Origin of the sequence: Streptomyces sp. NPDC056600, assembly GCF_042792855.1 — a bacterium.
Classification (GTDB): domain Bacteria; phylum Actinomycetota; class Actinomycetes; order Streptomycetales; family Streptomycetaceae; genus Streptomyces.
Genome location: NZ_JBHTVQ010000030.1, coordinates 1 through 46,802, shown reverse-complemented (window position 1 = coordinate 46,802; position 46,802 = coordinate 1). Strand labels below are relative to the sequence as shown.

46 protein-coding genes, 1 tRNA gene, 1 other RNA gene, 1 pseudogene and 1 riboswitch are annotated in these 46,802 nt (G+C 74.6%); of the genes and pseudogenes, 21 read left to right on the top strand and 28 right to left on the bottom strand.

Going from position 1 to position 46,802, the window contains the following annotated elements:
• Nucleotides 1-152: 152 nt before the first annotated feature.
• The 3 genes from ACFRAV_RS16925 to ACFRAV_RS16915 form a co-directional block, all read right to left on the bottom strand.
• Nucleotides 153-1,151, bottom strand: a complete 999-nt coding sequence (locus ACFRAV_RS16925) for a DMT family transporter (RefSeq protein ID WP_382556154.1) — start codon at nucleotides 1,149-1,151, stop codon at nucleotides 153-155.
• A gap of 120 nt (nucleotides 1,152-1,271) precedes the next feature.
• Nucleotides 1,272-1,680, bottom strand: an RNA gene (rnpB, locus tag ACFRAV_RS16920) — RNase P RNA component class A.
• Nucleotides 1,681-1,744: 64 nt separating this feature from the next.
• Nucleotides 1,745-2,314 (bottom strand): Uma2 family endonuclease, encoded by a 570-nt coding sequence (locus ACFRAV_RS16915; RefSeq protein WP_382556229.1) that lies wholly within the window; start codon nucleotides 2,312-2,314, stop codon nucleotides 1,745-1,747.
• Nucleotides 2,315-2,497: 183 nt separating this feature from the next.
• Here ACFRAV_RS16915 and yaaA point away from each other — a divergent pair, with 183 nt between their 5' ends.
• A complete protein-coding gene (gene yaaA / locus ACFRAV_RS16910) occupies nucleotides 2,498-3,298 on the top strand; it encodes a peroxide stress protein YaaA (RefSeq protein WP_382556152.1) in 801 nt (266 codons plus the stop codon).
• A gap of 30 nt (nucleotides 3,299-3,328) precedes the next feature.
• Here the strand turns inward: yaaA and ACFRAV_RS16905 are convergent, their stop codons facing one another.
• From ACFRAV_RS16905 to ACFRAV_RS16895, 3 genes are read right to left on the bottom strand one after another with little or no spacing between them, the layout of a single operon-like run.
• Entirely contained in the window at nucleotides 3,329-4,768 is a 1,440-nt protein-coding gene (locus ACFRAV_RS16905; protein ID WP_382556151.1) for a bifunctional RNase H/acid phosphatase, read from the bottom strand.
• A 29-nt stretch (nucleotides 4,769-4,797) separates the two neighbouring features.
• Nucleotides 4,798-5,541, bottom strand: a complete 744-nt coding sequence (locus ACFRAV_RS16900) for a zinc ribbon domain-containing protein (RefSeq protein WP_382556227.1) — start codon at nucleotides 5,539-5,541, stop codon at nucleotides 4,798-4,800.
• Nucleotides 5,542-5,563: 22 nt separating this feature from the next.
• A complete protein-coding gene (locus ACFRAV_RS16895; protein WP_382556148.1) occupies nucleotides 5,564-6,403 on the bottom strand; it encodes a Nif3-like dinuclear metal center hexameric protein in 840 nt (279 codons plus the stop codon).
• A 166-nt stretch (nucleotides 6,404-6,569) separates the two neighbouring features.
• On the opposite strand from ACFRAV_RS16895, the gene ACFRAV_RS16890 reads away from it, so the two are divergent.
• The 5 genes and pseudogenes from ACFRAV_RS16890 (at nucleotide 6,570) to ACFRAV_RS16870 (ending at nucleotide 11,888) form a co-directional block, all read left to right on the top strand.
• The gene (locus tag ACFRAV_RS16890) at nucleotides 6,570-8,576 is read left to right on the top strand and encodes a hypothetical protein (protein WP_382556147.1); all 2,007 of its coding nucleotides are present in this window, start codon (nucleotides 6,570-6,572) and stop codon (nucleotides 8,574-8,576) included.
• A gap of 182 nt (nucleotides 8,577-8,758) precedes the next feature.
• Nucleotides 8,759-9,190, top strand: a pseudogene (locus ACFRAV_RS16885) (response regulator); the annotation flags it as partial.
• 140 nt (nucleotides 9,191-9,330) lie between these two features.
• A complete protein-coding gene (locus ACFRAV_RS16880; protein WP_382556145.1) occupies nucleotides 9,331-9,987 on the top strand; it encodes a class I SAM-dependent methyltransferase in 657 nt (218 codons plus the stop codon).
• Nucleotides 9,988-10,057: 70 nt separating this feature from the next.
• Nucleotides 10,058-11,017, top strand: coding sequence for an N-acetylmuramoyl-L-alanine amidase (locus tag ACFRAV_RS16875; protein ID WP_382556143.1), 960 nt, complete (start codon nucleotides 10,058-10,060; stop codon nucleotides 11,015-11,017).
• Nucleotides 11,018-11,135: 118 nt separating this feature from the next.
• Nucleotides 11,136-11,888 carry a hypothetical protein gene (locus ACFRAV_RS16870; protein WP_382556141.1) on the top strand — a complete coding sequence of 251 codons (753 nt, stop codon included), beginning with the start codon at nucleotides 11,136-11,138 and terminating at the stop codon, nucleotides 11,886-11,888.
• Between the two features lie 87 nt (nucleotides 11,889-11,975).
• Here ACFRAV_RS16870 and ACFRAV_RS16865 read toward each other — a convergent pair whose 3' ends face one another.
• From ACFRAV_RS16865 to ACFRAV_RS16845, 5 genes are all read right to left on the bottom strand, one after another.
• Entirely contained in the window at nucleotides 11,976-12,620 is a 645-nt protein-coding gene (locus ACFRAV_RS16865) for a hypothetical protein (RefSeq protein WP_382556139.1), read from the bottom strand.
• Between the two features lie 216 nt (nucleotides 12,621-12,836).
• Entirely contained in the window at nucleotides 12,837-13,925 is a 1,089-nt protein-coding gene (locus tag ACFRAV_RS16860) for a prenyltransferase (RefSeq protein ID WP_382556136.1), read from the bottom strand.
• Entirely contained in the window at nucleotides 13,922-14,728 is an 807-nt protein-coding gene (locus ACFRAV_RS16855) for a methyltransferase domain-containing protein (protein WP_382556133.1), read from the bottom strand. Before ACFRAV_RS16855 ends, ACFRAV_RS16860 begins: the two co-directional genes overlap by 4 nt.
• Complete coding sequence (locus ACFRAV_RS16850) at nucleotides 14,722-16,062, bottom strand: glycosyltransferase family 4 protein (protein ID WP_382556225.1); 1,341 nt, start codon at nucleotides 16,060-16,062, stop codon at nucleotides 14,722-14,724. The genes ACFRAV_RS16855 and ACFRAV_RS16850 overlap by 7 nt, the downstream gene beginning before the upstream one ends.
• 268 nt (nucleotides 16,063-16,330) lie before the next feature.
• A complete protein-coding gene (locus ACFRAV_RS16845; protein WP_382556131.1) occupies nucleotides 16,331-17,014 on the bottom strand; it encodes a phosphotransferase in 684 nt (227 codons plus the stop codon).
• A gap of 210 nt (nucleotides 17,015-17,224) precedes the next feature.
• A riboswitch (cobalamin riboswitch) is annotated at nucleotides 17,225-17,298 on the top strand.
• Between the two features lie 140 nt (nucleotides 17,299-17,438).
• On the opposite strand from ACFRAV_RS16845, the gene ACFRAV_RS16840 reads away from it, so the two are divergent.
• The 5 genes from ACFRAV_RS16840 to ACFRAV_RS16820 are packed head-to-tail and all read left to right on the top strand — an operon-like array spanning nucleotide 17,439 to nucleotide 23,226.
• Complete coding sequence (locus ACFRAV_RS16840) at nucleotides 17,439-18,668, top strand: prenyltransferase/squalene oxidase repeat-containing protein (RefSeq protein WP_382556129.1); 1,230 nt, start codon at nucleotides 17,439-17,441, stop codon at nucleotides 18,666-18,668.
• Entirely contained in the window at nucleotides 18,665-19,360 is a 696-nt protein-coding gene (locus ACFRAV_RS16835) for an SCO2322 family protein (RefSeq protein WP_382556128.1), read from the top strand. The genes ACFRAV_RS16840 and ACFRAV_RS16835 overlap by 4 nt, the downstream gene beginning before the upstream one ends.
• A gap of 13 nt (nucleotides 19,361-19,373) precedes the next feature.
• Nucleotides 19,374-20,576: an energy-coupling factor transporter transmembrane protein EcfT gene (locus ACFRAV_RS16830; RefSeq protein ID WP_382556125.1), complete on the top strand. Its 1,203-nt coding sequence runs from the start codon at nucleotides 19,374-19,376 to the stop codon at nucleotides 20,574-20,576.
• Nucleotides 20,573-22,372 carry an ABC transporter ATP-binding protein gene (locus tag ACFRAV_RS16825; RefSeq protein ID WP_382556123.1) on the top strand — a complete coding sequence of 600 codons (1,800 nt, stop codon included), beginning with the start codon at nucleotides 20,573-20,575 and terminating at the stop codon, nucleotides 22,370-22,372. The genes ACFRAV_RS16830 and ACFRAV_RS16825 overlap by 4 nt, the downstream gene beginning before the upstream one ends.
• A complete protein-coding gene (locus tag ACFRAV_RS16820) occupies nucleotides 22,369-23,226 on the top strand; it encodes an ECF transporter S component (protein ID WP_382556120.1) in 858 nt (285 codons plus the stop codon). The genes ACFRAV_RS16825 and ACFRAV_RS16820 overlap by 4 nt, the downstream gene beginning before the upstream one ends.
• A 74-nt stretch (nucleotides 23,227-23,300) precedes the next feature.
• Here ACFRAV_RS16820 and ACFRAV_RS16815 read toward each other — a convergent pair whose 3' ends face one another.
• Together ACFRAV_RS16815 and ACFRAV_RS16810 are read right to left on the bottom strand one after the other, a co-directional pair.
• The gene (locus tag ACFRAV_RS16815) at nucleotides 23,301-24,005 is read right to left on the bottom strand and encodes an esterase/lipase family protein (protein WP_382556118.1); all 705 of its coding nucleotides are present in this window, start codon (nucleotides 24,003-24,005) and stop codon (nucleotides 23,301-23,303) included.
• Nucleotides 24,006-24,233: 228 nt separating this feature from the next.
• A complete protein-coding gene (locus ACFRAV_RS16810; RefSeq protein ID WP_382556116.1) occupies nucleotides 24,234-24,866 on the bottom strand; it encodes a GNAT family N-acetyltransferase in 633 nt (210 codons plus the stop codon).
• A gap of 224 nt (nucleotides 24,867-25,090) precedes the next feature.
• Here ACFRAV_RS16810 and ACFRAV_RS16805 point away from each other — a divergent pair, with 224 nt between their 5' ends.
• Together ACFRAV_RS16805 and ACFRAV_RS16800 are read left to right on the top strand one after the other, a co-directional pair.
• Nucleotides 25,091-25,789 (top strand): hypothetical protein, encoded by a 699-nt coding sequence (locus ACFRAV_RS16805; protein WP_382556114.1) that lies wholly within the window; start codon nucleotides 25,091-25,093, stop codon nucleotides 25,787-25,789.
• Nucleotides 25,790-25,913: 124 nt separating this feature from the next.
• Nucleotides 25,914-26,585, top strand: a complete 672-nt coding sequence (locus ACFRAV_RS16800; protein WP_382556111.1) for an O-methyltransferase — start codon at nucleotides 25,914-25,916, stop codon at nucleotides 26,583-26,585.
• A 45-nt stretch (nucleotides 26,586-26,630) separates the two neighbouring features.
• Here ACFRAV_RS16800 and ACFRAV_RS16795 read toward each other — a convergent pair whose 3' ends face one another.
• Nucleotides 26,631-27,023: a hypothetical protein gene (locus ACFRAV_RS16795; RefSeq protein WP_382556109.1), complete on the bottom strand. Its 393-nt coding sequence runs from the start codon at nucleotides 27,021-27,023 to the stop codon at nucleotides 26,631-26,633.
• 101 nt (nucleotides 27,024-27,124) lie between these two features.
• On the opposite strand from ACFRAV_RS16795, the gene ACFRAV_RS16790 reads away from it, so the two are divergent.
• A complete protein-coding gene (locus ACFRAV_RS16790; RefSeq protein WP_351115837.1) occupies nucleotides 27,125-27,523 on the top strand; it encodes a DUF1992 domain-containing protein in 399 nt (132 codons plus the stop codon).
• A 22-nt stretch (nucleotides 27,524-27,545) separates the two neighbouring features.
• Here ACFRAV_RS16790 and ACFRAV_RS16785 read toward each other — a convergent pair whose 3' ends face one another.
• The 3 genes from ACFRAV_RS16785 to ACFRAV_RS16775 all read right to left on the bottom strand — a co-directional run bounded on the left by ACFRAV_RS16785 (nucleotide 27,546) and on the right by ACFRAV_RS16775 (nucleotide 31,738).
• Nucleotides 27,546-28,700 carry a hypothetical protein gene (locus tag ACFRAV_RS16785; protein ID WP_382556107.1) on the bottom strand — a complete coding sequence of 385 codons (1,155 nt, stop codon included), beginning with the start codon at nucleotides 28,698-28,700 and terminating at the stop codon, nucleotides 27,546-27,548.
• A 3-nt stretch (nucleotides 28,701-28,703) separates the two neighbouring features.
• On the bottom strand, nucleotides 28,704-29,381 hold the full coding sequence (locus ACFRAV_RS16780) for a hypothetical protein (protein WP_382556105.1): 678 nt from the start codon (nucleotides 29,379-29,381) through the stop codon (nucleotides 28,704-28,706).
• Between the two features lie 143 nt (nucleotides 29,382-29,524).
• The gene (locus tag ACFRAV_RS16775) at nucleotides 29,525-31,738 is read right to left on the bottom strand and encodes a DHA2 family efflux MFS transporter permease subunit (RefSeq protein ID WP_382556104.1); all 2,214 of its coding nucleotides are present in this window, start codon (nucleotides 31,736-31,738) and stop codon (nucleotides 29,525-29,527) included.
• A gap of 160 nt (nucleotides 31,739-31,898) precedes the next feature.
• Here ACFRAV_RS16775 and ACFRAV_RS16770 point away from each other — a divergent pair, with 160 nt between their 5' ends.
• A complete protein-coding gene (locus ACFRAV_RS16770) occupies nucleotides 31,899-33,080 on the top strand; it encodes a peptidoglycan-binding protein (protein WP_382556102.1) in 1,182 nt (393 codons plus the stop codon).
• A 348-nt stretch (nucleotides 33,081-33,428) separates the two neighbouring features.
• Here the strand turns inward: ACFRAV_RS16770 and ACFRAV_RS16765 are convergent, their stop codons facing one another.
• Nucleotides 33,429-34,094: an HAD-IA family hydrolase gene (locus tag ACFRAV_RS16765; RefSeq protein ID WP_382556100.1), complete on the bottom strand. Its 666-nt coding sequence runs from the start codon at nucleotides 34,092-34,094 to the stop codon at nucleotides 33,429-33,431.
• Between the two features lie 155 nt (nucleotides 34,095-34,249).
• On the bottom strand, nucleotides 34,250-34,831 hold the full coding sequence (locus ACFRAV_RS16760) for a TMEM165/GDT1 family protein (protein ID WP_351115828.1): 582 nt from the start codon (nucleotides 34,829-34,831) through the stop codon (nucleotides 34,250-34,252).
• 396 nt (nucleotides 34,832-35,227) lie between these two features.
• Between ACFRAV_RS16760 and ACFRAV_RS16755 the strand changes: the two genes are divergently transcribed.
• The gene (locus ACFRAV_RS16755; protein WP_382556098.1) at nucleotides 35,228-35,878 is read left to right on the top strand and encodes an HNH endonuclease family protein; all 651 of its coding nucleotides are present in this window, start codon (nucleotides 35,228-35,230) and stop codon (nucleotides 35,876-35,878) included.
• Nucleotides 35,879-36,625: 747 nt separating this feature from the next.
• Complete coding sequence (locus tag ACFRAV_RS16750) at nucleotides 36,626-37,063, top strand: DoxX family protein (RefSeq protein ID WP_382556222.1); 438 nt, start codon at nucleotides 36,626-36,628, stop codon at nucleotides 37,061-37,063.
• Here ACFRAV_RS16750 and ACFRAV_RS16745 read toward each other — a convergent pair.
• Nucleotides 37,029-37,601 (bottom strand): superoxide dismutase family protein, encoded by a 573-nt coding sequence (locus ACFRAV_RS16745; protein ID WP_382556095.1) that lies wholly within the window; start codon nucleotides 37,599-37,601, stop codon nucleotides 37,029-37,031. The genes ACFRAV_RS16750 and ACFRAV_RS16745 overlap by 35 nt on opposite strands.
• Nucleotides 37,602-37,851: 250 nt before the next feature.
• Between ACFRAV_RS16745 and ACFRAV_RS16740 the strand changes: the two genes are divergently transcribed.
• Nucleotides 37,852-38,541, top strand: a complete 690-nt coding sequence (locus tag ACFRAV_RS16740; RefSeq protein WP_382556094.1) for a DedA family protein — start codon at nucleotides 37,852-37,854, stop codon at nucleotides 38,539-38,541.
• Between the two features lie 90 nt (nucleotides 38,542-38,631).
• Here ACFRAV_RS16740 and ACFRAV_RS16735 read toward each other — a convergent pair whose 3' ends face one another.
• The 3 genes from ACFRAV_RS16735 to ACFRAV_RS16725 all read right to left on the bottom strand — a co-directional run bounded on the left by ACFRAV_RS16735 (nucleotide 38,632) and on the right by ACFRAV_RS16725 (nucleotide 40,690).
• Nucleotides 38,632-39,027: a hypothetical protein gene (locus tag ACFRAV_RS16735; protein WP_382556092.1), complete on the bottom strand. Its 396-nt coding sequence runs from the start codon at nucleotides 39,025-39,027 to the stop codon at nucleotides 38,632-38,634.
• Nucleotides 39,028-39,641: 614 nt separating this feature from the next.
• Nucleotides 39,642-39,875: a DUF2277 domain-containing protein gene (locus ACFRAV_RS16730; protein WP_351115822.1), complete on the bottom strand. Its 234-nt coding sequence runs from the start codon at nucleotides 39,873-39,875 to the stop codon at nucleotides 39,642-39,644.
• An 89-nt stretch (nucleotides 39,876-39,964) separates the two neighbouring features.
• Complete coding sequence (locus ACFRAV_RS16725; protein ID WP_382556090.1) at nucleotides 39,965-40,690, bottom strand: class I SAM-dependent methyltransferase; 726 nt, start codon at nucleotides 40,688-40,690, stop codon at nucleotides 39,965-39,967.
• Nucleotides 40,691-40,837: 147 nt separating this feature from the next.
• Here ACFRAV_RS16725 and ACFRAV_RS16720 point away from each other — a divergent pair, with 147 nt between their 5' ends.
• Nucleotides 40,838-41,176, top strand: coding sequence for a hypothetical protein (locus tag ACFRAV_RS16720; RefSeq protein WP_351115819.1), 339 nt, complete (start codon nucleotides 40,838-40,840; stop codon nucleotides 41,174-41,176).
• Between the two features lie 92 nt (nucleotides 41,177-41,268).
• Here ACFRAV_RS16720 and ACFRAV_RS16715 read toward each other — a convergent pair whose 3' ends face one another.
• Nucleotides 41,269-42,189, bottom strand: a complete 921-nt coding sequence (locus ACFRAV_RS16715; protein WP_382556088.1) for an SDR family oxidoreductase — start codon at nucleotides 42,187-42,189, stop codon at nucleotides 41,269-41,271.
• 563 nt (nucleotides 42,190-42,752) lie between these two features.
• On the opposite strand from ACFRAV_RS16715, the gene ACFRAV_RS16710 reads away from it, so the two are divergent.
• A complete protein-coding gene (locus ACFRAV_RS16710; RefSeq protein WP_382556085.1) occupies nucleotides 42,753-43,052 on the top strand; it encodes a holin in 300 nt (99 codons plus the stop codon).
• A 26-nt stretch (nucleotides 43,053-43,078) separates the two neighbouring features.
• Here the strand turns inward: ACFRAV_RS16710 and ACFRAV_RS16705 are convergent, their stop codons facing one another.
• Nucleotides 43,079-43,516 (bottom strand): DUF6892 domain-containing protein, encoded by a 438-nt coding sequence (locus ACFRAV_RS16705; protein WP_382556082.1) that lies wholly within the window; start codon nucleotides 43,514-43,516, stop codon nucleotides 43,079-43,081.
• A gap of 461 nt (nucleotides 43,517-43,977) precedes the next feature.
• A tRNA-Val gene (locus tag ACFRAV_RS16700) sits at nucleotides 43,978-44,049 on the bottom strand.
• Nucleotides 44,050-44,246: 197 nt separating this feature from the next.
• On the opposite strand from ACFRAV_RS16700, the gene ACFRAV_RS16695 reads away from it, so the two are divergent.
• Nucleotides 44,247-45,542 (top strand): hypothetical protein, encoded by a 1,296-nt coding sequence (locus ACFRAV_RS16695; protein WP_382556219.1) that lies wholly within the window; start codon nucleotides 44,247-44,249, stop codon nucleotides 45,540-45,542.
• 94 nt (nucleotides 45,543-45,636) lie between these two features.
• Here the strand turns inward: ACFRAV_RS16695 and ACFRAV_RS16690 are convergent, their stop codons facing one another.
• Complete coding sequence (locus tag ACFRAV_RS16690; protein ID WP_382556079.1) at nucleotides 45,637-46,485, bottom strand: class I SAM-dependent methyltransferase; 849 nt, start codon at nucleotides 46,483-46,485, stop codon at nucleotides 45,637-45,639.
• 33 nt (nucleotides 46,486-46,518) lie between these two features.
• Nucleotides 46,519-46,740, bottom strand: coding sequence for a zinc ribbon domain-containing protein (locus ACFRAV_RS16685; RefSeq protein WP_382556077.1), 222 nt, complete (start codon nucleotides 46,738-46,740; stop codon nucleotides 46,519-46,521).
• Between the last annotated feature and the right edge of the window lie 62 nt (nucleotides 46,741-46,802).

Sequence of the window (46,802 nt, the reverse complement as noted above, 5' to 3'; positions counted from 1 at the left end):
CTCGCCTGGTCCTGTCGCCGGGCGGCCCTCCCCCCGGGGGGCCCCCCCGGCGGGGGGGCCCGGCCCTTTGGCTCGGCGCGCCCCTCAATCCTGCCGGGGCCGCGCCTTCCGTGCAGTGGGGGACGGGGACGCGTCTGCGCCCTCCGGGACGGTCAGCGCCCGGAGTCGGTGCGCACCCCGTCCGGTTCGGTTCCTTCGGCGCCCGCCTCGCCCGCCACCTCCGGTGTCGCCGCGGCCGTCCCGGCGCGGGTCCGTGCCGCGGGTCGCCGCATCCGGGAGACCGCCACGCCCGCCAGGCACACCGCGCCGCCGAGCAGGGTGAGCCAGCCGGGCACCTCGTCCAGGGCGATCCACGAGATCAGCACCACGACCGCGGGCACCGCGTAGGTGGTGGCGCCCAGCGAGCCGGCGCTGATCCGCGACAGCGCGTAGGCCCAGGTGCTGAAGGCCAGCGCCGTCGGGAAGACCCCCAGGTAGACGACGTTCAGGGTGGCCGTGGCGGGGGCCGTGCCCAGGTCGCGCACCAGCTGGCCGGCGAATGGCAGGCAGACGACCGCGCCGATCAGGCAGCCGAAGGTGGTGACCTGCATGGGGGTCGCGTGCTTCAGCGCCGGCTTCTGCGAGACCACGCCGCCGCCGTAGGCGAGGGCGGCCAGGAGGCAGAGCAGCACGCCCAGCGTCGAGGACTCCCCCTCCCCCGACATCGAGAGACCGACCACCACCGCGCCGGCGAACGACACGGCCATTCCCGCCAGCAGCATGGGCGGGAACCCCTCCTTGAGCAGCCAGCCGCCGAGCAACGCGATGACGAGCGGCCCGATGTTGACCACCATCGCCGCGGTTCCGGCGTCGACCAGTTGCTCGCCCCAGTTCAGCAGCACCATGTAGCCGCCGAACCAGAGCACCCCCGAACACGCGATGCCCGGCCAGGCCTTGCGCGACGGCAGTCCGCCCCTGGTCGCCAGGAGGACGGCCACCAGGACGAGGGAGCCCGACAGGAGCCTGCCCAGGGCCAGCGCCCCGGGGGAGAAGTAGTCGGCGCACGCACGGATCGACACGAAGGCGGAGGCCCACAGGAACACGGTGACGGAAGCGGCGAGCAGGACACGCGGCTCTAAGGCCTGCGACTGCTTGTTGCTGGTGGAAGACATGCGTCCATCTAATCCCATGTGCATGTCACCGATCAGGGGATGCGGGCGGTGCTGGCGGAGTCTTCACCCGATCCGGCGGAAGCCCGGGGTCCCGGACGGAAGTCCGGGGGAAGCCTGGGGCAGACGAGTCGGGCTGTACGCCGGGTTCTGTTCCGACGGGGCCTCGCGGTCCCGTCGGCGACGGCCATCCATCTACGACCGGCGTTGCCACCGGCCTCCAGCGGTCTACCCGCGGACATCGGGCGGGCCGCCCTCGATCGTCCGCGCAGGGCGCCCTCCTCACGGAGGATGCCCCTCTTGACCTTGCTCCAGGTGGGGTTTACCTAGCTGCCCAGGTCACCCTGGGCACTGGTGGTCTCTTACACCACCGTTTCACCCTTACCGAGGACCGAGGTCCCCGGCGGTTTGCTTTCTGTGGCACTGTCCCGCGGGTCACCCCGGGTGGCCGTTAGCCACCACCCTGCCCTGTGGAGCCCGGACGTTCCTCGGGAGCGCCCTGAGGCACTCACGCGGCCGCCCGCCCGGCTCGTCTGCCGTGGGGACCATGCTACCGGGCCGGGGCGGGCCCCCCGACCGGGCGGAGCGCGGACAGGTCAGAGGAACTCGGAGGTGTCGAGCTCGAAGCCGAACGGCTCGGGGAGCGCGACGGGCTTGCCGAAGGGCCCCTTGACCGCCTGGAGGTAATCGTCGGCCTCGGGCTCGCTGAAAAGGGTGAGTGAGGAGAATTCGCGGTCCACGAGGAGGTAGAGCGGGACCCCGCCGCGGGCGTAGCAGCGCAACTTGGCCTCCCGGTCCGTCGTCGCGCGTGACGACGTCACTTCGACGACCAGGGCGACACCGTCGCACGGCATCCAGGAGCCGGCCCCGCGGAAGAGGCGCAGCACTGCGGGGGCGAAGGTGCCGTCGGGGATCACGTGGTTCTTCGGGCACGCCCCACCGCTGCTCAGCCTCAGGCCCTTGTTGCCGGAGTAGTCCATGTCGATGCGCGATTGCCTGATCACCTGCTTGACGATCAGGTTGATGCAGTCCTCGTGGTCCCCGTCGGGCGGTGGCGTCACGACGATCTCCCCCTCGATCAGCTCCGCCCGGAAGCCCTCCGGGGTGTCCAGGGCGAGGAAGCCTTCGAGCACGACGTCACTGTGCGTGAGCGGCTCGTGTGCCATGGCGGTCATGTCACGCCCTCCGTTCGGTCGCTCACCAGAGTCGGACATGTGCTGATCACCGTCCCGGAGATCGAGGTGCTGTCCCTCGATCGTGGCACAGGGCGGTGGGCCCGCACCACGGAACACCACGCAGGCCGCGCGTCGTAGGCTGGCTGGGTTCCGCGATCCCTGAAGGAGTCCCCCGTGCTCGTCCTGCTGCCCCCGTCCGAAGGCAAGGCGCCGTCCGGTGACGGCGCCCCGGTGCGGCTGGAGTCGTTGTCGCTGCCCGGCCTGAACGGGGCCCGGCGGGCGGTGCTGGAGGAACTGGTGGAGCTGTGCTCCGGCGACGAGGAGAAGGCCCGTGAGGTGCTCGGGCTGAGCGAAGGGCTGCGCGGGGAGGTCGGCAAGAACGCGGGGCTGCTGACGGCGGGGGCGCGGCCGGCCGGGGAGATCTACACGGGCGTGCTGTACGACGCGCTGGGGCTCGCCGGTCTGGACGACGCCGCCCGGGAGCGGGCCGCACGGCAGCTGCTGGTGTTCTCCGGGCTGTGGGGCGCGGTGGGCGTGGGCGACGCCATCCCGTCGTACCGCTGCTCGATGGGGGTGAAGCTGCCGGGCACCGGTGCGCTGGCCGCGCACTGGCGCGGGCCGATGGCCGGGGCGATGCCCGAGGTGGCCGGGGACGGGCTGGTGCTGGACCTGCGCTCGTCGGCGTACGCGGCCGCGTGGAAGCCGAAGGGCGAGGTCGCGGGGCGGACCGCCACGGTGCGGGTGCTGCATGCGCAGCTGGTGGACGGCGTGGAGAAGCGGTCCGTGGTGAGCCACTTCAACAAGGCGACGAAGGGGCGGATCGTGCGCGCCCTGCTGACCGGGGGCGTGGACCCCCAGGACCCGGCGGAGCTGGTGGAGGCGCTGCGGGACCTCGGCCACACGGTGGAGGCGGAGCCTCCGGCGAAGGCGGGGAAGCCGTGGGCGCTGGACGTGGTGGTGCGGGAGATCCACTAGCCGCTCCGTCGGCGCCCCTCGGTGCCGTGCCTACCGCAGGTGCGAGGTGTCGTTGAAGAGGCGGAGGCTGGCGTTGCCGTCGGCGTAGTGGGCGACGGCCGAGATCGAGGCGGCGGAGAGCTCCATGCGGAACAGGGCCTCCGGCGGTGCGCCGAGCGCGAGGCGGACCAGGGTCTTGATGGGCGTCACGTGGGTGACCAGCAGGACCGTGCGGCCCGCGTGGGCGGCGATCAGGCGGTCGCGGGCCTCCTCGACCCGCACGGCGGTGGCGTTGAAGCTCTCGCCGCCCCCGGTGGGACGGGCGTCGGGCGAGGCCAGCCAGGCGTCCAGGTCCTCGGGGTGACGCTCCATGACCTCGGCGAAGGTGAGGCCCTCCCAGGCGCCGAAGTCGGTCTCGCGCAGGCCCTCGTCGACGGTGACGTCGAGGCCGAGGCGGTCGGCGACGACGGCGGCGGTCTCGCGGGTGCGGGCCAGCGGGGAGCTGACGATCGCCTGCACGGTGCCGCGGGCGGCCAGGAGCCGGGCGGCGCGGCGTGCCTGCTCGAGGCCCACCTCGGAGAGGGACGGGTCGGTGCCGCCACTGCCGGAGAACCGCTTCTGCGGGGTCAGCGGGGTCTCGCCGTGGCGGAGCAGGACGAGCGTGGCCGGGGCGCCGAGGTCGGGGGTGGACCAGCCCTGCCGGGGGGCTGCCTGCGCGTCGGTGGCCTTGCGCGGAGCGTCCGGCCGGTGAACACCCTGCGGGGCCTCCTGCTGCTGGGCGTCCGGCTGGGGGGCGGCCCGCTGGAGGGCGTCCGGCTGCGGAGCCTCCCGGACGGCGGCCTCGGTGGATCCCGGGGCCTCTGCGGATGCGGCAGCCTCGGCGGATCCCGGGGCCTCGGTGGATCCGGGGGCCGCGCTGGTTCCGGGGCCCTCGGCGCGGGCGGCGCCCCCGGCCGCTGCGGGGCTCTCGGCCGGCTTCGCCGCCACGCCCGCGGCGGCGCGCAGGTCGGCGAGGTGCTTCTCGGTGGGGGCCGGACGCCCGGACGGCATCCACGCCTCCCCCCGCGCGCCCGCGTCCATCGCCTCGTTGGCGAGACGGTCGGCGCGCTTGTTCTCCTTGCGCGGGATCCACTCGTAGGTGACGTTCCCGCCCGGCAGGACGCCGCGCGCCTCCTCGGCGAGCGGCGCGAGGCCGGGGTGCTTGATCTTCCAGCGGCCGGACATCTGCTCGACGACCAGCTTGGAGTCCATGCGGACGCGGACCGACACCTCGCCGCCCGACGCGGACTCGGCGGCGGCGAGTTCCCGCACGGCGCGCAGGCCGGCCACCAGGCCGCTGTACTCGGCCACGTTGTTGGTGGTGACGCCCAGGTACTCGGCGGTCTCGGCGAGGACCTCGCCGGTCACCGCGTCGGCCACCACCGCGCCGTAGCCGGCGGGCCCCGGGTTGCCCCGGGACCCGCCGTCGGCCTCGATCACGAACTCCCGCACGCGCAGCGCCCCTTGGAAGGAGAGAAGGGTCAGAGACCCGACTCGGAGGTGCGGACCAGGATGCGGCGGCAGTTCTCGCAGCGCACCACCGTCTCGGGGGCCGCGGCGCGGACCTCGTTGACCTCGGTGATGTTGAGCTCCAGCTGGCAGCCCTCGCAGCGGCGCTGGTAGAGGCGCGCGGCGCCGACCCCGCCCTGCTGCTCGCGCAGCTTCTCGTACAGCTTGAGCAGGTCGGCCGGCACGGAGGCGGCGACGACCTGGCGCTCCTTGGTGACGGTGGCGCTCTCCCCGTCGAGCTCGCCGAAGGCGGCGTCGCGGCGGGCGGTGGCGTCGTCGAGCTTGGCCTGGACGGCCGAGACGCGCTCGGTGAGCTCGGCGACGCGGGCCTGGGCGGACTCACGGCGCTCCATCACCTCGAGGACGACGTCCTCCAGGTCGCCCTGGCGCTTGGCCAGCGAGGTGATCTCACGCTGCAGGTTCTCCAGGTCCTTCGGGGAGGACACGGCGCCGGAGTCCAGGCGCTGCTGGTCGCGGGCGGCGCGCTTGCGGACCTGGTCGACGTCCTGCTCGGCCTTGGTCTGCTCGCGGGCGCAGTCGCTCTCCTCGGTCTGCGCGGCCACGAGCAGGTCGCGCAGCTGGGCGAGGTCCTTGTTCAGCGACTCGATCTCGGCGTGCTCGGGCAGCGAGCGGCGCTTGTGGGCCAGCTGCTGGAGGCGGGTGTCCAGGGCCTGGACGTCGAGGAGACGGATCTGGTCGGCGGGCGCGGCGTTCAGTTGGGGGCTCCAGTAGGTGAGGTCAGTGGGCGGGGTGGGTGGACGCCGCGTGGGCGGTCCAGGGGTCGGTGACCGTCGTGGACACGTGGACCCGCAGGTTCCAGCCGTGCCGTTCGGAGATCTCCTCCAGCTGGGCGGCGGCCAGCTGGCACCAGGGCTGCTCGGTGGCCCAGTGGGCCGCGTCGATCAGCGCGAGAGGACTGTGGGCGCGGGCCTCGCTCACCGGGTGGTGGCGCAGGTCCGCGGTGAGGAAGGCGTCGACGCCGGCCGCGCGGACGTCGTCGAAGAGGCTGTCGCCGGAGCCGCCGCTGACGGCGACGGTGCGGATCCTCGCCTCCGGGTCGCCGGCCACCCGGATGCCCTGCGCGGTGGCGGGCAGGCTCGCGGCGGCGCGGGCGGCGAACTCCCGCAGCGTCTCGGGGGCGTCGAGCTCGCAGACGCGGCCGAGGCCGCGGCGGCCGGCCGGGTCGTCGCGGTCCGGCACCAGGGGGCGCAGCACGCGCAGGCCGAGGGCTCCGGCCAGGGCGTCGGAGACGCCGGGGTCGGCCTTGTCGGCGTTGGTGTGCGCCACGTGCAGGGCGACGTCGTTCTTGATCAGGTCGTGCACCGCACGGCCCTTGAACGTCGACGCCGCGACGGTGGTCGTGCCGCGCAGGTAGAGGGGGTGGTGGGTGACCAGCAGGTCCGCGCCGAGCTTCACGGCCTCGTCGACGGTCTCCTGGACCGGGTCGACCGCGAACAGCACGCGGGTGACCTCCTGGTCCGGGTCGCCCGCGACGGTGCCGACGGCGTCCCAGGACTCGGCGCGCTCGGCGGGCCAGAGGTTCTCCAGGGCGGCGATGACTTCAGACAGACGGGGCACGGGGGCAAGGCTACCTGGCCGCCGGTGGGCCCGGACCCACCGGCGGCGGGCCAGCACACGGGGTGGCGGCGGGGCACGGGAACGGCGGGAGGGCCACACGTACGGGTGAAGCAGGGAGCGGGGGCTCATCCGGGCGCGCGTACGAACCTAGGTTTCGTCACTGGAGGTGACCGAGGATGACAGCCTGTGCCTCTCCCAGGCTCTCCACGACGTCGAGCCGGGGGCTTCGGGGGACGACGACGTGACCATGACCGAAGTGGGCGCCCAGGCGGCGCCGGAACCCGACGACGCCGGGGCGCAGCCCGCCCCGGCCGCCGGCGCGGACGCGACGCCGTCCGCGCCGTCCACGACGCCGCCGTACGTGCTGGCGGTGACCCCCGCGGCCCCGGGCGCGGCCAGCCCCGGGGCGGTGCCGCCGCCCCAGGGCGCGACGGTCGTGCGGCCCCTGCCGGTCGCGGGGGGCGGAGCGCCCAGGGGCGGTGCCGCCCACGCGGCCGCCACCGCACCGTCCGGCGGTCGCGGAACACCTGTCGCCGGGGATGTCCGGGGACCGGCGGCCGCACCTCCCGGGGACCGCGGCGCGGCCGCTGCACCCGCCCCGGTCGGCGTTCGGCCGCCGGAGAACGCGCGGGGTGTTCGCGCGGTACGGCTTCCGCAGGGTGCGGGGGACGGCCTGGCGGTCCCCGCGGACGCCGTGCCCGGTGGCCGCGACGGCGACCGCGACGGCGGCCTGGTGTTCCCGTCGCCCCGGGAGACCGGCGGTTCGCCGGGCCCGCGCCCCGGCACGGCAGGCTCCGGCACGGCAGGCCCCGGCCCAGGTGGCCCTCGCACGGCCGGCCCCCGCGAGGTCGCCGCCGGCACGGCCGCCGCCCCCGCGTCCCCGGGGCCGGCGGCGGGAGCCGGAGCGTCCCTGGGCCAGGGGTTCGCGGTGCCGACCCCGCAGGGGGTGCGCGGCGTGCGGCCCGTGGTGCTGAAGGGCGCCGAGGTGACCGCCGCGCGGGCCACGCGTCCGGCCGGCGTGGCGGGGGAGACGTCTCCCCGTCCCGCCTCGCGCTGGGTGCGGGAGCCGACCGCGCCCCGACCCGTCGCTCGGTACCTGCCCCCGCCCGCGCCGGGGTGCGTGCTGACCCGCGACGGGACGTACGCCGCCCGGCTGACCCTGGCCGCGGACGGCGAGTCCTGGCTCCCCGAGCGGTGGGCCCTCGGCGGGCCTGAGCCGTACGTCGTCCCGCTGCCCGGCAACCAGCCGGAGGAGCCGGACGCCGAGGTCCAGCCGATGAGCGACGGCCGGGTGCTGATCCACCGCACGGCCGGTCTGCGGCACACCTTCACCCTGCTCTACCCCACCGGTCCAGGGACGGGCGAGCTGTCCGTCGGCTCCGTGGAGTGCCCGGACGGCGAGTCGCTGCGGCTGCTGCCGCCCGCCCCCGACGGCCGGCGGGCCTACGCGGTCGCGGTCAGCCCGGGCGGGTCCACGGCGGTGTGGCTGGTGGCGGGCGGTTCCTGCGGCCCCGAGCACCTGGGCGAGATCCGTGGCCGCTGCTCGGGCGGTGTGTGGCTGGACCACGAGGGCCGGATGCTGGCCCTCGACCGTGAGGCCGGCGGCCGCACCAAGACGGTGGTGGTGGACCTGGCGCGCGGCTGCGAGGTCTCGCCGCTGCTGCAGATCTCCGCCGAGAGCGACGACCGGCTGGTGACGGCCGACCCGGACAGCGGACTGCTGCTGATCCGCTCGGACGCCCCCTCCCCGGGGCGGCACCGGCTCGGCTGGGGCGTGCTGGGCTCGACGCTGCCCGTGCGGTTCCCCGAAGGGCTGTGTCCCGCCGAGTGCGTGATGACGCCGTTCGCCGTCCAGCCGGGGCAGGTGCTGACGCCCGAGGCCTGCTCGGTGGCGCTGCGGGTGGACGGGGTGGGCGGCACCTGGATCGGGCTGTGGCGGCCGGCCGACCGGCGGGTGTGGCACGTGGCCGCGCCGGCCGGCTGGCTCACCGGGGCGGGACGGTTCGACGAGGGGGGTGAGCTGCGGCTGCCGTACGCCACGGGCGAGGAGCCCTGCGGCCTGGCCACGGTCCTCGCGCCCCCCGCGGACTCCGCTGCGGACCCCGCCGTGGACTCCGCCCCCCTCCCCGTCCGCCCCGTCCCGCTCCAGCAGTCCCCCCTCGCCACGGTCTGACGCCCACCGTTCCCGGCGCCTGCCCCTGCTCCTGCTCCTGCTCCTGCTCCTGCCCCTGCTCCTGCTCCTGCTCCTGCGGATCCCACGCCGTCCAAGCCGCCGGGGGCGCGGCCGCGCGGAATCACCCGGGTGCGGAGGTGGGAGCGGAGGGCGGGGAGCGGCGGTGAACCTACGCTGGGCCCGTGAACGAGATGCCTCCGTCGCACCGGCCCGCCCGTTCCGTCCGTCTCCTCCTCGCCGAGGACCCCCGCACCGCGCACGGCGGCCTCGCCCTGCTGCTGGAGATGCACCCGGACCTGAAGGTCGTGACGCAGGCCGGCTCCGGCGCCGAGGTGCTCGACGCCGTCCTCACCCGCCGCCCCGACGTGGCGCTGCTGGACGTGGACCTCCCCGGCCGCGGCGGCCTGGACCTGACGGCCGATCTGACCGCCCAGGCCCCCGACTGCCGCGTGCTGCTCCTGGCCACCTCCGGCCGCCCCGCGTCCGTGCGCCGCGCGCTCGCCGCCGGGGCCGCCGGGTTCCTCGTCAAGCACGGCCCGGTCGACGAGCTGGCCGCCGCGATCCGCCGCGTGCTGACCGGCGAGACGGTGGTCGATCCCGCGCTGGCCGCCGCCCTGCGCGAGGAAACGGGCTGACCAGGCCCCCTCCAACCCCCCTCACCCACCACGGCACCCGGTACGGCAGCATGGGCGCGCACCACCACCCGCACCACCGTCCGCACCGCAGCACCCGCGCGTACCTCCCGAGGAGCACCATGGCCACGACCGTCGACCCCGCCCCCGAGGTCCTCGCGGCGTTCGAGGCCGCGAAGGGCTTCATGCCGACGGACGAGGGCCTCGCCCTGTACGCGGCGGCGACCGAGGCCGGCCGGCTGGGTCTGCCGTTGCTGGAGGTCGGCACCTACTGCGGGCGTTCCACGCTCCTGCTGGCGGAGGCCGCCCGCCGCGCCGGGGTCCTCGCGCTCACCGTGGACCACCACCGCGGCAGCGAGGAGCAGCAGCCCGGCTGGGACTACCACGACCCGGAGACCGTCGACCCCGAGCTGGGGGTGATGGACACCCTGCCGGCCTTCCGCCGCACCCTGCACCGGGCCGGTCTGGAGGAGCACGTGGTGGCGCTGGTCGGGCGCTCCCCGCAGGTCGCCTCGGTGTGGGGAACGCCGCTGGGCCTGGTGTTCGTGGACGGCGGGCACACCGACGAGCACGCGAACGCCGACTACGAGGGCTGGGCCCCGCACGTCGCCGAGGGCGGACTGCTCGTGATCCACGACGTCTTCCCGGTCAAGCTCGACGAGTTCACCGGGCAGGCCCCGTACCGGGTGTACCTGCGCGCGCTGGAGTCCGGCGCGTTCACGGAGGTCTCGGCGACCGGCACGCTGCGGGTGCTGCGGCGGACCGGTGCGGGCGTCTGAGGGGCCGGAGCGGGGGTCGGCCGGGCCCCACCCTGCCGGGCAAGCGGCCCCGCCCCGTTAGGCTCGCACCGTGTCGTACGCAGGTCCGGAATTCGATCCCGCTCCCCCGCCGCGTCCCCGCCGGGGCCGCCGCGCGCTGATCGCCGCCCTGGTGGTGGCGCTGGCCGCCGCGGGGGTGGCCGTCCAGCGGGCGGTGACCGGCGGCCCGGACGACGAGGGCCGTGCCGACGCCGCCTCGTCGCCCGACTCACGGGCCACCGGCAGCGGTTCACCGGGGGGCGACGCCAAGTCACCCGCTCCCGAGGGCGGTTCCGCGCCGTCCGCGTCCTCCACCGCCAGGCCGCCCGCCCGTTCCGGTCCGCTGCGCGGCAAGGTGGTGGTGATCGACCCGGGGCACAACACCGGCAACGCCGCGCACACCGCCGAGATCAACCGCACCGTGCGGATCGGCAACGGCGGCAAGGAGTGCGACACCACCGGCACGTCGACCAACGCCGGTTACGCGGAGGCGAAGTTCACCCTCGACGTGTCCCGGCGGCTGCGGACCCTGCTGGAGGAGCAGGGCGCCACGGTGGAGCTGACCCAGGACGGCGACCATCCGTGGGGGCCGTGCATCGACGAGCGGGCGGAGATCGGCAACGAGGCCAAGGCGGACGCCGTGGTGTCGGTGCACGCCGACGGGTCGTCGGCGGGCGCCCGCGGTTTCCACGTGATCCTGCCCGGCGCGGTCACCGGGGGCGGCGCGGACACCCGTCCGATCGTCGGCCCCTCCCGTGAGCTGGGGGAACGCGTCGCGGGCAACTTCGTGCGGGCCACCGGCAGCGCGCCCTCCGACTACGTGGGCGACGGCACCGGGCTGGTCACGCGGAAGGATCTGGGGGGTCTCAATCTGTCGAAGGTCCCCAAAGTGTTCATCGAGTGCGGCAACATGCGGAACAGCAAGGACGCCGCGCTGCTGACCAGCGGCAAGTGGCGTCAGAAGGCCGCACAGGGCATTTCCGACGGAATCGTGGGGTTCCTGGGCGGATGAGCGTCGCACGTGCGTGGACCTGCCCACCGGGTGACCGCGGTGACGGTGCGAACGGTAGGGTCCAATCCGCGGCAGAGCCCGGTACGACACGACGACACGAGACGACGAAGGACTTGTAGTGAACATCCGCTCCCTCACTCGGGGCGACGGCGTGGTGATCGGAGCAGCGCTGTTGCTGTTCATCGCGTCGTTCCTCGACCTCGTTGACAACGACTACGGCATCTCCTACTCGGCCTGGAGCAGCCTGGCCATCGCGCTGGGCGTCTTCATGGGCGGCGTGATCGGCGCCGCGCTGATCGTCGTCAACCGGTGCCTGCCGCAGCCCCGCAAGGTGGCCGGTCACGACCTCGGGACCGTCGGCGTCGCCTTCACGGTGTTCGCCTTCTGGTACCTGCTGTGGACGCTGCTGGACTCCGAGGGCGGCGCCGGCGCCGGGCTGATCCTCGGCTTCATCGCGGCGCTGGTGCTGGCCGGCGGGGCGGTCGCCGGGGGCGCGGTGGAGGCGCTCAAGGCGCCGCTGATCAGTGCCACGCCGCGTCCGGCCGCGCAGCAGCAGCCCTACGGCGCGCAGGCCGCGCAGCAGGGGTACGGCTACCCGGGGGCGCAGCAGCAGTTCGGCGGTCAGCCGCAGCAGGGGCCGGGTCCGCAGGGCCGGCCGCAGCAGCCGTCGCCGGAGTTCTCGCCGTTCTGGTTCGCCGTGCCGGCGCCGCGTGCGCTGTACGCGGAGGACGGTTCGCCGACGCAGATCGCCGAACTGGCCCCGGGCGTCTGGTACCTGGCGGTCGACCAGCGGGGTCCGGGTCTGATCGCGCAGACCCAGGACGGCCGCCGTGGTCTGCTGCAGGACTCCTCGGGCATCCAGCGGGGCTGACGGCTCCCGTCAACTCGTGACAGGGCCCCCGCCGGTGACCGGCGGGGGCCCTCGTCGTGCCGCGTCAGGCGCGGGCCGGGGCCTGCCTCACCGGTCGCTCTGCAGCTGGCCGGCGGAGGGCACCTTGTCCTGCACCTCTGCGCCGGCGGACTTGCCCGCGTCCTTCACGTCGCTGATCATGCTGTCGAAGTTGTTGACGATGTCGTCGGTGTTGTCGCCCTTGCGGAGCTGCTTGGGCAGGTCCTTGAGCTTGTCGAGGCCTTCCTCCAGCGGGGCGACCGCCTTCGAGAGGGTGGGGTCCCCCTTGGCGTTGTCGAGCGCCGCCCTGAGGCGGTTGTAGGTGAAGACGCCGGCGAGACCGGCCTTCACCAGGGACAGCCGACGGCCGTCGGCGCCCTTCTTGAACTTGCCCGAGCGGAACGGCTTGACGATCCACTGGTAGGTGGCGCCCGCGGCGAGGCCGGCGTTCACCACGAAGCGGGTCTTGGCGAACTTCTGCTTCTCGGCGGAGCTGGTGGGCGTGGGTTCGGCCCGCATCTCCTGGGCCTGCGCCTGGTTCGCCTCGGCCTGCATCTGCGCCATGGCCTGGTCGTCGACGGACTTCGGTTGCGCGTGCGTGTTCGCCTGGGGGGAGGAGGCGGAGTGCTCCTCGCTGCCGCAGCCGGCGGTGCCGGCGACGAGGGCGCAGCACAAGGTGACGGCCAGTACCAGGCGGCGCATCGTGACGGGCATGGGTGTGCCTCCGGGGAAGAGATCGGTTCTCCCCGCAGCGTCACGCACCCACCGGCCCCGGGCGACCTCAGCGCCGCCGTCCGGGTGCTCCCGTCCCTCCGCCCGGGTGCCCCGCCCCTCCGCCCGGGTGCCCCGCCCCTCCGGCCCGGGACACGGGGGACCTCGGCGGCCTCGGGCGGGAATCGGAGACGGCGTCGGACGAGGTGGGGGACGGCGTCAGGCGAGGTCGGAGGCGCTGTCGCAGCAGTCGGGGTCGAGGCCCCGGGGAAGGCGGTCGCCGCCGAAGACGGCGCAGGTCGCCTCGTGGCCGCCCAGCGCCGCGACGGCCAGCAGCAGCGATCCGGCGGTCCAACTGGTCAGCTCCTCGGGCCAGATGGCGCGGTCCTCGAAGACCAGCCCGGTCCAGTACAGCCCGGACTCCTCGTCGCGCAGGTGCTGCACGGACTGGAGGATCTCCAGCGCCCGGTCGGACTCCCCCGCCGCCCACAGCGCGAGCGCGAGCTCGCAGGACTCGCCCCCCGTGACCCACGGGTTGGGGACGACGCAGCGCACCCCGAGCCCGGGGACGACGAACTCGTCCCAGCGCGAGGCGATCCGCTCCCGCGCCTCGGCGCCCTCCATCGCCCCGCCCAGCACCGGGTAGTACCAGTCCATGGAGTAGCGGTTCTTGTCGAGGAACCGCTCGGGGTGGAGCCGGACGGCGTGCCGCAGCGCGCCCACCGCGAGCTCCCAGTCGGGCTGCGGCTCCTCCAGCTGCTCGGCGACCGCCAGCGCGCACCGCAGCGCGTGATGGATGGACGAACTGCCGGTCAGCAGCGCGTCGTTCACCGCCGTGCCGTCGTCCTCGCGCTTCCAGCCGATCTGTCCGCCGCTCTGCTGGAGCCGCAGCACGAACTCCACGGCGGCGTGGACGACCGGCCACATCCGGTCCAGGAAGGTGTCGTCTCCGGTGGACAGGTAGTGGTGCCAGACGCCGACCGCCACGTAGGCGACGAAGTTGGACTCCCGGGACCGGTCGGTGACCTCGTCGTGGGCGCCGTCGGCATAGGCGGCGTACCAGGAGCCGTCCTCGTTCTGGTGCCGGGCGAGCCACAGGTAGGCGCGTTCGGCGGCCTCGTGCTCGCCGGCCGCGTCGAGGGCCATGGCGGCCTCGGTGTGGTCCCACGGGTCGAGGTGGTGGCCGCGGAACCAGGGGATGGCTCCGTCCTCGCGCTGCACGGCGAGCAGGCCGCGCACGGTGGTGGCGGCCTGCTCGGCGGTGAGCACCCCGGGAAGGACGAGGTGCTCGGTGCGCGGGGTGGTCACTTCGCGTCAGCCCCGACAGGCTCGTCGGCCCCGGCCCCGGCCCCGGCCGCGTCGGTTCCGGCCCCGGCGACGCCCGCGGCGGCGGCCGGCAGGTGCGGCTTGGTCGCGTACGCCACGAAGCTCTTGCCCATGACCGGGTTGAGGGCGCGCTCGGCGACCCGGGTGGCCAGCGGCTTCTTCATGATGTCCCAGACCAGCAGCTTGTGGTACGCCCGCACCGGCAGCGCCTTGTCGTTGTCCACGCCGAAGGCGCACTTGAGCCACCAGTAGGGCGAGTGCAGCGCGTGCGCGTGGTGGGAGCCGTAGGGGCGCAGGCCGGCCTCGCGCATCTTGGCGAGCAGCTCGTGCGCCCGGTAGATGCGGATGTGGCCGCCCTCGACCTCGTGGTAGGCGTCGGAGAGCGCCCAGCAGACCTTCTCCGGCCCGTACCGCGGCACGGTGACGGCGATGCGGCCGCCCGGCTTGAGGACGCGGACCATCTCGGCGAGGACGCCCTTGTCGTCGGGGATGTGCTCCATCACCTCGGAGATGATGACGACGTCGAACGAGGCGTCGGGGAAGGGCAGGTTGAGGGCGTCGCCCTCCATGGCGGTGGCGGTGGCGCCGGCCGGGACCTCACCGGCCTCCTTCATGGCGGCGAACCACTTGGCGACCTCGCGGATCTCCTCGCCGTTGCGGTCGAGGGCGACGACCTGGGCGCCGCGCTTGTAGCACTCGAAGGCGTGCCGGCCTCCTCCGCAGCCGAGGTCCAGGACACGGTCGCCCGGGGCGAGCGGGAACCGGGAGAAGTCGACGGTCAGCACGGGGTCCTGCTTTCGCGGTAGTGGCCGGTGGTCGGGGTGGGGGTGACGGGCGCGGCGCGGCCCGTCCGCCGGCGTGCGACGGCCTCGCGGTAGTGGGCGACGGTGCCCTCGGCGGCGCGCTTCCAGGTGAAGTGCTCCAGCACGCGGGCGCGGCCGGCGGCACCGAGGCGGGCCCGCAGCGCGGGGTCGTCGAGGAGGCGGCCGAGGGCGGCGGCCAGCGCACCGGGGTCGCCGGGCGGCACGGCCAGGCAGGTCTCGCCGTCGGGTCCCGCGACCTCGGGGATGGCGCCGCCGGTGGTGGCCACCAGGGGGGTGCCGGTGGCCATGGCCTCGGCGGCGGGCAGCGAGAAGCCCTCGTACAGCGAGGGCACGCAGGCGGCCTCGGCGGAGCGGACCAGGTCGACGAGTTCGGCGTCGCTGATGCCCTTGACGAACGCGACGGCGTCCTCGAGGCCGTAGCGCTCGATGGCCTGGGCGACGGGCCCGTCCTCGGCCCGCTTGCCGACCACGACCAGGTGGGCGTGCGGCTGTTCGGTGCGCAGCTTGGCGAGGGCCTCGACGAGGAAGACCAGGCCCTTGAGCGGGACGTCGGCGCTGGAGGTGGTGACGATCCGGCCGGGGACCTTGGCGACGGACGCGTCGGGAGAGAACAGGTCGGTGTCGGCGCCGATGTGCACCACGTGGACGCGTTCGGGTCTGACGCCGAGGTGGTCGACGATCTCCTGCCGGGAGCTACCGGAGACGGTGAGCACCGAGGGCAGACGGCGGGCGACGCGCTTCTGCATCCGGGTGAAGCCGTACCAGCGGCGCACCGACAGGCGGCGCTTCCAGCCGTCGGCGGCGTCGAGGTCGAGCTGCCGGTCGACGGTGATGGGGTGGTGGACGGTGGTCACCAGGGGCGCGCCGAGGTCGCCGAGCTGGCCGTAGCCGAGGGTCTGGTTGTCGTGGACGACGTCGAAGTCGCCGCGGCGGGCGCGCAGCAGGCGGCGGACGCGCAGCGAGAAGGTGAGCGGCTCGGGGAAGCCGCCGGTCCACATGGTGGCGACCTCCAGCGCGTCGACCCAGTCCCGGAACTCCTCGCGGCGCGGGGTGCGGAACGGGTCGGGCTGGCGGTACAGGTCGAGGCTGGGGAGCTCGGTGAGGGACAGTCCGGCGAGGTCGTCGCCCTCGTCGAGGACCGGGTAGGGCTGGGAGCCGATCACCTCGACGCTGTGGCCCAGCCGGGCCAGTTCGCGCGAGAGGTGGCGCACGTAGACGCCCTGTCCGCCGCAGAACGGGTTTCCCTTGTAGGTGAGGAGCGCGATGCGCAGAGCCGGCTGACCGTCGGCGGCCATGGCCTCAGCGGTCACGTACGGCCCCCTTCTCCTGAACTGTCCCGCGAGGTTACGTCGCGGCTGCTACCGGCAACAAGTCTCGGATGATCACTCGCGATCACCGGTCATCACCGGTGATCACAAAAGAGACTGTCCGAATCTACCCGCTGGTAGCCGGACGGGGGAAAGTCTGCCAGGTGATGCTCGCCACGGCGCGGGCGCACCGACGTCCTTGCTGACATGGGGAGATGTCCGGTTTCCCGTGGCGCCCTTCCGCCCGCGCGGCGGCCTAGGCGGCGCGCAGTCCGGTGACCTCCCGGACGGCGGCCCCGGCCTGGTCGAGCACGTCGATCTCACGCTGCGTCATGGTCGGGTTCGCCGCCCGGTGCCGCAGCGCGTCCGCCAGCGACAACGGGGTCAGGCGGGCCGCCTCCGGGTCGGCCAGCAGCGCTGCCAGCACCTCCCGCGCGAGCCCGGCGGCCCTGCGGTCGGCGACGGCCGCGTACTGGGCGAGGATCACGGCGGTCATCGCCCAGTCGAGTCCGGGCGGGCCCTCCGCTGCGTTGGCCCAGTCGATGACGCGGGGTCCCGCGGAGGTGAGGACGACGTTCTCGGGGTGCAGGTCGAGGTGGAGGATGCGCGCGGCGGGGTCCTCGGCGGTGCGCGGCGGCACCCGGTGCAGCCGGGTGAGGAGCAGGGCGAGCAGGGTGCCCGCCTCCTGCGGCGTGATCAGTTCGGCGAACAGCGCGCCCGCCATGGTCGGGCCGTCGAGCCGCTCCAGGACCAGGTCGGTGCGGGCCTCGTGCTCCTCGCGGGGGCGTACCAGGGGAACCGGGTAGCCGCACGCGTGAAGATGGGCCATCAGGGCGCTCTCGGCCTCCGTGTCGCCGGCGGCGTCGCGGTACCTGCGCAGGACCCACCGCTCGTCGAGCACGTACACGTCGGCGGTACGGCCGATTCCGATCAGCACCATCCCCGGAATCTAGTCGCACCACAGCCTCCGGTCGAGGGCCCCTCGGCCCTGTTCACGGCCACCATGGCCGGATATATGCCCCCGTACGGCCCCGGAGCCGGTGGCGGGACGGGACGGACGCACGGAGGGCGCGGTGACGGCCCGTACCGCGCCCCTGTCGGCGCCGGGGCGTGCCGGTAGAGTGGCCCGGTCGTCATCACACCCGTTCGGGGGGAAGCCGGTGCAAATCCGGCGCTGACCCGCAACCGTGAGCCGCCGCAGGACGGTGGCGAGCCGGAATGCCCCGACCGACCGTGACCGGCTCATGGCCGCCGGCTCCCGCCGGTGGCCGGCACCGTCGAGGTATACGGAGCCGAGCCGCCGGGCCCGCACCCCGCGCCCGTCGCTGCCTGGCTCCCCCACAGGGAGAGGCACTCCGCCGATCATGAACGTTCGCCGCGCCGCAGCGGTCCTGGCCGCTGCCGCCGTACTCGGTGCCGCAGCCGCCCCGGCCGCCTTCGCGGACGACCCGGCGCCCGCCGCGTCGCCGTCCACGCCGCCGGAGATACCCGCCGGTCTCCACGGCTCCACCGACCCCACCTACGACGGCGTCTGGCGCCAGTCGCTGACCCTGCTGGCCCAGGACACGGTCGGGCTGAAGCCCTCCGCCCAGGCCGTCGGGTGGCTGACCGGACAGCAGTGCGCCGACGGCTCGTTCGCCGCGTTCCGCCCGGACCCGTCGAAGGCCTGCGACCCGAAGACGATGGTGGACAGCAACAGCACCGCCGCCGCGGTGCAGGCGCTGGCCGCGCTCGGCGGCCACGACGACGTCGTCGGCAAGGCCGTCGACTGGCTGGTCTCCGTGCAGAACGAGGACGGCGGCTGGGGCTACAACCCCGGCACCCCCTCCGACGCCAACTCCACCTCCGTGGTGACCGGCGCGCTCGTCGCCGCGGGCAGGAAGCCGGCCGAGACCGTCAAGGGCGGCAAGTCGCCCCTGGACGCGCTGCTGACCTTCGCGCTGCCCTGCAAGGGCAAGGACGCGGGCGCCTTCGCCTACCAGCCCGACAAGTCCGGCAAGCTGCTCGCCAATGCGGACGCCACCGCCGCCGCGGTGCTGGGCTCGCTGGGCGCGGGTCTCGGCGGGAAGCCGATGAAGCCGGCCGGATCCGCCGCGGAGTGCGCCGAGGCGACGACACCGGAGCAGGCCGCCGAGAACGGCGCGGCCTACCTGGCAGGCCCGCTGTCGAAGGACGGTCACCTCACCTCCGTGCTGCCCGGCGCCGACCCGCAGCCCGACCTCGGCAACACCGCCGACGCGGTGATCGCACTGGCCTCCACCGGCCACGCCGAACAGGCCGAGAAGGCGGTCGCCCACCTGCGGGACAACGGCGTCGCCTGGGCGAAGCAGACCGGCCCCGCCGCCTACGCCCAGCTGATCCTGGCCGCCAGGGCGTCGGGCGAGGACCCGCGCGACTTCGGCGGACAGGATCTGGTGAAGCAGCTGAACGCCACCGGCCCCGCCCCGCAGGCCGTCAAGGCCGAGGACCCGGTCGAACCGGGCAAGCAGGTCGACGCCGGTGTCTCCCCCGCCGTGTGGTGGGCCGGCGGCGCCGTGCTGGTGCTCCTGGTCGCCGCGGCGGTCCTGCTGACGGTCCGGAAGCGCCGGCCGTGAGGCTTCCGCGCACCCTCGCCGCGGCCGTCCTGGCACCGCTGACCTGCGCCCTGCTCACGCAGGGCGCGGGCACGGCCCAGGCGGCCGGGTACCGGTACTGGTCCTACTGGGAGCTCGACGGGCAGAAGTGGGCGTACGCCACCCAGGGCCCGGCCACGCTGCGCCCGCAGGACGGTTCCACGCAGGGATTCCGCTTCTCGGTGAGCGAGGACTCCGCCGACGCGGCCACCCCGCGGAACAGGAAGCCGTTCGCGGAGATCTGCGACGGCACTCCCGAGCGGGACGGCCGCAAGCGGATCGCCCTGGTGATCGACTTCGGCACCGCGTCGGACGCGCCCGGCGGCGAGAAGCCGCCCGCGGGCCGCACCGCCTGCGCGAGCGTGGCCGAGGACGCCTCCGCCGCGGACGCGCTGGCCGCCGTGGCCGCGCCGCTGCGCTACGACAGCAGCGCCATGCTGTGCGCCATCGAGGGCTACCCGCGGCAGGGCTGCGGCGAGCAGGTCGCCACCGCGGACCGCTCCGACGACGCCGCCACGAAGGGGCCCGCCGACTCCGACGCCGGCACCGGTTCCGACTCCGGTGCCGCCGAGGCCTCCGAGCCGGGCCCTTCGCTCGGCCTGTGGGCGGGCGCGGGCGCCGTGCTGGTGCTGGGCGGCGCGGCCGTCTGGCAGTCCCGGCGCCGGCGGGGATGACGGGGCGACAGCGATGACCGTGACCGCGAACCGGGACGCCGCAAGGGCCCGCGTCTCCGCGCTGCACCCGGGCGCCTGGTGGGTGTGGGCGCTGGGCCTGGGCGTCGCCGCGTCGCGCACCCGCAACCCGCTGCTGCTGGCCCTGCTGATCGGGGTCAGCGCCTACGTGGTCATGGCCTGCCGCTCGAACGCCCCCTGGGCGCGTTCGTACGGCGCGTTCGTCAAGCTGGGTCTGCTGGTGCTGGGGATCCGGCTGGTGTTCTCCCTGGTGTTCGGCACCGCGATCCCCGGCACCCACCTGCTGTTCCGCCTCCCCGAGGTGCCGCTGCCCGACTGGGCGCAAGGGATGCGCCTGGGCGGCCCGGTGCACCTCGAGGAGGTGCTGTTCTCCCTGTACGACGGCCTGCGGCTGGCCACCCTGCTGGTCTGCGTGGGCGCGGCGAACGCGCTCGCGGACCCCTCGCGGCTGCTGAAGGCGCTGCCGGCGGCGCTCTACGAGGTGGGGGTGGCGGTGGTCGTCGCGACGACCTTCGCGCCGCACCTGATCGGCGACGTGCTGCGGCTGCGCGCCGCCCGGCGGCTGCGCGGGCGGCCGGACCGGGGTGTGCGGGGGCTGCTCCAGGTCGGCCTGCCGGTGCTGGAGGGCGCGCTGGACCGTTCGGTGGCGCTGGCCGCGGCGATGGACGCGCGCGGTTACGGCCGCACCGCCGCGGTGCCCGTCGCCGAGCGGCGCGTCACGGCGGCGCTCACCCTGGGCGGGCTGCTCGGCGTCGCCGCCGGGTCGTACGGCCTGCTGAGCGCGGTCGGCGGGGTGTACGGGCTGCCGCTGCTGCTGGCCGGGATCACGGCCGCGCTGGCCGGTCTGTGGCTGGGCGGCCGCCGCACCCCGCGCACCCGCTACCGGCCCGAGCGGTGGGGGCCGCGCGCCTGGCTGGTCTCCGGCTCCGGCGTCGCGGTGGCCGCGCTGACGGTCCTCGCCGCGGCACACGACCCGGCGGCCCTGCTCCCGCCGGTGACGCCGCCGACCGCGCCGGTGCTCCCGCTGTGGCCGGCCGCCGCCGTGCTGCTGGGGCTGCTGCCGGCCTTCCTCGCCCCGCGCCCGCCCACCGTCCCCGCGGCCGCAGCCGCCCCCGCGGTCACCCCCGCCTCCGCGCCCGCGGGCACCTCCGCGCCCGCGCCCGCCCCCGTACCGAACGGCAAGGACCGACGACCGTGATCCGTTTCGAGGACGTCTCCGTCACGTACGACGGCGCGCGCGAACCCGCCGTCCGGGGGCTCGACTTCGAGATCCCGGAGGGCGAACTCACCCTGCTGGTGGGCCCGTCGGGCGTCGGCAAGTCGACGGTGCTGGGCGCGGTGAACGGCCTGGTGCCGCACTTCACCGGCGGCACCCTGCGCGGCCGGGTGACGGTCGCCGGGCGCGACACCCGCACCCACAAGCCGCGTGAACTGGCCGACGTGGTCGGCACGGTGGGGCAGGACCCGACGGCGCACTTCGTCACCGACACCGTCGAGGACGAGCTCGCCTACGGCATGGAGTCGCTGGGCCTCGCCCCCGACGTGATGCGCCGCCGCGTGGAGGAGACGCTGGACCTGCTCGGTCTGGCCGACCTGCGGGAGCGGCCGGTCTCCACGCTGTCCGGCGGGCAGCGGCAGCGGGTCGCCATCGGGTCGGTGCTCACCCCGCACCCGCGGGTGCTGGTGCTGGACGAGCCGACCTCCGCGCTGGACCCGGCGGCCGCCGAGGAGGTCCTGTCGGTGCTGCAGCGGCTGGTGCACGACCTGGGCACCACGGTGCTGATGGCCGAGCACCGGCTGGAGCGGGTCGTGCACTACGCGGACCGGGTGGTGCTGCTGCCGGCTCCCTGCGAGGCCCCGGTGGTGGGCGGCCCGGCCGAGGTGATGGCCGCCTCCCCCGTCTTCCCGCCGGTGGTCGAGCTGGGCCGCCTGGCCGGCTGGTCCCCGCTCCCCCTCACCGTCCGCGACGCCCGCCGCAGCGCCTCCGGCCTGCGGGAGAGGCTCGCGGCGGCCGACGACACGACGCCTCCGGTGCCGGTGCCCGCCGCCCTCGCCGTCCCCGCCCTCACCTCAGGGCCCGCCCGCCGCCGCTGGTGGCCCGCCCGCCGCCGGACCGCGGAGCCGGCCCCCGGCCCTGTCGGGGCGGCCGACGACACCGCGGCGGCCGCTCCCCCGCCGGCGCCGGGGACTCCCGACGGAGCTCTTACCGCGACAAGAACCCCGGTGGCCGCGCAGGCCGCCCCGGTGCCCGCCGTGGTGGACCGGCTGGTGGTGCGCCGCGGCACGGTCGAGGCGCTGCGGTCGGTGTCGCTCACCGTGTCGCCGGGCGAGACCGTCGCCCTGATGGGCCGCAACGGCGCCGGCAAGTCCACCCTGCTGGCCGCCCTGGTCGGCCTGGTGGAGCCGGCCTCCGGCACGGTGCTGGCCTGCGGCGCCGTCCCGCACCGCACCCGGCCGCGCGACCTGGTCCGCCGGGTCGGCCTGGTCCCGCAGGAGCCCCGCGACCTGCTGTACGCGGACACCGTGGCCGCCGAGTGCGCCGCCGCCGACCGCGACGCGGGCGCCGAGCCCGGCTCCTGCCGGGCCCTGGTGAGCGAACTCCTGCCGGGCATCGCGGACTCCACGCACCCCCGCGACCTCTCCGAGGGCCAGCGCCTCACCCTCGCCCTGGCGGTGGTCCTCACCGCGCGTCCGCCGCTGCTGCTGCTCGACGAGCCGACCCGCGGCCTGGACTACGCGGCCAAGACCCGCCTGGTCGGCCACCTCCGCCGGCTGGCCGCGGAGGGCCACGCGGTGGTCCTCGCCACCCACGACGTGGAGCTGGCCGCCGACCTCGCCCACCGCGTGGTGATGCTCGCCGACGGCGAGGTCGTCGCCGACGGCCCCACCGCCGAGGTGGTGCTGGCGCTGCCCGCCTACGCCCCGCAGGTGACCAAGGTCCTCACACCGCAACGCTGGCTGACCGTGCGCCAGGTCAGGGAGGCGCTGGCATGACCGCCGCACCCCCGACGCCGGCCCCGGCTGCCTCCCCCGCCGCGGCGCCCGCCCGCACCCGTGCCGTCCGTCTCGGCGGGCGCTCCACGCTGACCCTGCTGCTGGTCAGCTGCGTGGGGCTGGCCGGTTTCCTGTGGCCCCTGCTGGCGCCGCCCGGCTCCTCGGTCGCCGCCCACCAGCAGGACGCCCCCTGGCTGTTCGCCGGGCTGCTGCTCCTCCTGGTCGCCGTCACCACGGCCACCATCGCCGAGTCGGGCCTCGGCGCGAAGGCCGTCGCCATGCTGGGCGTGCTCGCCGCGGCCGGCGCCGCGCTGCGGCCCATCGGGGCGGGCACGGCCGGACTGGAGCCGACGTTCTTCCTGATGGTCCTGGCCGGCCGGGTCCTCGGCCCCGGCTTCGGCTTCGTCCTCGGCTCGGTGACCCTCTTCGCCTCGGCCCTGCTGACCGGCGGGGTGGGCCCCTGGCTGCCGTTCCAGATGCTCTCGCTGGGCTGGTTCACCCTCGGCGCGGGCCTGCTGCCCCGCCGACTCGGCGGCCGGACGGAGATCGCGGTGCTCACCGCCTACGGGTTCCTCGCCGCGTTCGGCTACGGGACGCTGATGAACCTGTGGGGCTGGCCGTTCATGACGGGCCAGATCGCCCCGGCCGTCTCGCCCGTCCCCGGCGCCCCGCTCACCGTCAACCTGGCCCACTTCGCGGCCTACTGCCTCACCACGTCGATGGGCTGGGACCTCGGCCGCGCCCTGCTCACCGCCGTGCTGACGGTGACCGTCGGACCGGCTGTCCTGCGGGCGCTGCGGCGGGCGACGCGGCAGGCGGCGTTCGAGGCGCCGGTGACCTTCGAGAAGCCCTGAGAGAAGTACGGGAACGGCAGGGCCCGGCCTCCGCGTGCGCGGGAGCCGGGCCCTTTTCCGTGGCGTGGACCGCGTCAGGAGATGAAGTCCGCGATGTCGCCGAGCACGGAGGTGTCGGCGAGGAACCCGATGTGCGTCTGGCAGGCCACCGGGTTGTTGTCGGCGCCGTCCAGCCGGGTGCTGGTGTACGGGAGGATGATGCCGTCGCAGGCCGAGTACCAGGTGGCGTACGCGGTGCTGCCGGGCGTCTCGTCGCCCGAGGAGATCTGGGAGATGAACGAGGAGCCCGGGTACATCTGCTGGCAGGTCACGTAGATCAGGCAGGCGCCGGCGTAGGTCGTGCCGTGGTTGGCGCCGGCGATCGAGGCCAGGTGGCTGACGTTGGCGTTGCCGCCGAGGACCTTCAGGTAGTACTGGCTGACCAGGCCGCCCATCGAGTGGTTGACGATGGCGACCTTGCTCGCGCCGGTCCGCGACTTGACGTTCTGGACGAACGACGCGAGGCCCTGGGCGTTGCTCACGTTGTTGCCGTAGGAGTTGTACTCGTAGGCGAACAGCCTGTCGCTGGACCAGCCCTTGGTGCGGAACACCGACATGGCGGTCACCCAGTTGGACGCGCTGCCGGTGTAGCCGTGGACGAAGACCACCGGCGTGCTGGTGCTGAGCGGGGTGACCTCGGCCGCCGAGGTCCGCGGGGCCGCGGCGGCGGGACCGGAGACGGTGAAGGCGATGGCGAAGGCGGCGAGGACGCCGAGAAGACGGCGCAGGGGGCGGCGCATGGGACCCTCCGAACGGGGGTGGGGAAACCGACGCCGCCCAGAGTCGCGCCGCCCGTCCGCCCACGGCATCGGCGAAACGGCCGGTCTTGCGGGGACCGGCCGTCCGACCGGCGGGTTCCTCGGGCGCGTGGGCCCGATCCGCCGGCATGCGCAGCCGGTGCGGGCCGGTCCTGGCCGGCGGAGACGGTGCGAGGCCGTCCCGGGGGCCGGGGCCGGCCGTCCGGGACGTCAGGTCGTCGGCGCTTCGGGGCCGGCGGGCGGCCCGTCCTGCGGGAGGAGTTCCTTGGCGAACCAGTGCTCGGCGTAGATGTCGTCGTTGTGCGGCGCGGTCTCCCGGTAGCCGAGCCGCGCGTAGAGCGTCCTCGCCTCGACCAGGTCGCTGCGGGTGTCCAGGATCAGGCGCCGCGCGCCCAGCGCCCGGGCCGCGTCCTCCGCCGCGCCGACCAGCAGCGCCGCCCCGCCCCTGCCGCGGAACCCGGGCAGCAGGAACACGCGCTTGAGCTCGGCCACGCCGGCCTCGGCATCCAGCAGTCGCACGCCCGCCGTCCCCGCCGCCACGCCGCCGTGCCGCGCGACCAGCAGGGTGCCGCCCGGCGGCCGCAGCGCCTCCCCGGTGTCGGCGGCGATTTCCCTCGCCAGCTCCTCCGGATCGGTGCGCCGGCCCTCGTGGAGCAGGTACCAGCGGTCGCTGACCTCCGTGTAGTACGCGCTCCAGAGGGCGACGGCGTCGGCCGAGCCCACGTCCTCCGCACCGACCGACCAGGCCCCGGACACGACCCCCGTGCGGGGCAGTGCACGAGGCGGACCGGGCGGCGGCGTGGGCGACGGGGTCGCGGAGGAAAACGGGGCGGGGGTGTTCATGCCCCGATCCTGACGACACGCCCTCGGCCCGCCAACCGATTTACCGCCCGCCCCGCCCCCTGTCCCCGCACGGCGGCCGGGTCCGGTGACGAACGTCGGATCGCCGAACCGTGCCGGACCGCGGGGCGGCGGTGACCTGGGGCGTCCGGACCGCCCCGGGGCGGCGGTGTAACAGCGCTCCGTTTCCGCCCCGCCGCGTCGGACGGATTTGTAGGGTTTCGGCCATGCGACGAATTCCCCGACTGTTCCTGGGCGTCACGGCCGCCGCGCTGCTGACCGCCGGCTGCGGCCCCGAGGACGAGGCGGCCACGGGCGACCCCGCCGACAAGCCGGGAGCCGCCTCCAGCCCGGCGCCGGCCCGCTCCACCGCGGACGCCGGCCCGCTGGCGGTGCGGATCACCGGCCCCCAGGAGGGCGTGGCCACGAGCGGCTCCGACATGAAGGATCCACCCGGCAGGCCCGGCAGCGGCGCCGACTTCGTCAGCCAGGTCGAGTACGCGCTGCAGGGGGACCTGCTCAGCGACGCCCTGGTGGAGGGGAGGACCACCGCGGTCTGCCCCGACGGCGTCACCCGGAGGGCGAACGCCTCCAGCGCGTGCACCGTGACCTACGAGGGCGTCGAGATCCCCTACACCGTCACCATCGGCGAGTCCTACGAGGACGGCGACATCCTCACCCCGTACCGCGCCGAGCCGAAGAAGCGGCTGCTGGTCGCCGAGCGTGTCCACCACGCCTTCTGGGAGCAGTTCGGCGGGGCCGCCGGCATGACGCTGAGCTGCGAGAAGATGCCCGCCGCCGAGGCCGTCGACGACGGGGCCCCCACCGGGCACGTCTGCCGGACGATCCGCGAGGGCGGCAGGGCCGCCGACTACGAGGTGACCGCCGATTCCTCCGGCCCGCGCTTCGGCCGCGTCCGGGACTGACCCTGCGGAGGGCCGGAACACCTTGCGGCGCTCCCGCCCGGGGCGGCCCGGCCGGACGACAATCCTCGCGACGGGTGGGCGCACGGCCCGCCCGCTCCGCATCGTTGAGGAAGGGTCACGCCCGATGAGCGACTCGGCTCGCTGGAACGACGTCGACGACTACCTGTCCCACCTGCTCGCCCCCGAGGACGAGGCGCTGGCCGCGGCGCTGCGCGACGCGGAGGCGGCGGGTCTGCCGCCGATCAGCGTCTCGGCGGGCGCCGGGAAACTGCTGCGCCTGCTGGCCGAGACGCAGGGCGCGCGGAACATCCTGGAGATCGGCACGCTGGCCGGGTACAGCACCATCTGGATGGCGCGTGCCCTGCCCGCCGAGGGCCGCCTGGTCACGCTGGAGTACGAGGAGAGGCACGCGGAGATCGCCCGCCGGAACCTCGCCCGGGCCGGCCTGGACGGCGTCGTGGAGGTACGGGTGGGCCCGGCGCTGGAGTCGCTGCCGAGACTGGCCGACGAGAACCTGCCCCCGTTCGACCTGGTCTTCGTCGACGCCGACAAGGTCAACAACGCGCGCTACGTGGAGTGGGCGCTGCGGCTCACCCGGCCGGGCGGCCTGATCGTCGTCGACAACGTGGTGCGCGGTGGCCGTGTCGCCGACGCCGGGAGCGACGCGCCGGACGTCCGCGGCACCCGCGAGGCGCTGGAGCTGATCGCCGGGCACCCGCGGCTCAGCGGCACGGCGCTGCAGACCGTGGGCGCCAAGGGCTGGGACGGCTTCGCGCTGGCTCGGGTGGTCTCCTGACGGAGCGCCCGCCTCCGCCGCCGGTGCGGCCATCGGTTCTGCCGGTCAGACCTCGTGGTAGAAGCCCACGTTGACGCTGCGGGGGGAGGTGCGGTCCTGGACGACGACCTCGCCGGAACCGCCGGGCGGCAGGGTGACGGAGCCGCCGTACGGCACCGGATGGGTGACGCCGCCCATGAGGACGCCGACCTCCGAGGACGGGTCCGGCTGCGAGCCGCGCAGCCAGGTCAGGTGCCAGGCGCCGTCGGACCCGTAATGGAACTCGAGGTGGACCCGCGAGACGAACAGCCAGTCCGACGGGGTGCCCAGCCGGCAGACCGCCTTGTCGCGGCCGACCCGCAGGATGGAGCCGGGGGCACTGGGCGCGTCGGCCATCTGCATGCCGGCCGTGGCGCCCTCGTCGGTGCCGGAGACGGCCGCCATGGTCAGTTCGAGCACTGCGCTCAGCTCCTCGGGTGCGTACGGGCGGGACCGGTGCCGATGATAGATCGGCCGGATGCCGCTCGTCCCCCGGTCGGCCTCTCCTGGACAATGGACCCATGACCGATCGCAAGCCGCCGGGTGTGAACTTCGAGTCCTGGGTGGACCGGCAAATCCGCGAGGCGGAGGCCCGTGGGGAGTTCGCCGATCTTCCGGGTGCCGGGAAGCCGCTGCCGGACCTGGGCGCCACGCACGACGACCTGTGGTGGGTGAAGCGGAAGATGGCCCGCGAGGGCCTGTCCGTGCTGCCCCCGGCGCTGGCCCTGCGCAAGGAGGCGGAGGACGCCTACGAGGCCGCGCTGGACGCGCCGTCGGAGCGGGCCGCGCGCAAGATCCTCGAGGACGTCAACGTCCGGATCCGCGACATGATGTACAAGCCCCCGCCGGGCCCGCCGCTCGGCCGCAAGCCCTTCGACGTGGAGGGCGTGCTGGCCGAGCGGCGGGCCCGGCGGGGGTGAGCTCTGCGGTGCGCCGCGTGGGTCAGAGGCGCAGCAGCCGCTCGGTGAGTTCGCGGTAGTCGCGCAGGATCAGCCGCAGCTGCTCGGTGTCGGCGGCCGGGTCGGCCGTCTCGTCGCCCAGGGAGTGCCAGGCGGTGCGCAGCGTGCGGCGCCGCGCGGTCAGGCAGGACGTGAGGCGCTCGGACACCTCGTCCAGGACCTTCTCGGCCTCGGCCACCGAGCCACGGGGCTCGTCGACGAAGCCGCCGACCACGTGGTGCAGGCGGGTGGACATCTTGTCGGTGTCCTCGTGCGGGAACAGGCGGTGCAGGGTCTCGCCCGGACCGTCGTCCGTGTGGTGCTTGCCGGCATGTGCGCCGCCACCATGGGTGAGACCGCTGTGGGCCGTCTCGCCACCGTGGGTGCCGGAACCATGGGTGCTGTCGCCGTGGGTCGGGGTGCCGTGGCTCGTGGTGCCGTACGTCGTGGCGTCGTGGGAGGAGTCGCCGTAGGACGGGTCGCCCTGGGCGGCGTCGCTGTGCCCGTGCGGTCCGTCGTGCGCGCCGGTGACGCCGCCGAACGGCCCGCCGACCGCGGCGCCCGTGCCGTGCGAGGTGGTATGGGCGCCGAGGGTGTCCTGGGTGCCCGTGGTGGAGGAGTCCGTCGTGGGGACGCCGGCGCCCCGGGCGCCGAGGTCGTCCGTGCCGACGCTGTGGGCGCCGGTGCCCGCGGCGCCGGTGGTGTCCGGTGTGCCCTGGCCGCTCCGCGCGCCGAGGCCGTCCGTGGTGTCGTGGCCGTCCTGGAAGATCTTGCCGTCCTTGATGCCCTGTCCGGCCGACCGGTCGTGCTCGTCGCGCAGGTCGTGGTTGTCCGTGGTCGGCGGGACGCCCGGGTCGCTGAGCGGTCGTACCGGGGTGACGGCGGTGTCGGACGCGCCGTGACCGTACTGGCCGTCGCCGTTCTGCGCGCCGTACGCGCCGTCGCCGTACTGGCCGCCGTTCTGGCCGGTCGCGTACTGCCCGTCGCCGTTCTGGCCGGTCGTGTGCTGCCCGTCGGCGCCGTGACCGTCGGCGTACTGCCCGTCGGTGGTGTGCGGGGCGCGGTCCGTGGTGTCGCCGGTGCCGCGCTCGGTGGTGCGGTCGTCGTGGGTACGGCCGGTGAGTCGTTCGGTGATGCGGTCGGTCATGCGGTCGCTCATGCGTCAGCTCCCCTTCGCGTGGTTCCGGGTGAGGGCCCCGGGCAGGTGGGACCGGGTCGTGCCGCCGTTGTTCCCGTGCTGTCCGTGGGTGTCGCGGGCGCCGGTGGTGGCATTCGTGCGGTGGCCGCGGTCGTGGATCAGTTCGTCGAAGAGCGCGCGGGCCTCGACGAGGGCCTCGCGCAGCTCCTCGGTGGCCGAGCTGCTGTCCGCGGCGCCGCCCGCGGCGGCGAGCGCGGCGCGGTGGATGCGCCGGTAGCCGTTCACGTGGTGCGGGTGGTGGACGGAGAGCGCGGAGACCTGCTCGTCGTAGTCGTTGCCGCCCGGGAAGCCCCGGCCGGCGGCCACCTCGGCGAGCAGTCGGTCGGCCTCGGCCACCGACTCGCGCGGCGACTCGACGAAGCGCTCCTGCGCGGCCGCCCATCGGGTCTCGTACTGCTGGCGCTCGGCCGGCTCCAGCGGTCGCGTGCTCAGCTGACCGTGGCGCTCGACGCGGGCGGAGAGTTCGCGCTCTGCGGCGCCGGTGTCGCCGTCGTGCCGGGCGACGGTGCGTTCGTACTCCGGCCCGAATCGCCTGCGCAGGTTCCGGCCGCCGTTGGCGTTGCGGGACTTGGCGAGGAAGGCCGCGATCAGTACGACGGCGGCCACGACGACGATCAGAGCGATGATCACGCCTTTGGACATGGATGCCTTCCGGGGTCGCTCCGGGCCCGCTCTGCACGCGGACCGCTTCGTCCCGTTCGTCTTGCCTCGGCCTCATCGCTCAAACGGCGCTTTCGGGGCGGGGCAGGCGGAAGGACGCGCTCGCGGAGGTTCCCCGGTGTCGGTCAGGCGGCCCGCCAGTAGCGGTGCGAGGTGGAGCCGCCGGCCCTGCGCGGACGTTCGGCGTCCGATCCGGACAGCTCGCCGTTCAGTTCCTTCACCAGCTGGATGAGGTCCCTCGGCCGGTCCGGTCCCCACCAGTCGCCGAGCAGTTCGGCCATGGACTCCTCGCGCGCCCGGGACAGCCGGTCGGCCACCTCGTGCCCGGCGGGCGTCAGTTCGAGGTCGATCCCGCGCCGGACCGCGAGTCCGCGCTCCTCGACCTGTCGTCCGGCCGCCATGATGCGCTCCAGCGGCACCTTGCTGTACTCGGCCAGCACGGCGGGTTCGGTCCATCCGTGGCGCCGGGTGCGCAGCAGCAGCCAGCTCGCCGCGGGCAGCAGGTCGTAGCCGGCCCGTTCGGTGATCCCCCGGTAGACGTCGCGTCGTCCCTCACGGCTGGCGAGCACCGACAGCCCTCGCGCCGCCTCGTCGCGGGAGGAGCGGTACACGGGGTTGCTGGCCAGCGTCTCCGTGCCGTCCGGCGCCGTCACCGAGCCGCGCAGCGGGTCCTCGCGCAGCGCGAGCGCCAGCAGGAACGCCAGGGCGGCGACCGGGGCGGCGTAGAGGAAGACATCGGTGATGGCGTCGGAGTAGGCGCCCAGGACCCGGTCGCGCAGCGCGGCGGGCAGCGCCCCGATGCCGCGCGGGTCGGCCTTCAGGCCCTCCACGCTCACCCCGGGCGGCAGCGTGACGCCCCGGAAGGCGTCGACCAGTTTGTTCTCGAGGCGTCCGGCGAAGACCGTGCCGAAGACCGCCACGCCGAAGGAGGCGCCGATGGAGCGGAAGAAGGTCGCGCCCGAGGTGGCGACGCCGAGGTCCTGGTAGGAGACCGCGTTCTGCACGATGAGCACCAGCACCTGGATGACCAGGCCGAGACCGACACCGAAGACGAAGAAGTACGCGCTCATCACCCAGGTCGAGCTGTTCGCGTCCAGCAGGTGCAGCAGGACCAGGCCGAGCGCGGTGATCAGGGTGCCCGCCACCGGGAACACCTTCCAGCGCCCGGTGCGGCTGACCACCTGCCCGGAGGCGGTGGAGGCGAGCAGCAGGCCGACCACCATCGGCAGCATGTGCACGCCGGACATGGTCGGCGAGATGCCGTGCACGACCTGGAGGAAGGTCGGCAGGTAGGTCATCGCCCCGAACATCGCGAAGCCGACGATGAAGCTGATCGCGGCGGTCAGGCTGAAGGTGCGGATCGTGAAGAGCTTCAGCGGCAGCACCGGTTCCTCCGCCCGCCGCTCGACGGCCACGAAGGCGACCGCGAGCACCACGCCCAGTACCGCGAGCGAGACGATCCGCCAGGAGCCCCAGGCCCAGGTGGTGCCGCCCAGTGAGGTGACCAGCACCAGGCAGGTGGCGACCGAGGCGATCAGGAGGGTGCCCAGGTAGTCGATGCGGTGCTTCTCCCGCCGGCGCGGGAGGTGCATGACGGTGGCGATCACGGCCAGCGCGACGACGCCCAGCGGCAGGTTGACGTAGAAGACCCAGCGCCAGCTCAGGTGCTGGGTGAACAGTCCGCCGAGCAGCGGGCCGAGCACGCTGGTGGCGCCGAAGACGGCGCCGAACAACCCCTGGTACCGGCCCCGGTCACGGGGCGGCACCAGGTCGCCGACGATGGCCATGGCCAGCACCATCAGGCCGCCGCCGCCCAGTCCCTGAAGGGCCCGGAAGCCGATCAGCTGGGGCATGTTCTGCGCCATCCCGCACAGCGCGGAGCCCACCAGGAAGATCACGATCGCGGTCTCGAAGAGGCGCTTGCGCCCGTACTGGTCGCCCAGCTTGCCCCACAGCGGGGTGGCGGCGGTGGCGGCCAGCATGTAGGCGGTGACGACCCAGGACAGGTGCTCCAGGCCGCCGAGTTCGCTGACGATGGTGGGCAGCGCGGTCGAGACGATGGTCTGGTCGAGCGCGGCCAGCAGCATGCCCAGCAGCAGCGCGCCGATCGACACCATCACGTTGGGCGCCACGTGGCTGGGCTCCTCGGGCACGCCGCCGTGCGGGTGCGGATCCCCGTCGTCGGGCGGGCCGGGCCGGCCGGCTGCGGCGGGAGCGCGCCCCGGGTCCCCGGCGGCGGCCGGGGCGGCCCGCCGCTCGTCCGGCGGTCCCGCACCGGAGCGCGCGTGCCCCTCACGGGCCTGTGCGCCGTCGGTCCTCCGTTGTGCGTCGTCGGCCATGGGTCCTCCCGGGCTCTCGACCTACACATCCATCGTGGCCGGAGTGACCCGTTATGGCCTGTTGAGTCCTCCGGGACGGCCGGGAATTACGGGGCTGCGTGTTCGTGTGGTCCGAAAATCTGCATAATCACGGGAGATTTACAGGGGAGGGGACCGTCGCGTGAACGAGAACCAGGGGAACGACTGCCCCGGGTGCGGTACGCCGCGCCGGGCGGACCGGACCCCGTCCTGCGCCTGCGCGCTGCGGGCCGCCGACGCGCTGCGTGAGGCGCGCGAGCGGGAGGCCGCCGAGGCGGAGGACTTCGACCCGCTGCGGGTGAGGCCGTACGTCGGCCTGGGCGGGGCGTCCGGCGCGTCGTCGTCCGATGCGGCGCCGGGCGGGGAGCCGCGGGTGATCCAGGGGGAGATCGTCGCCGCCCGCGACTCCGAGGTGACCCTCGCGGGTCCCCTGCCGCCCGAGCAGCCGGGGCCGGGGGCCGGCCACGGCCCGCACGGGACCCACACCGCCCCGCAGGGCCCGGACGGCCACCCGCCGCACGGAGCGTTCGGCGTGGCGGCCCCCTCCGGCCCCGGGCCCGCGTACGCCGGGGCGGAGGCGCCGGAGGCCGTCGGGGCGCGGGACGCGGAGCCGGGGGCCGGGCAGGACGCCGGGGCGCGCGGCGCACACCGTCGCCGCCGGACGCCCAAGCGCCGGGTCGCCATGGTGACGGCGGGGTCGGTGGTGGGCGTGGGCGCGGTGATCGCGGGCGTCACCAGCGGGCTGTTCTCGTACCAGGTGCCGTCCCGGACGACCTCGATGCCGCAGCGCGCGAGCGTGCCGGACGTGGACCCGACCCAGGACGACGCCGATCCGGCGACCGAGGGCACACCGGCGGCCGCGACGACGCGGAGCGGCTCGCCCTCCCCGTCGCCGAGCACCTCGGCCGAGGCCTCGGCCGACCCGTCGGGTTCCGCGGACGCCTCGCGGTCCCCCGAGCCGGAACGTTCCAGCGCCTCGGCCTCCCAGCCCGCCGACGGGACGGAGAACGGCACCACGCTGGTCTCCGGCTCGCTGGGCCCCGGCGACAGCGGCCCGGAGGTGGCGGAGCTCCAGCGCCGCCTCGCGGAACTGTGGCTCTACAGCGGCCGGGCGGACGGACGCTACGACGACCAGGTGCGCAACGCGGTCAGCGCCTTCCAGTACATCAACGGCATCAAGGACGACGAGCACGGCGTCTACGGTGCGGCCACCCGGTCCGCCCTGGAGGCCATCACCGAGGGCGACGGCGAGAGCGGCGGCCGCCGTGACGGACAGCAGGACGACGACGGACAGCGCGACGGCCGCTCGTCGTGGGGCCGCTGACCCGCCGGCACCCGGCGGGATGCCGCTGACCCGTCGGCGACGGCGGCAGTGGCGCGGACGTGGATAACCGGGCCCGGCCGGCGGGCGGTGGTGGGCCGGGCCCGGTTGGTCGATCGGCAGCACCCGTCCTGGGTGCGCCCGTTCGGTGCGACGACGGCGGCACGCGGCCCGCGTCGCGGTCTTCCACGGTGCCGCGCGGCGCGTCACGTGGTCCTGCGCCACCTCACACCTTGCGCGGCGTCACGCGGTTCTCGTGCGGTCACGCGGTTTTCGTAGGTCCTGCGGTCTCCCGCGGCCGGACGTCCTTCGCCGGTTGTCCGGTCTTTCGCGGTCGGCCCGAGGGCGGCGTCAGTCCTGCTCCGCCCTGACCAGGACCGAACCGTCGGCGGCGTGGGACACCCGGATCGCCCGCAGGTCGGGCACGACCACGTCCGGCGCGTACGCGCGGGCCCGCGGACCGATGCCGACCACCCGCATCCCGGCGGCCTTGCCCGCGGCGATCCCGGCCTCGGAGTCCTCGAAGACGAGGCAGTCCTCCGGCGCGATCCCCAGCTCCGCGGCCGCCTTCAGGAAGCCCTCCGGATCCGGCTTGGAGACGGCGACGTCCTCGGCGGTGACCTTGATCTCCGGCGCCGTGAGCCCGGCCGCCGCCATGCGCGCCGTGGACAGCCCCACGTCGGCCGAGGTGACCAGGGCGTGCGGGACGTCCCGCAGCGAGGCCAGGAACTCGGAAGCGCCCGGCACGGCCACCACACCGTCGGTGTCGGCGGTCTCCTCGGCCAGCAGCCGAGTGTTGTCGGCGTAGTTCTCCGACGTCGGGCGGTCGGGGAGCATCAGCGCCATCGTGGAGTACCCCTGGCGGCCGTGCGCCACCTTCATCACGAGGTCGCCGTCCAGCCCGTGGCTCGCCGCCCAGCGGCGCCAGACGCGCTCGACCGCGGCGTCGGAGTTGACGAGGGTCCCGTCCATGTCGAGCAGCAGGGCGCGTACGGACAGTTCTACGGCGGCACCCATGCGGCACGGCTCCAGACACGAGGGAGAAAAACCAAGGTGGCCCCGCCCGCCGGTCAGGGGGTGACGAGCGGGAACCACTTTGTTCCTCAACGATACAAAACCGTGGCGCTCCACGCCAGCCGGGGGTCCACGATGTGGACACGCCAACCCTCGGCTCAGCCGGTCACGGCCTCCCACAGGCTCCACAGACCCAGGCCCAGCATGACCACGGCTGCGATCTTGGTGATCAGCTCCAGCGGAACCTTCTTCATCAGCGCCTTGCCGCCGAGGATGCCGATCGCGGCCACCGACCACAGCGCCAGCACGGCACCAAGGCCCACCGACAGCGGGTCGTCGTACCGGGCCGCCATGTTGGCCGTCATGATCTGCGTGAGGTCGCCGAACTCGGCGACCAGGATGAGCATGAAGCCGGCCCCGGAGACCTTCCAGAAGGACTGGTTCTCCGGCTTACGGACCTCCTCCTCGTCCTCGCCCTTCTTGAACAGCAGCACCGCCGCGCCGCCGAGGAAGAGCACACCGGTGATCGCGTGCACGATCTGCTGCGGCAGCAGCGTCAGCACACTGCCCGCCGCCACGGCGAGCACCACGTGGACCAGGAAGGCCGCCGCGACGCCGGCGAAGACGTAGGAGGCGCGGTAACGCGTCCCGAGCACCAGACCGGCCAGAGCGGTCTTGTCGGGGAGTTCCGCGAGAAAGACGACGCCGAAGACGAGCGCCGTCACACCAATGCTGATCACAGTTCCTCAATCGGTCGGGCCACCCCGCCGAGAGCTTGCGCGATCGCGAACACCTCGGCACGGCAGCACACACGGATGCACACGGGTATGCACTGCTTGCCGAAGGTCTCGCCGGCCGTTCCGGTTCTCACCGGTCCACGGCCTCCGGGCGCCGGCTCAGCGAGCTGAGCAGTATGTCGACGGTCCCGGCGTAGGGCTACTCCCCTTCCGCTGCGCCCATCGTACGTGAACGTGCGGTGTGAACATCCGGGCGAACCCGCCGGAACCGCCTCCGGCCTCTTGTCGTGGCATGTACGCGTCGCTAACTTCTCACCGGCTGCTCATCCGCCGGCAATGTCACGCGAAGAGCATGCCGTCCGTCCGCGTTTCGCATCCCCACCACTCGAGGGACTTCGCATGCCCAAGTTCTACGCGCGTCACGGCCGCCGGTTCGGCATAGTCACGGCGCTGGCCGGGCTTCTCGCCTCGCTGGGCCTCTTCACCGCCCCGAGCGCCTCCGCCGCCCTCCCCACGCCCGTCAGCGCCGCCACCGCCCGCAGCTACCTCGCCGCCCTCCCGGTCCAGACCGAGGTCCGCACCGGCTACAGCCGCGACCTCTTCCCGCACTGGATCACCATCAGCGGCGCCTGCAACACCCGCGAGACCGTCCTCAAGCGCGACGGTTCGGGCGTCGTCACCGACTCGGCCTGCGCCGCCACCAGCGGCAGCTGGTACTCGCCCTACGACGGCGCCACCTGGAGCCTCGCCTCCGACGTGGACATCGACCACATGGTGCCGCTGGCCGAGGCCTGGGACTCCGGCGCCCGCAACTGGACCACCGCGCAGCGCCAGGCGTTCGCCAACGACCTCACCCGCCCGCAGCTGATCGCCGTCACCGACAACGTGAACCAGGCGAAGGGCGACCAGGACCCCGCCACCTGGATGCCGTCCCGCACCGCGTACCGCTGCACCTACGTGCGCGCCTGGGTGCAGGTGAAGTACTACTACGACCTCTCGGTGGACTCCGCCGAGAAGAGCGCGCTCACCAGCTACCTGGCGAGCTGCTGACCCACCACCCGGCCGACGCCGTCGAGCGTCGACCACCGGCCTTCAGGCACCGCGACCGGCCTGCGGGCACCGCGACCGGCCTGCGGCCACCGGCCCTCCGGGTGCCGAACCGGCTCGGCGCGTCCCTCCCTCCTGGCGGTTGACGCGCCGGGCCGTCTCCCGCCCGGCCCCGGCGCCCGGGTCGCGGTTCCGCCTTCACTCTCCCCGGTGACCTGGCGGGCCACGGCCGGGGCGCGGCTCCTCGGTCCGATCACACTGACGTCGATCGGCCCACTCCGAGGAGCCCCCATGCCCCAGCCCCCGCACGACGCGGACTCCGCGTCGATCCCGGCACCGGCCACCACGTCCGGTTCCGTCACCGATGCCCCGCCCTCCCGGGCGGCCACCGTTCCCCCGCCGTGCACCCGGACCCCCGGTGAGCCGGCGACGACCACCGCACCCGCGCCCCCGGCTCCGGTTGCGGCAGCGCCTGAACCGGAAGCCCCGGCCGCCGCCGGGGTGACGCCCGGGGCGACCTGTGCCGCCGAGCCCGGGTCCGACTCCGCGCCCGGGTCCGGGCCTGGATCGGGATCCGGGTCGGCAGGCGCCGCCCAGCCTCCCGGGTCTGGCCCCGAGGCATCTCTCGCCGCAGGTCCCGCCACCGACCCCGCGATCGTCGCCGCCGTGCCTGCCGCGCCCGCCGCGTCCACCGCGTCCACCGCGTCCACCGCGTCCACCGGCGGCACGTTCGCCTCGCTCGCTCTCGTGGTGGACCAAGGGACCGCTGCCGCCCGCCGCCACGTGCTCGCCCTCTTCCGCGTCGTGACCGGTCTTCTCTTCGCCTGCCACGGGGCCGCGTCCCTGTTCGGCGTCCTCGGCGGAGCCCATGGCACCGGAGGTACCGTCCCGGCCGGCGCCTGGCCGGGGTGGTACGCCGCCGTCATCCAGCTCGTCGGCGGCAGCCTCGTCCTGCTCGGGCTCGGCACCCGTACCGCCGCCCTGATCTGCTCCGGCTCGATGGCCTACGCGTACTTCGGCGTCCACCAGGCCCGCGGGCTGTGGCCCCTGGAGAACGGGGGTGAACCGGCCGCCCTCTTCTGCTGGTCGTTCCTCCTTCTGGTCGTGTCCGGCCCGGGCGCCCTGTCGCTGGGCGCCCTGACCGGCCGTCGGTTCAGCGCGCGGTCGTCCAGCCGAACGGCACCGTGAAACAACCCACCCTGGCTCCTGAGGAACCCGGCTTGTCGTGGATCACCACGGAGGACGCCCCGCCCTTGCGGAAGCCCCAGTCGTGGTGGGCCGTCGCCTTGCCGGAGCCCTTGCCGTCCGCCGTGAAGTCCAGCCAGACCTCGTTGCGGGGGTTCACCGCGGACGGGTCGGTGGACGGCCGGTGCTGGTAGTGCCCGCCCGCCGCGGCCGGGTCGGCGGCACACGGCTTGGTGTGCACGTGGACCCCGTAGGTGTGACCGGCCTTCAGCCCCTTGGCCCGCAGGGTCACCGTGGTCGCCCCGTCGACCGCCGTCCGCTGGCCGACCTCCACCCAGGAGCCGACCGGCACCAGCTTCTTGTCGTAGGTGAACGCCGTCGTCGCCTTCTTCTTCCCGGCGAACACGCCGTCGGTCGTCATGGTGTAGCCCGGCCGAACGCTCTTCCCGTGCTGCCCGCCGTCGTCGGCGACGGCCACCCCGCCTGCTCCCAGCACGGCCGCCGCCGCGACCCCCGCGCACACTCCGACCCAAGCCGCCATCTCTGCCGCTCCTCGCTGTCGTCACTGCTCACCGTCGGTCTGCACCTCCGTTGATACGTGAGGCGGCCGGGCCGCGCTCGTCGGGCACCGGCACAAGGAGGAACGTGATCTTGCGGGCATACGTGCCCCTCATGCACGCCAATCACCTGATCGGCGTAGTCTTTGCCAGTTGTCCGCCATCGGCCGCCCTTGCCGCCCCCTGCGACGCCGCGGCCCGGCACCAGCCGGGAGAGAGGTCCGGGAGGAAGCCGTGTGGGAGAGTGCCGGAACGCTGGCCACCAGTCCGTGGATCTACGGGCTGATCGCGGCCTCCATCCTGCTCGACGTCTTTCTGCCGGTTCTGCCCAGCGGCATCCTGGTCGCCGCCGCGGCCACCGCCGCCGCTGCCGAGACCGGCGCGGCCGCGGTGGGCGCCGACGGGGTGGACGGAGCCGCCGCGGCCACCGCCCTTCCCGATCTCCTGGTCCTGGTCGTGTGCGCGGCGACCGCCTCGGTCCTCGGCGATCTGGCCGCGTTCCGGGTAGGCCTGCGCGGCGGGCGGCGGCTGGACCAGGTGATGGCCCGTTCACGCCGGCTGCGCACCGCGCAGGCCCGCCTGGGCGCCGCCCTGGCGCGCGGCGGCGGCGCGCTCGTCCTGGTGGCCCGCTTCGCCCCCGCGGGCCGTTCGGTGGTCAGTCTCGGCGCGGGCGTGGCGCAGCGACGGGTGGGCGAGTTCCTGCCCTGGTCGGTGCTGGCCGGGATCAGCTGGGCGGGCTACAGCGTGGCCCTCGGTTACTTCGGCGGCGAATGGCTGGGCGCGGGCTGGCTGACCACGGCGGTGTCGGTGCTCGCCCTGTTCCTGGCCGGGTCGGCCGCCGCGCTCCTGCTGCGCCGTCCGGGGCCCGAGGCGGGCGGCGCGGCCCCCGCCGGCCCCACCTGGGGACGCCCGCACGGCACGTGAGGGCGCGGCTCCTCCCTCCCGCCCCCTGCCGGACACGACTCCGCCCCTGCCGGCTGAGTCGGCAGGGGCGGAGGTCAGGTGCGGTCGGGGTCAGCGGCGACCGTGGTGGCGGCCGTGGTCACGGTCGCGGTCGTAGCGGTCGCGGTCGTAGCGGTCGCGGTCGTAGCGGTCGCGGTCGTAACGGTCACGGTCGCGGTCGTAGCGGTGGTCACGGCCGTGGTGCCGGTGGTCGCGGCAACGCTCGCCACGCCAGTGGTGACGGCCGTGGTCGCGGTGGTTGTGACAACGGCGGTCGCGGCAACGGTCTCCACGCCAGTGGTTGTGACCGTTGTGCCGGTGGCAGTGCCGGTCCGCGCTGACGCTCTGCGTGGCCGAGGCGGTGGCCGCGGCCGAGGTCGCCGGCGCGGCCGACGCGGTGCCCGCGCCCAGACCCGCGACGAGCGCCAGGGCGGCGACTGTGGTAGCGGCGAATTGGCGGATGCGCATGATCCCCTCCATGGACGGCGTGACGCGGCGCACCCCAAGCGGTTGCCCGGAAGGTACGTTTCCGCGTCCCGATGGACTTGCACCTCCGTTGTACGCACCGCATTGGCCCGGTTGCTGCATTATGCGAGGTCTGTCCCCCGTTCGGCCCAGCGCACGGAGTCCGCCCACAGCGCGCAGACGTACGGCGGACCCGACGGGCCACGAACCCCCTGCGGGCGCCTGCCTCAACGGGGCCGGCGGGCATGGCGAACCGCCGGGACCGGCGGACGGCCTCGCCCCGGGCCGGGCCCGCGCCGATGGATCAGCCACCACCCGGGCCGGGCCCGCGCGGGGCGACCGACCGCGCCCTGGCCAGGCCCTTCGGACGACCACCCTCGCCCCGGCCCCGCCCGCGGAACGACCGATCTCACCCGCGACCAAGCTCGCGGAACGACCCACCTCGCCCAGCCTCCAGGCCGGCCGACGACAGGCCCGGCGGACCACAGACCTGGCGGACGACGCGCCTGGCCTGGGCGGCATTGCCCGGCCCGGGCGGCACCCCCGCCCCGGCGACACGCCCAGCCCGGGGTACCCCCACAGCCGCCGGCCCCGGCGGCCAAGGGGCGGGAGCTCGCCTACGCGGTCGGGGCCGGAGCCTTGCTCCCTCTCACCTCCAGGTGGGCGAGCAACTCGGCCGTGGCCTCGGCGACGGCGTCCACCGCCGCGTCGAACACCTCACGGTTGTGGGCGGCGGGCGCCCGGAACCCCGAGACCTTCCGCACGTACTGCAGCGCGGCGGCCCTGATCTCTTCCTCCGTGGCCTCGCCCGGCAACACGGGCGGACGGAGCGTCTTGATGCTGCGACACATACGTCAAGTGTCGCGCGGACCGCCCACCACGGAAGCGTTTCCGCGCAGACGGGGAGGCTCGGACACGGACCCCCGGCCGCCGTCCGCCGTCAGGGCCGTCGCGCCACGAACACCAGCTCCCGCCCCGGCCGGTCGGGCGCGTCCCGCACGTCCTCCAGCACGAAACCGTGGTCGGCGAGGTCCCGCTCCACCTCGTCGCGCTCCCGGAAACGGAGCGTCGACTCCGAGGTCAGCACCGCCCCGTCGGCGCCGAAGACGTAGGTCCCGCGGAAGGTGACCAGCGGTGGGCTCACCTCGATCAGGTCGAACCAGGTCTCGACCGCGCCCACCCCCTCGACCTCCGTCACGCCCCACGACGCCTCCCGGGTCCACCCCTCCCAGGCGCGCCGCGCCGGGTCACGGGTCTCGAAGACGAGCCGCCCACCCGGCCGGAGAGCGGCGTGGGCTCCTCGCAGCGTCCCGGCCCACACCTCGGGGTCGACGATCGCCTGGGCCACGTTCGCCGTCATCGTCGCGAGGTCCACCCGCATCGGCGGCAGATCCGTCGCGTCGCCGTGGATCCACCGGACCCGCCCGGCCGCCGGCTTGGCCCGGGCGACGTCGAGGGACGCACCGGCGGGATCGACGCCGGCCACCTCGATCCCCCGGTCGGCCAGCAGGAGCGCGAAGACACCCGTTCCGCAGCCGATGTCCAGGACCTGGCGGGCCCCGAACTCCTCCGCCATGCACAGGTATGCGTCGAGATCACCGCGGTCGGGGTCGAGCGGATCGTAGAGTGCGGCGAGCCGTGGATGCCTGAATCCTTCGTCCGTCATGCCGCGCACCATAGGCCCGGCCGTCGTGGGCCACCAGGGACTTTTCGCCGACGCCCGATCAAACGTCGACAACGAGGGACACCCGTTCGAGGGAAACCGACGGGTCGAACTCGCTTCAAGAAATCGAACAGGCGTAGCATTGTCGACGTGGCCAAGACCTACGACTTCCCGAGCGACCTGCTCGACGGACAGGCGGAGTTGCATCAGGTCAGGGCCGAGCTCTCGGCCCTCCTGAAGCGTCTCCCCTGGTCCGTCGCGCCCCACGACGGTTTCAGCGACGACAACGGCTGGCGCAAGGTCGAGCGCCCCGCCTCCCCCGGGTGGTCGCCGGACGAACAGGCCTACGTCGAGAAGCTGCGCCGCCGCGAGCACGAGCTGGCGGTGTTCGTGACCACCCACCCTTTCTGGCAGGACGTCCAGGGCGCCGACGCCGTCGAGGCGCGCTCGGGCGTGAAGCACGCCACGGCCCGGCCCGACGACGCCTGACACCACCACCACCGCCGGCACCGGCACCGGCACCGGCACAACCGTCAGCACCACCGCCTTCGCCGCCTGCGCCGCTCAGGTGACCGTCGCCGTCACCGGTAGCCCGTGACGTCCGCCTCCCGCCCGGCGTCCTGGACCTCGACGATGTACCGCCAGGCGTCGGGGCGACTGCCGTCGCGGTCGGTGAAGCCGTACTCCTTGGCGAGGCCGCCGCTGGAGAGGGACTGCCCGTTCCAGCGGCTCACCTCGGGGTCGGCGGCCAGCGCGGCGACGGCCCGTCCCACGAAGAAGGGAGTCTCGGAGATCGCGAAGTGCGGTTCACGCTCCACCGCGTCCCGCCAGTTCTCCTCAGCGACCCCGAAGTGGTCGAGCATGATCTCCGACCGCATCCAGCCCGGGGTGAGCGCCACCGCCGTCGCGCCGCGCGGGCCGACTTCGTGGGCGAGGGAGAACGCCATCCGCAGCACGGACGCCTTGGCAAGGTCGTAGAAGAAGGAGTTCCGGTAGCGCTCCGCGTTGTACTCGGCGGTCCCGTCCGTCATCTCCACCACCAGCCCGCCGGGCCGGCGCAGCAGCAGCGGCAGGGCGAAGTGGCTGGTCACGGCATGCGTCTCCACGGCCAGACGCAGGAGCCGCAGCCCTTTGTCGAGGTCGTGCTCCCAGACGGGGCTCTCCCACTCGAAGAGGTTCTCCCCGCCCCAGATGTCGTTGACGAGCAGGTCCAGCCCGCCCTGCTCGGCGTCGATCCGCTCGACGAGGCCGCGGACCTGGTCCGGGACCAGGTGGTCGGTGGGGACGGCGATCCCCCGCCCGCCGGCCGCGGTCACCAGCTTCGCCGTCTCCTCGATGGTCTCCGGCCGCCCGTACTCCGACCGCGTCTGCCGCGTGGTCCGCCCGGTGACGTACACGGTCGCCCCGGCCGCCCCGAGCTCCACCGCGATCCCCCGGCCCGCCCCGCGTGTCGCCCCCGCGACCAGCGCGACCTTGCCCTCCAGCACTGGCACCGCCGCCATGCCGACTCCCTTCCGCCCATGCTCGCCATGGGTCACCCCCATAGCTATCAACCACCACCGACACCGCCCCGCCCTTTTCGCACAACGGCCGTCCGTGGCGATCTCGCGAAGCGGCCTTGGCCGGGACTCCGGGCCGCCGGCCGCCGTTCGTCCTCCGGTACCGGCTCGCGGTGCACGCGATGTCGGCGAGGCGCCTGGAAGCGCCGTACGACCTGTGGTCGGCGGAGGCCGACGACCCCGGACCGGAACTCGCGGGCCGCCTCGGCGCCCACACCGACTGGCGCCACCCTTCGGACCCGCTCCCGCCCAGGCCCCGCGGCCCCGCGCCCACCGCTCGGCGGCCCGGCACCGGGAGCGACGGTTCGGAAGGGAGGCGTACGAACGCGAGAAGGCCCGCGGACGGGAGGCTGCGGGCGAGGCGGCGGCGGACGGCCGCCGGTGACCGTCGTCGGCCACCGGTCGCCGGACAAGACACTTCATGCGACGGCCAGTTGGGGATATCTCCGCGCGGAGGAGGAAGAGGGTGGCTACGTCCACCCACCCGCAAGAGGGGACCTCCGCAGATGAGCAGTCTCACCACCAAGGCGTTCTGGAAGGCCACCGCCGAGCGCGCGATCCGCACCTTCGCCCAGGGCACCCTCGGCGCGATCAGCGCCGACGGCATCGGCATCCTGGACGTCGACTGGGGCGAGGCCTTCGGCATCGGCGGGCTCGCCGCCGTCCTGGCGGTCCTCACCGCGATAGCGGCCAGTGGCAGCGGGACCGAGGGTCCCGGCATCACCGAGACGGTCGTCACCGCGGCCTCGACCGCCGCTCGTGCCGACCGCGCGGCCGCCCCGCCCACCGGCCCGACGACGCGGTGACCGCCCGGCCGGGACGACCGGCGTGACTAGGAGCGGCCGGTGATTCCCCGCGCGGCGAGGACGTCCTTCGCGCCCGGGATCATGTGCTCCAGGGCGCGCAGACCGGTGAACACCTTGAGGTTCGGCAGCAGATCCAAGTCTTCCAGCGACCGCACGTCGAACAGGTCGTCCTCGCCGTCCCACACCGGGGCACACTCCATGTAGACCCGATGCCCGCCGTCGAAGGTCAACTCATCCACCGTGGCCAGCAGTTCCGCCGGTATCTCCAGGGCCTCGAAGTAGGCCCTGGCCTCGTCGAAGACCTGGTACTCCAGGTCGTGCTCCTCGGCGTAGTCGTGCAGGTCCTCCACGCCTCGCTCCGCCATGAGCCGGCGCAGGCTGAACGCTGGGACGAGGGTCTCGTCCCAGTACATGAGCTTCTCGACGACGAGGAGCTTGAAGTTGAAGTCGCGGAAGGCGGTCATGCCCTAGATATAACAGCGCGGTACGACAGCGCGGGCGAGCCGTCCGTGCCGGCAGGTCACACAAGACCCCTGGCCACCGCCCGGATGCCGAGCGGCTGGGAGGACGGCGGCCGCCGCGTGTCCGGTCAGCCGGTGGGTCCTCGCCCAGTTCCCGCGTGACACCCCAGTGGCCGCGATGGCGCAGGGTGACGCGCCCCTTGGACCGGGTTCGTCGCCCCCGGTGCGAACCGCGTCACGGCGTGCCCCCGGCACCGTCACGGGCCCCGCGCCCTGGAAGCCGACCACGGTGAACCCGGCGAGCAGCAGGGCCAGGCCGGTCTGCGCGACGGAGAGGGCGAGCATCGTCGACCGGGTCCCGGTCTCGCCGTCCGCGCCGCGAGGGTCCGCCAGGCCCCTCCCCTGCCGTCGGCCACTGCCGTCGAAGGCCCCCGCGACCATGATCGCGGGGGCCTTTTCGCCGGTGCGCGCGGACGGTTTCGAACCGCCGACATCCGCCTTGTAAGGGCGGCGCTCTACCGCTGAGCTACGCGCGCTGGACAATACGAGCCGACAGCCTACCTTGCCGCGCCCGGCGCCCCGCAAACCGTCCGCCCGGGGAGCGAACTGCCGGGGCCGTGTGGCGCGTCGACACAGGTGGGACAATGGCGGGGTCGGCCCGGCGGTGTGACGGGGAGTGGATGTGTCGGACAAGTCGTGGGCGCCGGGGCCGGTCAAGGACGTGCTGGCCCTGATGGCGCTGCCGTTGCTGCTGGCGCCGGTGCTGGCGGGGGCGTTCGCGGGCGGGGGGACGCGGCGCTGGTTCGGGGGGCGGACGGACGACCGGCGGGCCCAGGCGCAGGAGGCCAAGGACGCGGCGGCGCAGGCGTTCTACGAGCTGGACACGGCGCAGCGGGAGATGCGGCTGTCGATCGAGACGATCAGGGCGGTGGACGACTCCCCCGAGGCCCGGCGGGCGCTGGCCTCGTTCGAGGACTTCGGGCGGCGGGTCGACGAGGTCAGCCACCGGTACATCCAGGCGATCGACGCGCACGATCTGGACCGCGACGACCTGGACGCGGCCACGGCCGGCCGGGCGCGGGAGCAGCTGAGCCGGGCGCGGGACGAGCTGGACCAGGTGCGGCGTGAGCTGGAGCGGTTCGCCGAGGGGCTCGGGCCGCTGCTGGGGAAGGCGGAGACGCAGCTGGCCCGGCTGGCGCCGGCGGTGGAGCGGGCCCGGCAGGCGTTGCGGAACGCGGCCGAGCAGCTGGACGCCACGCGGGGCGCGGGGCTGCGGGCGGACGACCTGGCGGCGCGGCTGGCGGCGCTGGGGCCGGAGCTGACGTTGCTCAACGAGGGCGCCGGGCGGCACGGTGTGGCCGCCACGCTGCAGCGGGCCGACCGGGTCACGCGGGAGGCGGAGGCGGTGCGCGCCGAGGCGGCGCGGCTGCCGGAGCGGGCCGTGGAGATCGACCGGCGGCTGGTGTCGCTGCGGACCCGGGCCGAGGCGCTGGAGACGAGGACGGCCCAGGTCGGGCCCATTCTGAGCGAGCTGCGGCGGGGCTTCGCGCTGGCCTGCTGGCAGGACCTGCAGTCGGTGCCGGAGCAGGCGGCGCGGAGTGTCGCGCAGGCCGGGGAGCGGCTGGCGGAGGCGCGGGCGGCGCGGCAGGAGCAGCGGTGGGCCGACGCGACGGCGCTGCTGGCGACGGTGCGGGCGCTGCTCAACTCGGCGGACGAGGCGGTGTCGGCCGCCGGGGACCGGCTGCGGCGGCTGGAGGCGGTGCGCAAGGATCCGCAGGCGGAGGTGGAACGCGCCCGGTTCGCGGTGCGGGACGCGCAGCGGCTGGCGATGGCGGGCCGGCACCGGCCCGATCCCCGGCACGCGGCTCCGCTGGACGCTGCGGCGGCGCGGCTGGAGCGGGCCGCGGCGGCGGTCGAGGAGGCGGGGCGGCACCCGGACTGGTGGCACTTCCTGGAGGAGACGCGGGCGGTCCGGGAGGACGTGGCCCGGGTGGTCGCCGCGATACGGGAGGAGCGGGCGGGAGGCTGAGGCCGAGGAGGGCCGGGCCGGTCGGCGTCCCGGGGCGGTGCTTGCCGGGTCCGTGCTTGCCCGGTCGGTGCTTGCCCGGTCCGTGCTTGCCGGGTCAGCGCTTGCCCGGTGGGCGCTTGCCCGGTGGGTGCGCGTGGGAGACCGCGAGTTCGAGCAGGTAGCGCTTGGTCACCCGGCCGCCGTACGTGCCGTCGATCAGGGCCGCGACGCAGTTCAGCAGGCCGTCCCTGGAGCGTTGCGGCAGAGCCCGGTGGTTCGAGTAGCTCCGGAGCAGGTCCAGGTAGTCCGCGGTGCTGTAGGTGAGGTCCCGCAGGTGGCGGCGGAAGACGGTGGGACCGAACCGGCCGCTGCGGGCGACCTCCTCGGCGTGGTCCGAACTGTCCACGGCCTCGGGCGCGGGAGGTCGCAGGCCGGGTGGGGTGTCCGGGTCGAAGCGCTCGTAGCAGCGCTGGACGTCGACGAAGAACTGCTCGGTGCCGCCCTGCACGTGCTGCGTGCGGATGACGGCGAGGGCTCCGCCCGGGCTTAGCGCGTCGGCGGCCTTGACGGTGCGGACGGCCGGGTCGATCCAGTGGAAGGCGGTCGCCGAGAGGACGACGTCGTACGGCTCCTCGGGGAGGGGCCAGGTCTCGAAGTCCGTGGTCAGGACCTGCGCCGCCGGAGCGTGGGCGAGGTTGCGGCGGGCCACCGCGGCCATGCGGGGGCCGGCGTCGAGGGCCGTGACGCGGTAGCCGCGGGCGGCCAGGGGCACGGTCGCCTGGCCGGTTCCGCAGCCGAGTTCGAGGACGCGGGCGCCGGGGTGGGCGCCGGTGAGGTCCGCGAGGTCGTCGTACAGCTCGGGCGGGTAGCCGGGGCGGACGCGGTCGTAGAGCTCCGCGTCCTCGTCGAAGGTGCGGCTCAGCTGGAGCCGCCGGGTCTCCTGGGGGCTGTCGTCGCGTCGCATCGTCCCGTCCGGGTGGCCTGTGTCGGCGCGCTGTCAGCCGCAGCAGCCTCCGCCGCAGCAGCCGCCTCCGCCGGAGGCCGCGGGGGCGGGCGCCGCGGAGCCGGCGGTGCGGCCGCCGACGGCGACGGTGGAGAGCAGTTTCACGGTGTCCTCGTGACCCTCGGGGCAGGTCGCGGGGGCGGAGGACTCCGCCATGGGGCGGCTGAGTTCGAACGTGTCGCCGCAGCTGCGGCAGCGGTACTCGTAGCGAGGCATGGAGTCATTATGCGGGGCGGCGGCCCCGGGGACGGCTGCGCGGCCCGAGAGGTGCACCGGGC

Bases quoted from the DNA above. Each gene is read 5' to 3' on its own strand.
- ACFRAV_RS16865 (WP_382556139.1), bottom strand. From the start codon at position 12,620: ATGCCCGTCACGATGCGCCGCCTGGTACTGGCCGTCACCTTGTGCTGC.
- ACFRAV_RS16755 (WP_382556098.1), top strand. From the start codon at position 35,228: ATGCCCAAGTTCTACGCGCGTCACGGCCGCCGGTTCGGCATAGTCACG.
- ACFRAV_RS16730 (WP_351115822.1), bottom strand. From the start codon at position 39,875: ATGTGTCGCAGCATCAAGACGCTCCGTCCGCCCGTGTTGCCGGGCGAG.
- ACFRAV_RS16725 (WP_382556090.1), bottom strand. From the start codon at position 40,690: ATGACGGACGAAGGATTCAGGCATCCACGGCTCGCCGCACTCTACGAT.
- ACFRAV_RS16775 (WP_382556104.1), bottom strand. From the start codon at position 31,738: ATGGCCGACGACGCACAACGGAGGACCGACGGCGCACAGGCCCGTGAG.
- ACFRAV_RS16810 (WP_382556116.1), bottom strand. From the start codon at position 24,866: ATGAACACCCCCGCCCCGTTTTCCTCCGCGACCCCGTCGCCCACGCCG.
- ACFRAV_RS16745 (WP_382556095.1), bottom strand. From the start codon at position 37,601: ATGGCGGCTTGGGTCGGAGTGTGCGCGGGGGTCGCGGCGGCGGCCGTG.
- ACFRAV_RS16840 (WP_382556129.1), top strand. From the start codon at position 17,439: ATGAACGTTCGCCGCGCCGCAGCGGTCCTGGCCGCTGCCGCCGTACTC.
- ACFRAV_RS16850 (WP_382556225.1), bottom strand. From the start codon at position 16,062: ATGGCCGCCGACGGTCAGCCGGCTCTGCGCATCGCGCTCCTCACCTAC.
- ACFRAV_RS16845 (WP_382556131.1), bottom strand. From the start codon at position 17,014: ATGGTGCTGATCGGAATCGGCCGTACCGCCGACGTGTACGTGCTCGAC.
- ACFRAV_RS16925 (WP_382556154.1), bottom strand. From the start codon at position 1,151: ATGTCTTCCACCAGCAACAAGCAGTCGCAGGCCTTAGAGCCGCGTGTC.
- ACFRAV_RS16805 (WP_382556114.1), top strand. From the start codon at position 25,091: ATGCGACGAATTCCCCGACTGTTCCTGGGCGTCACGGCCGCCGCGCTG.
- ACFRAV_RS16705 (WP_382556082.1), bottom strand. From the start codon at position 43,516: ATGACCGCCTTCCGCGACTTCAACTTCAAGCTCCTCGTCGTCGAGAAG.
- ACFRAV_RS16830 (WP_382556125.1), top strand. From the start codon at position 19,374: ATGACCGTGACCGCGAACCGGGACGCCGCAAGGGCCCGCGTCTCCGCG.
- ACFRAV_RS16735 (WP_382556092.1), bottom strand. From the start codon at position 39,027: ATGCGCATCCGCCAATTCGCCGCTACCACAGTCGCCGCCCTGGCGCTC.
- ACFRAV_RS16715 (WP_382556088.1), bottom strand. From the start codon at position 42,189: ATGGCGGCGGTGCCAGTGCTGGAGGGCAAGGTCGCGCTGGTCGCGGGG.
- ACFRAV_RS16880 (WP_382556145.1), top strand. From the start codon at position 9,331: ATGGCCACGACCGTCGACCCCGCCCCCGAGGTCCTCGCGGCGTTCGAG.
- ACFRAV_RS16695 (WP_382556219.1), top strand. From the start codon at position 44,247: ATGGCGCTGCCGTTGCTGCTGGCGCCGGTGCTGGCGGGGGCGTTCGCG.
- ACFRAV_RS16820 (WP_382556120.1), top strand. From the start codon at position 22,369: ATGACCGCCGCACCCCCGACGCCGGCCCCGGCTGCCTCCCCCGCCGCG.
- ACFRAV_RS16915 (WP_382556229.1), bottom strand. From the start codon at position 2,314: ATGGCACACGAGCCGCTCACGCACAGTGACGTCGTGCTCGAAGGCTTC.
- ACFRAV_RS16800 (WP_382556111.1), top strand. From the start codon at position 25,914: ATGAGCGACTCGGCTCGCTGGAACGACGTCGACGACTACCTGTCCCAC.
- ACFRAV_RS16815 (WP_382556118.1), bottom strand. From the start codon at position 24,005: ATGCGCCGCCCCCTGCGCCGTCTTCTCGGCGTCCTCGCCGCCTTCGCC.
- ACFRAV_RS16685 (WP_382556077.1), bottom strand. From the start codon at position 46,740: ATGCCTCGCTACGAGTACCGCTGCCGCAGCTGCGGCGACACGTTCGAA.
- ACFRAV_RS16690 (WP_382556079.1), bottom strand. From the start codon at position 46,485: ATGCGACGCGACGACAGCCCCCAGGAGACCCGGCGGCTCCAGCTGAGC.
- ACFRAV_RS16785 (WP_382556107.1), bottom strand. From the start codon at position 28,700: ATGAGCGACCGCATGACCGACCGCATCACCGAACGACTCACCGGCCGT.
- ACFRAV_RS16710 (WP_382556085.1), top strand. From the start codon at position 42,753: ATGAGCAGTCTCACCACCAAGGCGTTCTGGAAGGCCACCGCCGAGCGC.
- ACFRAV_RS16780 (WP_382556105.1), bottom strand. From the start codon at position 29,381: ATGTCCAAAGGCGTGATCATCGCTCTGATCGTCGTCGTGGCCGCCGTC.
- ACFRAV_RS16790 (WP_351115837.1), top strand. From the start codon at position 27,125: ATGACCGATCGCAAGCCGCCGGGTGTGAACTTCGAGTCCTGGGTGGAC.
- ACFRAV_RS16765 (WP_382556100.1), bottom strand. From the start codon at position 34,094: ATGGGTGCCGCCGTAGAACTGTCCGTACGCGCCCTGCTGCTCGACATG.